Genomic DNA, 57,671 nt, shown 5'->3' with positions numbered 1-57,671 from the left:
CTCCTCGACGACGTCGTCGACGAGCACGGCGATGCCCGACAAGTACCGCACGGTCACGAAGGAGTGGCACGAGGTCCAGGAGTACGTGGACCGCAACAACGAGTTGCTGTCCGCGGTGAACGCCCAGCAGGTGAAGCTGTGGGAGGCCGAACGGGCGTGCGCGAACCGCATCCGCGCGCTCTACGGCGCCCAGCCGCTGCACGCCGCGACCTCCGAGGACGACGCGCTGGGCTACGGCCTGTCGGAGATCCCGGAGGGCACCGACATGCCGTGGGGTGCCGAGGTCGAGCGCACCGAGGGCTGCGGTGAGGCCACCGCGAAGTTCGTCTTCAAGGACTTCCTCTGGGAGGGCATCGCCGTCGGCGGTGTGTGGGGCACGATCCAGGGTCTCGGCACGCTGGTGCTCGGGTACAACCCCGAGACAGGCGAGTTCTTCTCGACCGACGCGTACGGCTCGGCGTGGGGCAACCTCGGCATGCTCCTGTTCGCCGGAGCCGCGAACACGGGCGTGCTCGCGCCGATCTTCCAGACCGACACGCTCATGCAGGCGATGGGCATGGGCGGATACCTGCCGCAAGAGGTCCGCGACTTCAAGAAGTCGGCCGACGAAGCCGCCCTGAACACCGGCAAGGCGCTCATCGCCTGGGACAAGTGGCAGGACGACCCCGGCACCGCGCTGGGCGAGTCGGTGTTCAACGTCGGCACGGCGTTGATCCCGGTGGGCGGCGCGGCGGTGGCCGGTGTGAAGACCGCGTCGACCGCGGCATCCGTCGTCTCGAAGATCGCGAAGGTGGCCGACTTCGTCGATCCCGCCGCGTTCGCCATGAACGGCGCGATGAAGCTCGGCGGGGCCGGGCTGAAGGGCCTCGACGGCATCATCGGACGCCTCGGCACGGATGCCACCGGCGGTTTCCACCTCAACACTCCCGACATGCCCTTCGTCGCCGACGACGCGAGCTCGGCGCTGCGCGCTCTCGACGACGCCGGTGTCGACCTCAACAGCGTCACGGCGCGTGTCGAGGACGGCATCCCGGTCTACGAATTCCCGCCGACGGATGCCATCCCCTCCGGCCGCATCGAGATGCCCGCCGGGTCGTTCGACGGCGTGGGCGGCGGAGACGTGCCCGTGCGCACCGACGGCGGAACGGATGCCGGTGTGGCGGCGCCCGTGCGCGAGCCCGAGCTCGTCTCGGCCGGCGGCGTTCGCGGCGAGACGGGCCCCGGTCCGGTGAACTCGATCGTCGAGGATGCCCCCGTCCGCACCGAGACCGGCGGCTCCGGTGAGTCGACGGTCGTGCGCGAGCCCTCGACCGAGACCGGCGGCGGCAGCAGCCACGCCGGCGGCGAGAGCGGCGGCCACGGCGGCTCCGACACCGGCAACGGCGGTGGGCTGGGCCGCGGCGACGACGCCGGCAGTACAGGACGCGGCGACGACGCGAGCAGCACGGGACGCGGCGACGACGCCAATGGCGGCGGGCACGGCGAGGATTCCACGAAGGGCGGACACGCCGAGGACGGCGCGGGCCGTGCCGATGACGCCGCGGACGGCGGCCGAGGTGAGGACGGGACCGGCAGCGGCAGTGGCGACGACGGCGCGGCGCACGCCGCCGGCGACGGTGCCGGCAGCCATGGTGGCGACGGAGCGGGCGGATCGGAGGGAGCCGCGGCGCTCCCGCCGGAGGATCCCGGTGCGCCTGCCTGGCGCAGCCAGGAGCAGAGCGACCTGTACCTGTCGGCTCCCGAGAAGAAGGTCGTCGACGACTATCTCGCCGGTTCGCGCGCGGCTGAGCCTCGGATCACGGATGACATGACCCGGATCGTGGGCGGCCAGCCCGGTGCGCGACTCGAAGGTCTCGACTACCGCCTCAAGGGCGACGAGTCGATGTACCGCAAGGTCGCGACGGCGCTCGAGGAGACGGGACTCCCGGGGACTCGCGCCTCCGCCGAGACGACGATGGCCGGCATGAAGGACTCCGTTCGGTACACGGTGATCCTCGACCCCAGCCACTACGCCAGCGGTACGCGCTCGGTGATCGACGACCTGGCAGCGCAGGGCTACCACCCGTTCGGCAACCTGAAGAACACATGGGGCGGATCCGGGTACCAGGGCATCAACAGCAACTGGTACGACCCGGCATCCGGTCGAGTGATCGAGGTGCAGTTCCACACGGACGCGAGCTTCGCGGCCAAGATGGAAACGCACGAGCTGTACGAGATGGAGCGTCTCCCGGGGCAGAGCCCGGAGGATCTCGCTCAGCTGCGCGCTCAGCAGCAGGACATCTTCTCCCGTATCCCGCTGCCGCACGACGCACCGAACATCTCCTGGCCGGACGACGTGGGCGTGGTCCACCGCGCACCCGGCGCGTCCGAGCACGTCGTGAGCGCGACCGACGTCGGCACTCCCGTCTCCCCCGCTCAGATCGAGCAACTCCGCAAGGACGGGTGGATGGTGGCGTTCTTCGACGACAACGCAGCCGCCAACTACTACTCGGGCCCGACGAGCACACTCGGTCGGTCCGGACGGCCGTTCTTCGTGATGCCCGCCGAGGACGCCGGCATCGTCAAGAACGCTCACGACGCGGCCCGGTACACGGGGATGTCCCCTGCCACGGAACACGCCTACACGACCGGTGGCGAGATCCAGGGGATCGCGTTCCCGTCCGACGGCATCCCGTACCGTCAGCCCACGACAGCGGATGCCATGGGGTGGCCGCACTATCTCGAAGGCGGCCACACCGCGGTCCTCGGTGAAGGACCCCGCGCCGGGTACCTCGTGAACCCCACCCGCGAGTACGTCATCCCGGGCGGCACCGGAGTGATGAACGGTGCCTTCCGGTTCCACCTGGTTGACGGCGAATGGTTCGTCCAGCGCGTGTGGTGACGCGGCGCCCGTTGCCTTGCGCGGATGCCACCGAAGTTAGATTTGTGCGGAGCGCGGTGATACCGCGCACTGAAGGAGCCCGATCATGACAGAGCCTCGCCCCGAGAACGACCTCGAAGTCACCATGAGGTTGGTGCGGTCCGGGGAGCTGCCGTCGGAGCGGCTGGCACCCGCTCTTCTGGAAGCCGAGTTGGCCGTTCTCGTCGACGGAACGCCCGACCCGACGGCGATCGAGCCCCTCGTCGTTCACCGGGACGACGCGAACTTCCTCGCCGCCTTCACTGCGACGGACCAGGTGCCGGCGGAGTTCGGTGAGGGCCGCAGCGCGCTGCTCCTGCCGGGTCGCCTCCTCATCAGCGGCGCTGCCCCCGAGGTCGGTCTCGTCGTGAACCCGGGGTCAGCGGGAGCGATGGAGATCCCGCCGTCGGCTCTGGCTGCCCTCCGCCAGGCGTCCGCGGCACCGTCCACGCGTTACTTCATCCGCGAGCAGATGGTGGACGGCCAGGTCGTCCCGGTCTCGGTGTTCCGTCGCCGCTCCACCCCGGAGGGGCCGGTCGACGAGCGTCTCCTCGACGTCGACTCGTGGACCGACGACCGGCACGGAACGGTCGACAAGGCCATCCGCTTCCCCCTGGATGCCGACATCGAGGAGATCTCCCCCGAGGCCGCGCAGGACGTCTTCGACATGGTCGCCCGCCGCACCTACGTTCCGCTGCAGCGCCGCTGACCGCTGGCACGTCATGCATGACAGTCGCCCCTCGGGTCACGCGGGATACGTGTCAGCGAGCGGGGTTGAGATGATCGACGCAGAGTCCGCGCGCGAGACCGTTCGCCACGCTCTCAGAAGCACCGAAGACCGCGGCTGCGTGCGTTGCGTCCTCGTGGGAGAGACGCTCGACTACGGCAAGTGGTGGGTGCAGGGGTACCAGTCCGAAGCATTCGCCGTTCATGGCGATGTCTTCCAGGCGCTGGCCGGCAACGGCCCCTACGTGATCCCGAAGAACGGCGACGCGGTTTTCACGCTGTCGAGCGCAGAACCCGTCGATGCGCAGATGGCTCGCCTCGCCTCAGCCGATTAGCTCATGAGGCGTGCGCTGATGACCGATCCCCTCCTCTCCGCAGCCGTCGTCGCGTACCTCGGGTGGGGCCGTGCGGCGATGCCCGCCGCGGACGAACCGGCGGTGGCCGACCTCGCCGAGCGGGCCGGCGTCGACCCCGCCGGCGTACTCCGCGCGGTCCACGACGCGATCGGCGCCTCCGATCGTCTCGAAGTCACCGACCTCTCCGCGAGCGACGATGGCGGAGCAGCCCTCTACAAACGACGCCTGCGGGACGCCCGCCCCGACCTTTCGCCGGATGCGGTGGATGCCCTGGCATCCCGGTGGTTCTTCGCCCTCAGATGGCTGGGCATCGAAGCCGGTAGTGACGTTCCCCGCTACTTCGTCCGCTACGGCGGGGAGGGCGCGACGCCGATCCCGGTCTCGCTGTTTCGGCGCCGAACAGTCGACGGCCGGCCGGTCGATGAGGTCCTCAAGGACGTCGACGAGTGGCGCCCGGACGACCGAGGACGGGTCGGGCACGCGTTGATCTTCACGCTCGACTCCGACCTCGAGGAGGTCACGGCGGACGAAGCCGCGCAGTTCCAGGAGATGGTGAGAACTCGAACCTACGTGCCGTTCAGGGAAAAGCGGGCGCAGCCCCACCATTGATCACGAGGGAGATGTCGAGCAGTGATCTTCGAGATTGCGTCTGGCGGAAGGATGACGTCCTCACGGCGGCTCGTCTGCGATCCCGGACAAGCTCCTGGCCTCTCACGGCTGGTCTGCTCAACAGCCCCCGACGCAGAAAGGGAAGAACACCATGACCGACCCTCGCCAGCCGCCCCTCACCGCACAGGAAGCGGAGCAGGTAGCCCTTCGCTTCCTCGCCCGTTCGACCGAGGAGGACGGCATCCCGCGAATCATTCTCGGTCCGGCGGTCGAGGCCGGGCCGAATTGGGTGTTCTACTACCAGGGCCGCGGCTACGTCGAGCGCGGCGATCTCGACGAGATGCTCTTGGGGAACATGCCGATCGTCGTTCCCCGCGCTCACAGCGCGCCTTATCCCCTCAGCCCTCTGGAGGACATCGATGTCCAGATGCGACGAATGGCCCACGATGCGGACTGATGAGTTTCACGACATCGTCGACGCGGAGCATCTCCGCAGATTCCTGTACGAAGGCGCACCCAACGGATCGACGTCGAGCAAGGTCTGTGTGGTCTCGGATGGCGCACAGTGGGTGACCGTGTGCACCGACGAGCGGGCAGCGGTGATCACGAAGACCCGCAAAACGTTTGATAGTCAACTCGAAGCTCTCGACGACGCGGTGGACGCCCTTCGTCTCCTTCGGGATTTCGAGGAGTGTGGCCGCGCATGACGAAGGTGCCCATCAGCCAGACGCTGCTCGAGTACCGCGGTGAACGGTACCCGCTCCACTCGGGAGGAGACGGCTACGTCCGCCTTCAGACGGATGGCCCACCGTCGCACGAGAAGTTCCCCGACGCCATCGAGTTCAATGACGATCCTCACGACGCGTGGGTAAAAGTCCCGCGCTCCGCTATTTCCGCGCGGTACGCGCAGAAAGTGACTGCCACGTGGCACGGCGTTCCCGTCATCATCGGTGAGCGCGTAAGGCGCGGCCTCAGCCGGGGAATGGTGACGATCCGGTACGACGGCGTCGAGCCTGCGACGGCGATCGCGGCAGGACTCAGGGGTAACCAGAACGACGGATGGTCGGCACTGGTGTCGCCCGACGAGGTCGAGAGGGTGCATGTGGAAACGACACGACTCCCCCCGGTGCAGGAATGACAGAGCCGTCGTCGACCCGCGAGAACGTCGCGAGCGGGTTCATCGTCCGCAGCTCGGGAACCTGGGTCCAGACGCCGGACGGCTGGTTCGTCTCGACGTCGGCGATAGCCGAGGGTGGGCCTATTCAGGACCTATTCCTCTTCGACCGCGAGGGGATGAACTCCCGCCGGGTTCCTCCAGCCACGGTCATCGACGCCGAAGACGTGGAATCCGAGGCTCTCTACAAAGGACACTGGATTCCGCTCGTATCGACGTGGAGAGACGACTCGACGAGAGTTCGCGCCCCGATCCCCTCCTCGGCGAGCGGACACTTCGCCGTCCTCTACGTCTACTCCAGCCCCGAGTGGAAGACGTTGGTCTCCCTGCCCCGCGCCGAGGTTCACGACCCGCGGGGAGGAAACGGGGGCGTCTCGTTCCGCGTCCCGCTGACCGAGGTCGACGACTATCGAGAGACCATCACGCCGCTTTTCGGAGCCTCGATGGCATCCGAGCAGACCATTCCGGCTTCGAGAGATCTCAGCACGGTGTACGAGCTCGCCCGCCTGGCACCGGACGCCATCAGCGTCGCGCGCAGCGATACGGCGGTCGTCGTTCGGGCGGACGAGCTCACTCTTCGGATCACCATCGCAGGCCGCACGTGGCGCGTGCGGAAGACCTGGCGATCGCACGACCGCGGGGTGGCGTTCGAAACGAACGACGACACAGACATCGGGCGATTCCTCGTCGCGATACTCGCGAACGACATCCGACGCTCGCTCGGTCTCGCACCCCGGCGACGGGCGGTGACGCTGTCGGACGAGGGACTCGCTCGGCCCGCAGCCTCATTCACGCTTTCGCGCGGGTCGGATGCCGGATTCGTGCTGACCGACTCGTTCAGCCGAAGCCGCTGGCGCTTTGCGAGCGACCTGGATGCGGCCCGATTCAGTTGGATCGCGGCGCTGACGTGGACGGAAATCCTTTCGCGGTTGCGGGAGAAATGACATGAGCCAAGACAGCACCGGCCGACGAGAAGATCCGCACTCCTCCGAAATCGGAAACCGCGTCCGAGGAAACCCCACGATCGACCAGCGAATGGCGCGGCTACGCGAGGGAACCGCACGATGAGCCGGACGCGCGAGGAGACGCTCGCGACGATCCAGGCCGAAAACCTCAGCGGATACCGCTGGTTCGAGGACGCGACGAACGACGCCGACGTCGTGGCGATCCAGCGCACGGAAAACGGCTGGGTGGTCTTCGCAACGGATGAGCGCGCCACCCCGCAGGGGCGACGGGAGTTCACGGAGGAAGGCCCGGCACTGGAGGACTTCCTGTCCCGCCTCCGCTCGGCCAACAGCGTCGCCGCGTGGCAAGAGAAGTCTCGCCGAGAGAACGCGCCCCGCTACTTCGTCCGCGAGCTCCGCATCGACGGTCGGCTGGTCCCCGCCCGGCTGTTCCGGCGGCGCGAGACCGACCACGGACCGGTGGACGAGTTCCTCGTGGACGTCGAGAACTGGGCACCGGATACGCGCGGCGTCCTGGATCGTGGCATCCGCTTTCCCCTGGATTCCGACCTGGACGAGATCTCGGATGCCGCCGCGCGGGAGGTGTTCGCGATGGTTGCGCGGCGCGAATACATCCCGCTGACCCGGCGCTGAACGGCAAATTCTGCCGTCCCGCGGGTTATCCACGCAAGGGAGGACCGATCTCGGCACCGCGGAAGCGTCCCGCATAGGGTGGAAGGTCGGAAGCAGGGAGGGGGCCCGATGACGAGCACGCACGATCCATTGCGCCTGGCCGACGTCGATCCGCTCGTGTTCACCGAGCGTGCGGGCGCGGGGCAGGTCGTCGGGGCCGTCGCGTTGGATGTCGTCATGCCCGTGGCGCTGCTGGCGGCCGGGGTCATCCTCTTCGTCGCCGGCCAACCCGCCCTCGGCTGGCTGTTCCTCCTCGCCGCGATCGCGCTGCTCGCCGTCGCCGTGCGGCTGCTCGGACGCACCGGCCGCACCCTCGGCGCCGCCACCGTGGACGCACGTATCGTGCGCCGCACGACCGGTGCGGCTGCGGGCGCCACGGCGCTCGGCGCCCTGCTCACCGGCAAGCTGGGCATGTTCGACCTCCGCCGCGGCCGCGACCCGTTCGCCCCGGCGATCGCGGCGTTCGAGTTCCCCGACGCCACCCCGACCGCCGCCCCGAGCCGTGCCCGCCGCGGCATGGTCCCGACGCTGCTGCTCGACTCGGGCGAGCGCCTTACGCTCGACACCGCGCTCGTCCTGGGCCGCGATCCCTCGGCCCCGGCCGACGCCCCCGCCGAGGTGTACCGGTGGGCGGACATGTCGCGCACGCTGTCGAAGTCGCACGTCCGCCTGGAGTGGGACGGCCGCCAGGTCTGGGTCACCGACCTGGGTTCGACGAACGGCACGTTCGTCCGCGGCGCCGGCGCGTCGACCCCGCTCCTGCCCCACCAGCGCACGCCCGTGCCGACCGATGTCGTCCTCGAGATCGGTGACCGCACTCTGACCGTTCGGGATGCCGCATGACCACCGTCGCCCACCCCCTCCTCGACGCCGCCGGCCCCGGTTGGGCGGGAACCGAGAGGCGCGCGCCGATCGTCGCCCTCACGACCGCGATGAGCGACTTCCTGCACAAGACGGCGAGCGAGGGCCTGCGCCCGATCATCGTCACGGGCGAGTTCTCGCGCATGACGCAACCGCTGGCCCAGGTGCTGTCGGCCGTCCAGGGGCACTGGGTCGTTCGGACCCGCGCCGACGGGTTCTACGACGCACGCACGGGCGTCCGGATCGACGCCCCCGCCGACGCGCTGACCTCGGTGGCGCCGACCACGGACAACGTCCATCCCCTCTTCGTCCGGGCGCAGGTGGCATCGACTCTCCAGGTCGTGGCGACGGTGTCGACGCGGCACCGCGTGACCCGCCCGGTGCGGCTCGGGGGCGTGGCCGAGGCGGCGGTCGCGCTGTTCACCGGAGCGGAACCGACGGCGTGGGGCGCGGTCGAGCCGCTGCTCGCGCCGTGGGACCGCGACGACCTCACCGAGCGGTCGCGGCGGCGCATCCCGCTCGACAGCCACTGGGTCGCCGTCGGCGGCGGCGACCGCGCGGTGCTCTCGACCGTTCAGGTCGGCCGCACGAGCGAGGGTCTGGAGGAGACGACGCGGGTGTGGGCCGCGGTGCCGGGCGTCGGCCGCGACAGCGGTGCGACCGCGACCGCGGAAGCGCGCGAGCTCCTCGCCCGCGCCGCGACCGTGGGCCTGCCGCTCATCGGCCTCGCGTTCGCGGCGATCGGCGCGCCCGACCTGGCGCGTCGGGCCACGGCATCCCCCCAGCCCGAGCCGCTGGCGCTCCTCATCGGGCCCGTGGGCATCCGCGCGCTCGGAATCGACGCGAAGCGCTGGATCGACGAGGTCGGCGGAACGACGGTCGGCAGCCCGCGGCTCCCGGGCGCGCTGCTTCCCCTCGGCTCGGTCGACGGCGGCGGGTGGGGACGCCTCAACGACGTCCTCGCGACCCTCGACCCCGAACGCCTCGGCGAGCTGCTGAACCTCGCCCCGCACGTGCGCGCGCAGTTGCGTTCCACCGAAGGAGTGCACTGATGCCCGACCAGCGCGACATCGTCCTCATCGAGCAGGCGAAGATCCAGCGCATGCGCCTGGGCGCGGCCCTCGTCTACGGCCACATCGGCGAACGCCGCACCGTCAACGACCACATGAAGCGCCTGATGGGCTCGATCATCGTGGCCGCGATCGCGTGCGCCGCGTGCGTCGGCGTCTCGTTCGTCTCGCAGCTGCTCGCCCAGCGGGCGCAGCAGCCGACCTCGATCGTCCAGACCCCCAGCGGAGGCCTGATCCCGTGAGCATCTACACCCGTCTGACCGTCGCGGGATCCGAGCGTCGCGCCGAGGTCGTCGTCCCGAGCGGCGAGCCCGTCGGCGCCGCGATCCCGCGCCTGCTCGATCTCCTGGGCGAGACCGCCGGAACCGTCGCGCGCCCTCTCGCGGTCATCGCGCCCGACGGCGAGCAGATCGACATCGCGCTGACCCCGCAGCAGCTCGACCTCGCCGACGGCACGCTCGTGCGCCTGGTCCGACTGGATGCCGCGCCCCCGCCACCCGTCGTGATCGACGTCACGGATGCCGCCGCCGACGCGCACGACGCCCGCCCCGACCGCTGGGACGAGCGCGCGCGCACGATCGCCGGAGGCACGGGCATCGCCGCGGCCTTCGCCGTCGCCGGGTGGCTGTCGCCGTGGTCGTCGCCCACGCTCGCGGCCTTCGCGCTGCTCACTACCGCCGTGGTGCTCGCCGCGATCGCCACCGGCCTCGGACTCGGGGGGCTCCGCCGCCTGTCGACGTGCGTGGCGGCCGCTGCCGCGGGACTCTCGCTCCCCGTGGGCAGTGCCACCGCTGCGGCGCTGGGATCCGGTTCGTCGGCGCTCCTCGCCGGCATCGCCGCCGCGCTCGCCACCGGCTTCACCGTCGCGCTCCTCGGCGTGGGGATCGCGCACCGCCGTCGCGGGGCCGCATCGGGCGGGGCTCTCGGCGCCGTCCTCGCCTCGCTGTACCTCGGACTCCTCCTGGCGGGAGTGGATGCCATCGCCGCCTCGGCCGTCGCCGGCGTCGTCGCCGCGTTCGCCACCGGCCCGCTGCCCTGGATCGCGCTCTCCTCGGCGGGGCTGACCGACCTCGACCAGCGCGCCGCGGAGGGCGCGCCGCCGGCTCGGCCGCGCGCGTTCGCCGCGATCGACGAGGCGTACGCGGCGCTCACGTGGAGCGTGGGGGCCGTGGCATCCATTCTCGGCGTGACCGGGGTCGTGCTCGCGCTGTCGGGCACGATCTGGACCGAGCTGCTGGCCCTGGCGTTCTTCCTCGTCGCGGCGCTCCGCACCCGCGCGTTCCCGCTGCGGTGGCAGGGCTGGCTGCTGTGGATGGCGGCCGGCGCGATCGCGGCCGCGGGGCTCACGGTGCTGCTCGTCGGCGGTCTCGGTTGGATCGGCGCGGGCGTGGCGGTCGTCGTGGCCGTCCTGCTCGCCACGATGGTGCTCGTGCAGCCGCGCCCGCACGTCCGCGCGCGCCTGCGCGGCCTCGGGAACGTCGTCGAGACGCTCGCCGTCGTCGCGCTGATCCCGCTGCTCGTGGGCACCCTGGGCATCTACGCCGAACTGCTGGCCATGTTCGGCGGCCGGTCGTGACCGTGCTCGATCTGCGGGCGTTGTCGACGGCGGTGTTCGGCAGCGGCGCGAACGCGCGTACCGAACTGACCTCGTGGGATGCCGCGATCCGCGGCGGTCTGTCGACGACCCGCCGCGTCGGCGTGGTGTCGCTGTCGCCCGGCGCCGGCACGAGCACGGTCGCGCATCAGCTGGTGCGCGCGGTCGCCGCGCGGCGGAGCGAGCCCGTGCTCGCGGTCGAGGTCTCGACCGGGACCCCGGGCCTCGCGGCACGCCTCGGTGCGGAGCCGGTGCCGCCGGACGACACCCGCGCCTCGGCCCGCACGACGGCGGAGGCGCTGAGCGGACTCGAGGTGCGCGACGGCGTCGTCGCCCTTCGCCCGCGCGACGCGGACGACGCCGTGGGCGCGTGGCTCGGCGAGGCCGCACCGATCGCCCGCTTCTTCGACGTGTCGGTCACGGACTTCGGGGCACGGCATCCGCTCGCCGACCTCGCCGGCTGCGCGGCCCTCTGCGACGTCGTGTGCCTCGTAGCCGACGCCCGCCGCTCGCCGGCCGAGCACGCGCGCTCGGTGGTCGACGCGATCGCGGGGCTGCCCGAGTCGCCGTCGGTCGTGCTCGCGCTCGTCGATCACGCTCGGGAGGGTGACGGCGTGGCTCGCGCCCTGGCGACGGGAGCGGAATACCCGGTCGTCGCGGTGCCGTTCGATTCGGGCCTCGCCGCCGGGGGCCGCGCGCGCCGCTCGGCGACGCAGCTCGCCGTCGTGCGGCTGGCCGCGGCCGTGGTCGCGGCCGGGGGAAGCGCCGGGCGGGCAAGCGCAGCCGCCGGAACCGCCGCCGCCGGAACCGCCGCGAGCGGAATCGCCGCCCCGGGGAGGACCGCATGACCGTCCGCATCGTCCACCGCCCCGCGCGGATCAGCGAAGCCGTCGAGCCCGCGGCCGACGTCATCCTCGCGCCGCCACCGCCGATCGGCGAGGGCGCGACGGGCTTCCCGCTGCAGTCGCTGCTGCCCATCGTGGGCAGCCTGTCGTCGATCACGATGATCGTGCTGCTGCGCAACAACCCGATCATGGTCGTGGTCGGTGCCGTCATCCTGGTCGTCGCGCTCGTCGGCGGCCTCGGCATGGCCCTCACCCAGCGCGGCAACGCCGCCCGGCAACGCCGCGTGCAGCGCGAGCGCTACCTCGACTACCTCGAGGAGACGCGCGAGGCCGTCCGCGAGACCGCCGATGCGCAGCGCACCGCGGCGCTCGCGCTCCACCCCTCCCCCGGCACGCTCGTCGAGATCGCCGCGGACCCCGCCCGGCGCTGGGAGCGGCGACCGGGGGATGCCGATTTCCTCCGCGTCCGCATCGGCACGGGCGACCTGCGCGCGGTCGAGGTGGCCCTCCCGCCCGAGCAGAACCCCGTGCAGCCGTTCGACCCGGTGATGCGCGAGTCCGCCGAGCGCATGGTCCGCCTGGCCGGCATCGCGCAAGGCATGCCCGCGACCGTCGACCTCGAGCGCGGCGGTCAGGTCTCGCTCGTCGGTGCGCGGCCCGACACGCTGCGCGTCGCGCGGGCGCTCGCGGCGCAGATCGCGGCGTTCCACTCCCCCGACGACGTGCACATCGCCGCGGCCATCGCCCCCGGTCAGCGCGACGACTGGCACGGCCTCGACCTGCTACCCCACCTCGCCAGCGACACCCCACCCGCCGGTGCCGTCGCCGCACGGCGTCTGGCCCCGAGCCTCCCCGAGCTGCTGTCGCTCCTGCGCGACGAGCTGCGCGACCGCGTCGCGACGGCCGCCGCCTCTCGCCGCGCGGGCCGCAAGACCAAGCCCGGGCGCCTGGTGATCTTCGTCGACGAGGCCGATCACGCGGCATCCCCCGTCCCCCGCCTGGATGCCGCCCTCGACCTGACCGCGCTCGGCGTCACCGTCGTACACCTCGTCGACGACCGCCTCAAGGAGCCGACCTCGGTCGCCGTCCGCGTGACCGTCGAGAACGGCACCGCCACCGTGGAGACCCCGGGCACAGGCGAAGCCGCGGTAAGTGGCATCTGGGTCGATCCCGTCACGCCCGCCGCGCTCGACGTGGTGGCGCGCCCCCTCGCGGGGCTGCGGCTCACGCGTACGTCCGCGCAGGACTCCGGCACGGCCCTCGCCCCCGACGTGACGCAGCTCCTCGGCGTCGCCGACGTGGATGCCATCGACACCTCGGCCGCATGGCGAACGCGCAGTGCCGCGGAGTTCCTGCGCGTGCCGATCGGCGTCGACGACCAGGGCGGCCCGGTGCTGCTCGACCTGAAGGAGTCCGCGCAGCTCGGCATGGGCCCGCACGGCATCTGCATCGGAGCCACCGGTTCGGGCAAGAGCGAGCTGCTGCGCACCCTCATCCTGGGCCTCGCGCTGACGCACTCCCCCGACGACCTCAGCATGATCCTCGTCGACTACAAGGGCGGTGCGGCGTTCGCGCCGTTCTCCCGGCTCCCGCACGTCGCGGGCATCATCGACAACCTCGCCGACGACCCGCAGCTGACCGAGCGCGCCCGGTCGAGCATCCAGGGCGAGGTCGTGCGCCGACAGCGCCTGTTGAAGGATGCCGGGAACGCGGCATCCATCGGTCACTACCGGCAGATGCGCCGCGAGCGTCCTGAGCTCCCCGCGCTGCCGCACCTCTTCCTCGTGATCGACGAGTTCGGCGAGCTGCTCACCGCCGAGCCCGACTTCGTCGAGCTGCTGCTGACGATCGGGCGCATCGGCCGATCGATCGGCGTGCACCTGCTCCTGTCGAGCCAGCGCATCGAGGGCGGGCGCCTCCGCGGTCTCGACACGTACCTGTCGTACCGGATCGGCCTCCGTACGTTCTCGGAGTCGGAGTCGGCCGTGGTGCTCGACACCCCCGACGCGTTCCACCTGCCGGCGATCCCCGGCTTCGGGTACCTCAAGGTCGACACGTCGGTCTACACGCGGTTCCGCGCCGGATACGTGTCGGGCCCGGTGCCCGACCCGGTCGAGTCGGGTCCGCGGCACGACGACGCGCCGCCCGTGCTGCGCCTGCCCGCGTACGACCTGCCCGACGTGACGCCCGAGGCCGAGCAGCTCGACAGCGCCGAGCCCGAGACCCCGACCACCGGCCGCACACTCGTGCAGGCGGCGACGTCGCGGCTCGCGCGCGGCATCGCCCGCACGCGTCCGGTGTGGCTGCCGCCGCTCCCGCCCGTGCTGACCCTCGGCGGCGTGCTGCCGCAGGCCGACGGCGCCGGGACGCTCCGCGCGCCGATGGGCCTGCTCGACGACCCGTCGAAGCAGACGCAGTCGCCGTGGATGCTCGACCTCACGCGCTCCGGCGGCCACGTGTCGATCACCGGCGCTCCGCAGTCGGGGCGGTCGATGTTCCTGCGGACCCTCGCCGCGTCGCTGTCGTTCACGCACTCGCCGCGCCAGGTGAGCATCTACGGCATGGACCTCACGGGCGGCGGCCTCGCCCGCATCGAGCCCTTCCCGCACGTCGGTGGCGTCGCGACGCGCGGCAACCGCGAGCGGCTCACGCGTCTGCTCGAGGAGCTCACGGGCATGCTCGCCGTGCGCGAGCGGGTGTTCCGCGACCACGGTCTCGACTCGCTCGCCGACATGCGCCGCCAGCACGCCGACGGGCGCCTCCCCGACCTCCCGAGCGCCGACGTCGTGCTGCTCGTCGACGGGCTCGGGGCGCTGCGGCAGGACTTCGAAGACCTCGAGACCCCGCTCGCGCAACTGCTCGAACGCGGCGGCAGCTTCGGCATCCACGTCGTCGTCGCCCTGTCGCGCTGGAACGAACTGCGCATGAACCTGCAGGGACTCATCGGCACGCGCCTCGAGCTGAAGCTCAACGATCCGGCCGACTCGCAGATCGCGCGGAAGCTCTCGCAGACCCTCCGCGCCGACGAGCCCGGCCGCGTGCTGACCGACGAGAAGCTGTTCGCGCAGATCGCTCTGCCGCTGCTGGAAGAGGTCGACGACGGCGACACCGGCGAGGCCCTCGAACAGCTCGCACGCGAGAGCGCAGCTCGCTGGGGCGGCCAGGGCGCGGCGCCCATCCGGCTGCTGCCCGAGGTGCTGTCGCCGGCCGAACTGCCCGACGCGATCGACGAACCGGATGCCGTGCCCCTGGGCCTTCGCCAGGACACGATGCAGCCGGTGTCGCTCGACCTCGTCACGCGCGACCCGCACCTGCTCGTTCTCGGCGACAGCCGCTGCGGCAAGACGACGCTGCTGCGCGGCATCGTGCAGGGCGCGATCGACCGGCACTCGGCGGAGGAGCTGGTCGTGGCCCTGATGGACGCGCGCGGCGAGCTGGCGGCGGAGGTCCCGGATGCCTATCTCGGCGGGCACGCGTCGTCGGGTCGGCAGGCGCGGCTGCTGGCCGAGTCGATCGCGGTCGAGCTCGAGAAGCGCGCGAACGACCGGGACGCGGGTCCGCGGATCCTCGTGATCGCGGACGACTTCGACATCCTCGCCGCCGGCGGCACGGAGCCGCTGCGCCCGCTGCTGCCGTACCTGGCGTCGGCGCGCGACCTGCGGCTGAACGTCGTGGTGAGCCGCCCCGTCGCGGGAGCCTCGCGCGCGATGTTCGACGTGGCGCTGCAGGGCATCCGCGACACCGGTGGCACCGCGCTGATCATGTCGGGCGACCGCTCCGAGGGCGCGCTGCTGCCCAAGCTCTACGCCGAGCCGATGATCGCCGGCCGCGGTCGCCTGGCCCGCCGCGGCGAGCGTCCGACCCTCGTTCAGGTGGCGAACTTCGTCGCGAGCGAGGGTGAGCCGTTGGGTGCTTCGGCGGTGGGAGCGCCGGCGGAGGTCGAGCCCGTGGTGGATGCCGAGGGGGCGGATGCCGTGGAGGAGACGACGCGAGAGTTGGCTCCGGCGGGCGCTGCGGCGCCCGAGGCTGCGCCCGCGCCCGTGCCCGCGTCCGCGGCGCCTTCGGGCGGCGACGACCAGCCCCTGACCCGACGGAGGAGAGACAACCGTGCCCCGTAACAGCGTCGCGTTCACACGCGAACCCGTCGACATCGACGCCCTCGCCGCGGCGGTCTCGGCCGTGCTCACGCCCGAGGAACTCGCCGCGACCGCGGTCGAGATCCGCCCCCTCGACGACGGCGCCGCCGCCCAGATCCTCGTCGCCGAGCAGGTCGTGCTGACCGTCCTCCGCCCCCGGCTGACCCCGCCACCCGAGGAACTCGCCCGGGTCTACGGGGCGATCGACGTGGATGCCGACGCCCGGTGGTCCACCGACAGCTTCATCACGTGGGAACCGGAGGGCGTCATCGGCGCGCGGCTCCTCGAAGCCGCCGCCGCGGCGCGCGGGGGTGTCGCGGCGCACCTGGGCTGAGGCTTCACCAGCGGGTCAGGCGGTGCCGCCGCTACGCGGCGTTCACGGAGTGGTTCGGAGAATCGACCGTTACCCGGTCACCCCAGCAACGACCGCACCCGAAAGGCATCGCCATGACCACCACGCCCGACCAGAACGCGGCCATTACCCCCCCCCCCCCCCCCCCCCCCCCCCCCGGACCTGATCTAGGCCGACGCACCATCCTCCAAGGTGCCGCCTGGACCATCCCCGCCATCGCAGCCACCACCATCGCCCCGGTCGCCGCCGCCGCCTCCGCCGCACCCGTTCTGACGTTCAACCAGACCAGCTATACCGGCGTCGCCTGCGGCACCATCACCGGCGCGTACATCACCGTCACCGTGGGCGGCGCCCCCGCCAACGGAGTCACGGTGACCACCACCCTCAGCGGCGGGTACACCTTCAGCGGCGGGTCTCAATACAACAGCCAAGCCAGCGTCAACGGACGCGTGAACCTGCCCGCTATCAGCTTCCCGCCCCAAGGAGGAAGCGGCACGCTCACGGCAACCGCCAACACAAGCGTTGTAAGCGCATCCGCGAACGCGCCAACGGTCAACAACTCCACCGTCAGGGAACCGAGTGGCGCCAAAACTACATACGACTTTCCCGCGGGCACGACGAGCCCAACCGGTGGCACGTTCCTTACCCCCGACGGCGACTTGTACCTCTACTCGACCCACATCGCCTCAGGAGTTGTGGACGCCTACAGCCACGCGGAAACCAACGTGGGATGGTGGGTCACCTACATACGCGCCGATGGGACGGGCGCAGGACGCTACCCAGACGGGACGAGCGACGCCGTCACCCTGACGCCAGGCACCAAAGTGGTCGGCCTCTCCACCTACCTCACACCGCAAGGCGAGTTGGTCCAGTACATCAACAGCATCGCATCCAACGTCGCCTCTGCCGGAGCCGTCGGACAGAGCAACGTCGGATTCTGGACGAGCTGGGTGCTCGCCAACGGTTCGGCCACCGTCAGAGAACCTAGTGGCGCCAAAACTACATACGACTTTCCCGCGGGCACGACGAGCCCAACCGGTGGCACGTTCCTTACCCCCGACGGCGACTTGTACCTCTACTCGACCCACATCGCCTCAGGAGTTGTGGACGCCTACAGCCACGCGGAAACCAACGTGGGATGGTGGGTCACCTACATACGCGCCGATGGGACGGGCGCAGGACGCTACCCAGACGGGACGAGCGACGCCGTCACCCTGACTCCAGGCACCAAAGTGGTCGGCCTCTCCACCTACCTCACACCGCAAGGCGAGTTGGTCCAGTACATCAACAGCATCGCATCCAACGTCGCCTCTGCCGGAGCCGTCGGCCAGAGCAACGCCGGATTCTGGACGAGCTGGGTCTCAAAGCCGACCTGCTGAAAGGCCTCGCGGAACTCTGTCATCGTGATTGAGAGGTTCGGCGCGACGGCCTGTGGGGCGCGGTGGGGGATGACGAGGCATTTCGTCGCGCATCACACCCATTGCGCCCCACGCAGTCGGCATGCCTAGCGAATAGGGACGACCCCGGCCGATAGGCCTCAGCATTCGCGCGCGGGCTAGCTAGCGGTACCCAGCATCCCGTCGAGGCAACGGCCGGACCCATCCACGCATGCCACCCGCCATGTTTGGAGAGCCGGTGAGCGTCCGGGAGTGCCAGCGGTTGACCCGAGAATCGAGGCTCCATCCACCACCAGGGGCCGCTGACGGCGCTCCCGCACCGCCGGCAGCCCAGAACCTGCAGGGCGCGTGTGTAACGCCGACGTCGGGGCGGAGCGAGTTGCGAGTGCTCTTTGCCTTCGACCCGGCGCGAAGAGCGATCCTGCTCCTCGCGGGCGACAAGGCAGGAAATTGGTCCAACTGGTACCGGGCGCACATTCCGCTCGCGGATGAACTTTTCGATGTGCATCTGGCCCAGGTGAAGAAAGCACAAGCCGAGAAGAAGAGAGAAAAGTGATCTGCATGGCCGTGAATCGTGAGCAGCTCCTCGCGAAGCGTCCCGTCGACCGCGAACGAATCGACGCACACAAAGAGCGGATGCTGGGCGAAATCCGCGCCTACCACCGCCGTGAGCTGCGAGAAGCGATCGGCCTGACCCAAGAGCAACTCGCTGAGCGCATCGGCGTGGGACAGCGGCAGGTATCGAAGATCGAACGGGGCGACCTCGACAACGCGAAGATCGGGACGATCCGCAAGTACATCGACGCTGTGGGCGGCGAGTTGGTCATCGTGTACGTCGCCTGTCCGCCGCGTAAGACAGAAGCGTGACTTCACCACTACGGTCGCTCCGGCAGCGCTGCAAGCCGGCGAAAGTGATTGCCCCGGCGCGCCGACGCCAGAGGCGCCTCGTCCGGGGCTTACTTCATCAGACTATCAGGGGACACCGCTTAGGCGACCGCTGGCGTTCGCCAGTCGCGACGGCATGGCATCCTCATCGCGTGCATCCTGTTGATCCATCGAAGCTCCAGCTGGCTAGCATCGTCGGTTCCGGACGCCTCGCTCCCTACGAGAGAGCGTGCGGCGCGGATACGGCGAAGGCGATCCGCCTGTACACCTGGAACATCGAGGCGAGCGCAGCGTTCTTGGGCGCGTACGCAGCGTTCGAGGTCGGCGTCCGGAACGCCATGCACAACGAACTCACGACGTTCTACGGCCGCGCGGACTGGTGGGCGGTTGCGCCGCTCAGCACACCGCAGAACGACGAAGTCATGGTCGCATCGGAGTATCTCGACGCACGCAAGCCTGGGGCATGGACTGAGGGACATCTCGTAGCCGAGTTGAAGAACTCCTTCTGGGAGGGCTTGCTCGTGAATCGTCTCCACGCCGCACTTTGGAATCCGGCGCTGATCAATGCATTCCCCAACTACACCGGCCGGCGCGGCGAGCTCCGTGATCGGCTGGAGAGATTGCGGCTCCTCAGGAACCGGGCCGCGCATCACGAGCCGATTCACGAACGCGATCTCCGTGTCGACCACCGGTTCATGTGCGAGGTGGCCACATACGTCTCCCACGACCTCGGCACGTGGATCGCCAGCCACTCACGACTCCCGGGCGTCATTGCAGGTCGAGCGGACACCATTGCGGGTTTGCGACCCTCCCGCTTCTAGACCGGGGACACCAGTCGGCATGTGCAACAGATCTCCCCCAGCGACGCGCCGGCCGATGCGGCAAGCGGAGAGCGGAACCTCGCCCGAGCGGCATCCGTCCGCGGAGGAGAGGGAGGCGCGCGGCGCCGAGCTAGCGTGCGAGGAGGAGCATCACGAGGGGCCGTGGCGGGAGTCCCTCACGGTCTGGAACTGATCCCGCTGATCAAGCCGATGATGTGCGTCAACCTGCGTGGCTCCATCGGAGGAACGGGACTCAAGCTCTTCCCGGACAGGCTGAACAACCTCGCCCACTGGGTCCTCGGCGAGGAGACCTTCGTCCGCGGCGGGCAGAAGATCAGCCTCCCGCACCCGCGCTGGCGTTACTCGACCCACGACGGCCTCTCAGCTTCCTGACTATCGCCATGCATCAAGAGGGTGAACCCGCGGACGTTTCGGACCTCACGACGTGAGCTGCGCGGCTGCTCGGGCGCGGTTTGGGGCGCATTCCGCGCGTTGGGGCGCACGAATCACGCCCCAACGCTAGAACCGCGCCCCAAACCGAGCGAATGCCCCGCGGACGCGGCACCGCACCGCCGCGCCCTACCCCAGCGCAGGCGTCCGCGGCGGCACCGTCCGCCGCGGACGCAGCGCCTCGAACGCCGCGGCCATCGACAGCAGCGCCGCGTCGTCGTACGCGCGACCCGCGAACGTGACACCCGACGGCATCCCGATGTCCGGCATCGTCCCCAACGGCACGGTCACCGTCGGCACCCCGCAATGCCGGATCGCGAGGTTGCCCGTCGCGACCCACACGCCGTTGCGCCACGCGATGTCGGCTGACGCCTCGTTCACATCGGCGTCGGCGGGCGCCACGTCGCTGAGCGTCGGGAAGAGCACGGCGGCGAAGCGGTTGGCATCCATCCACTCCTCCAGATCACGGCGTCGGGTTTCCTCCAGACCCCGCAGGCCGACGGCAAGCTCGGGGATGTCGGTGAACGACGCCACCGGATGCTCGCGCACATGGCCGGGATACGACGCGATGTCGTCGTCGAAGCCCGTGTACCGGTCGGGCAGCGCACCCTCGGGGTGCGGGAAGATCGCCGCGCCGTCCACCGACGCCAGACCGGGATGCCCGTTCGCGCGGAGGAAGTCGTCCCACGCCCACGCCGACAGGTCGACGATCTCGCGGTCGAGGAACTCCTGCGACACCAACCCCCGCGTCTTGATCGTCGGCGCGCCCGGACGATCGCCCTCGTAGTTGCTCACGAGCGGGAAGTCGCAGTCGACCACGATCGCGCCGGCCGCCTCGAGATCCGCACGGGCGACATCGAGAAGCGCGCGCAGTGACGGCCGCAGCTCGATCGGCTCACCGGTCGGCCCGCCCACGCCGCGCGGACCGGTCCCCACCAGCGGGTCGTCGCCGATGAACATGCGCGGGATGCCGATGCGCTTACCGTGCAGCGACGAGCCCTCGGCGAGCGCGGCGAATGACGGCGGCCGCACCTCGCCCGCGGAGGGCAGCGGCACCCACGGCTGCGCGCGCCAGAAATCGCCGCGCGTCTCGGGGTCGTCGGCGACGATGACGTCGAGCACCGCGAGCAGGTCGGCCATCGAGCGGGTGTGCGGCACGACGACGTCCATGGTCGGCACGAGCGGCCAGTTGCCGCGCACCGAGATCATGCCGCGCGAAGGCGTGTACGCGCACAGGCCGTTGCAGGCCGCGGGCGCACGGCCGCTCGACCACGTCTCCTCGCCCAGGCCGAAGACGCCGAACGACGCGGCGGTCGCGGTACCCGACCCGTTCGACGAGCCCGACGCGAACGCCGACGTCAGGAAGTCGGCGTTGTAGGGACTCTCGGCGCGGCCGTACAGCCCGCGCTGCATGCCGCCGTTCGCCATCGGGGGCATGTTCGTCAGCCCGAGGCAGATCGCACCGGCCTCGCGCAGCCGCGCGATCGTGAACGCGTCGTTCTGCGCGACGAGGTCGGCGAACGCGGGGCTGCCGGCGGCGACCGTGAGGCCGCGCACCATGTAGCTGTCCTTCGCCGTGTACGGGATGCCGTCGAGGAGCCCCCGCGCCTGACCAGCCGCACGGCGGGCGTCGGACTCGGCCGCCTCGGCGAGCGCGTCGGGGTTGCGGACGACGACGGCGTTGAGCTTCGTCACGGTGTCGGGACCGTCGTACGCGTCGATGCGCGCGAGGTGCGCCTCGACCAGCTCGACGGCGGTGGTGCGGCCCTCGGCGAGGGCGGCGGCGAGATCGGCGATGGATGCCTCGACCACATCGATCATGCGGACACCTCCGGCTGCTGCTGGGTGATGCAGTGGATGCCGCCGCCGCGCGCGAACAGCTCGCGGGCGTCGACGGTCACGACCCGGCGGCCCGGGTAGACGTCCTCGAGGATGCCGCGAGCCGTGGCATCCGCTTCCTCCTCGCCGAAGCCGCAGGCGATCACGCCGCCGTTCACGACGAGGTGGTTCACGTAGCTCCAGTCGGTGTCGCCGTCGGCGTCGCGGATGGTGGCGGGTGCGGGCAGATCGACGATCTGGAACGGGCGGCCCGTGGCATCCGTCTGGGTGGCGAAGAAGGCCCGCAGCTCACGGGTGACGGCGTGGTCGGGATGCGCGGCGTTGCGCTGATCGTGGAGGAGCAGCACGCCGGGCGAGGGGATCGTCGCGACGATGTCGACGTGTCCGCTCGTGCCGAAGTCCTCGTAGTCGCGGGAGAGACCGCGCGGCACCCATACGGCGTGCGTGGCGCCGAGCGTCCGGAGCATCTCGGCCTCGACCCGCTCGCGCGTCGCGTACCGGTTGCGGCGCGGATCGAGCTGGACGGTCTCAGTCAGCAGGACGGTTCCTTCGCCGTCGACATGGATGCCACCCCCCTCGTTCACCAGCACCGAGCTGACGAGCTCGGCCCCGACCGCTTCGGCGACGATCCGGCCGTGGTGCGCCGCCTTCTGCCACACCGACCAGTCGTGGTCGCCCCAGCCGTTGAAGATCCAGTCCACGGCGCCCAGGACACCCGGGCGCTCGGGGTCGACCACGAACGTCGGACCCGAATCGCGCAGCCAGAACTCGTCGACCGGCGCCTCGAGCACCTCGATCTCGCTCGACAGCATCCGGCGGGCGCGGGCGAGCTCGGACGGGTCGACGAGCATCGTCACGGGCTCGAACTCGGCGACGGCGTGGGCGACCGCGGTCCACGCGGCATAGCCCGCTTCGCGGTCGGCATCCGTGTCTCCGAGGGTCGGGCCCTCGCTCGGGAACGCCATCCAGGTGCGGGAGTGCGGAGCGGTCTCGGACGGCATGCGCCAGGTCATCGCGGGGTCCTTCGGGGTCGGGGTGGGCGGCGGGTGCGGGTGGCGGGTGCGGGGGGGGGGGGGGCGGGTGCGGCGTCGTGCGGTTTGGGGCGTGATCGTCGCGTTGGGGCGGGGAATTCACGCCCCGAACCGAGGAACGCGCCCCAAACCCGGGAAAGGGTGCCGCGGCCCGCGTTGCGTCACACATTAAACGTTTAAGTGAAAGCGGCGCAAGACCCGATCCGTCGGGTAACGTCGGCCCACGTGACCCCGCGCAAACCGACGCTGCACGACGTCGCCGCGGCGGCGGGCGTCTCGATCGCCGCCGCGTCGTTCGCGCTGCGCGACAAGCCCGGGGTCTCGCCTGAGACCCGCGAGCGCGTGCTCGCCGTCGCCCGCGACCTCGGGTACGCGGTCAACGTCCCGGCGCGCAGCCTCCGCACCGCGCGCTACGGCGCGATCGGCCTGCATCTCCCGCCCGGCACGACGCGCCTGCCGTACTACACCGAGTTCGCCTTCGGAGTCGTGGATGCCGCCGACCGCCTCGGCCTCTCCGTCATCCTGCTGCCCCACCGGGATCCGGACGACGCCTCCCCTCCCACGGCATTCGTCGACGGGTACATCGTGGTGGATGCCACGACGGAGGATGCCGGCATCCGGGCGATCCTCGACACCGGGCGCCCCGTCGTGAGCTCCGAGCAGCTGCTCGGCGCGGAGGACCGGGTCGCAGGCAGCGTCGTCTCGGACCACGGCACCGCGACGCGCGAACTCCTCGACCATCTCGCGGCGCAGGGCGCACGGCGCATCGCGATGCTGCTGCCGCCCGAGGGCACCGCCTGGAGTCACGACGTCACGCGCGCGTACGAGGAATGGACCGCCGGGCGCGGTGGCATCCCTCTCTCGCGTCGGATCGGGTTCGTGCCGGTGCCCGACGAGGTCGCCGCCGCGATGTCCGAGGTGATGGGAGAGGCGGATGCCGTGGTCGTCGCGCCCAGCGGATCGGCGGTGCCCGCGCTGGCCGCCGCCTCCCGCGCGGGGCGCACCGTCGGCGAGGACCTGCTGCTCGCCGCGTACGTCGACGAGCCGCTGCACGCGCTGCTCACCCCGACCGTCACGGCGCTCGACCTGCAGCCGCGGGAAGTCGGTGCCATGTGCCTCGAGGTGCTGGCGGGGGATGCCGCGGAGCGCTTCCGCGTGCACCATCCGCTGCTGCGCGCGCGGGCGAGCACGGGTGCGGCGGGCCGGGGCTCGGGCTCGGGCGCGGGCGGGGCCGGGAACACCGAGACTGCACGCGGCTGACAAGCCCACTGCAGGCTGCAACCGACTTGTCACGCGGATGCAGTCTCGCGGCCCACGCCTACCCTCGCGGCCCCCGCCCGACCCTGCCACGCCGCACGACCCCGGCGCCCGCGGACCTAGAGTGAACAGCGTGCAGGTGAGGTTCTTCGGCGGCCTCTCCGTGTCGTGGGGCGCGGACGAGGGAGCGGTCCCCGGGCGCGGGCAGCAGGCTCTGCTGCTGCGCCTCGCCGTCGACGCCGGAACCACCGTCGGCTACCGCGCACTCGCCGACGACGTGTGGCCGACCGACGCTCCGGAGGACCCGCGCGCGGCGCTGCAGTCGCTCGCGTCGCGGCTGCGGCGGACGCTCCCCGACGGGTTGCTCGCGTCGGTTCCCGGCGGGTATCGCCTCGAGCTGTCCCGCGACGACATCGACATCACGCGGTTCCAAGACCTCGTCGCCGCCGCGCGCGCCGAGAACGATCCGGGGCGCGCCCGCGAGGCCCTCGCGCTCTGGACCGGCGACCCGTGGATCCCCCACGACGGGTTCGACTGGCTCGTCCGCGACCTCTGGCAGGACCGCGGCCACGCCGAACGCCTCGCCGCCGCGACCCCGACCCCCGCGCCGCAGGCGCCCGTCGTCCCGGCGGCGATCACCGGCCTCGTCGGACGTGCCGACGAACTGGATGCCATCCGCGACCGCCTCACGACCGACCGGCTCGTGACGGTGATCGGGCCGGGCGGCGCGGGCAAGACCACGCTCGCCCTCGAGACCGTGCGCGCGACCGCGGATGCGCTCGTCGTCGAGCTCGCCCCGGCTGCGACGGGAGAGGTGTGGGCGGCCATCGCGGGTGCGGTGGGTCATGGCATCCGTCTGAACGAGTCGGCGCCGAGCGCCCCGACGAGCCCCCGCTACCGCGTGATCGAGGCCGTCGCCGGACGCGACGTCGTGATCGTGCTCGACAACTGCGAGCACGTGATCCGTGAAGCGGCCGAGGTCGCCCAGACCCTACTGCTGAGCACCCCGGGCCTCCGGATCCTCGCCACGAGCCGCGAACCGCTGGGCGTCATCGGCGAGGCCTTCGTCGACCTCGGCCCGCTGCCCGCCCTCGACGCCGACGAGCTGTTCGCCCGGCGCGTGCGGTCGGCGCGTGGCATCCCGCCCGCCCCCGACGAGCGCGAAACGGCCGCGCGCATCGTGCAGCGCCTCGACGGCCTGCCCCTCGCGATCGAGCTCGCCGCCGCCCGCGCCCGCACGCTCACGCTCGCGGAGATCGACGCCGGACTCAGCGACCGCTTCGCGCTGCTCGCCCACGGTCCACGGCTGAGCCCCGACCGCCACCGGACGCTCCGGGCCCTCATCGACTGGAGCTGGGACACCCTCACCGACCCCGAACGGGTGGCGCTGCGCGCGTCGTCGGTGTTCCCCGACGGCATCGGCAGCGGCGACGCCGCCGCCATCGCCGAGGCGTTCGGAGTGGATGCCACGGTCTTCGACGCCCTCGTCGACCGATCGCTGCTCGTGCGGCGCGACGGCCGCTTCCGCCTCCTCGAGACCGTGCGCGAGTACGGGCTCGACAGGCTGCGCGCCGAGGGCGCGGAGACCGAGTACCGCGAGCGCGCGGCCGATGTGCTCACGGTACTCGCGGCCGAGCAGGAGCGCACGATGCGAGGACCCGGGCTTCCCGCCGGCCTCGCGTGGTTCGACGCCAACGAGGAGAACGTGTCCTCCGCGCTGCGCACGCGCGCGGCCTCGCCGGATCGACGTCCCGGACGACGGCTGCTGCGCGCCCTTCTGTGGGCGTGGGCCGTGCGCGAGCGCATGGAAGAGCTGCGTCCCGCGCTCGCGCAGTTCTCCGACCCGGACGCGCCTCTTGACGACGAGCCCGCCGTGGTGGTCGAGGCGCTCGCGCTGTTCTCCGCATCCTTCCCCGAACCGGGCCGCACCGCGACGTTCGACGGTGGCGAGTTCGCCGCCCGCCGCGCGGAACTCGTGGAAGCCGCACGTCGGTATCCATCGGAGGTCACCGTGCTCGTCGGGCCGCTGTTCGGCTTCGTCGAGAGCGTGCGGGAGGCGGCCGCGTCAGGACTCGAGGAGCCGTGGCGCATCGACGTCTCGGACGACGAGATCGAGGCCGCTCCCCCGTGGTCGCGCGCGATGCTCCATGTCGTGCGGGCGGGCGCCGCGGTCAACGCGGGGGAAACGGCCACCCTCGGCGTCGAGAGCGAGAAGGCCGTCCGGCTGTTCTCCGAGGTCGGCGACCCGTGGGGGACGGGGATCTCGAGCCAGCTCTGGTCCGAATGGCTCATGCTCGACGGCCGGCTCGAGGAAGCGCTGGAGGTGACCGACCGCGGCCTCGAGGTCGTGTCCGGTCTGACGTCCGTGTCCGACCTCCTGCAGTTGCGCGCCCAGGCCGTCGGCATCCTGCTCCGACTCGGCCGGCTGGAGGAAGCCCGCGCCCGCGTCGACGACATGGGCGACATCGCCGAGACCGACGGATCGGTGCGCGCCCTGTCCCAAGCGCGGATGGCCGCCACCCAGGTCGAGATCGCGGCGGGCGACGGCGCCGCAGCCCTGCGCCAGTCGGAGTCGATCCCCCTCGAACCAGGCTTCCCCGAGCAGCTCACGGCCTGGGCGGGCGCACAGCGCGCCGAGGCGCTCCTGCTGCTCGACCGCCCTGACGAGGCGCGCGCCGCCCTCCGCGAAGCCGTGCCCCTCGCGGTCCGGTCGCACGATCACCCGGTCGTGGCATCCGTCCTCGTCGCCGTCGCGGGCTGGAACGCCGCCGTCGGGCGAGCCGACCTCGCACGGGAGACGCTCGCACGCGCCGCGACCGTCCGCGGTGCCACCGACGAGCGCGAACCCTTCTGGCGATGGGTGGAGGAACGCCTCGGCGGTCCTCCGGCCTCTGCCCCTGGCATCCCTCCCGCTCTTCTCGGAGAAGTGGATGCCGACGTGCTCCTGGCTCTGCTCGACTGAGCCTGGCGCACTTCGGCGCGGACCGGAAAAGCCGCTGAAAGCGGATTCTTCTCTTTCGGCGCCCTTTCGCTGCGTCAATGAATACGACGCAAATGATGCATCAATTGGACGGATCCGACGTCGAACGCCGTCTGCTCCCGTTTGGCGGGAAGCCTCTCGACGAATCAGATCTCCAGATCGAGGGATCACCGGGTAAAGGCTTTCAGGTGGGCCGCGCATGGTCCACCTGAGGTTCCCACGAATCTCTGCCGTCGTCGGGGCGCGTCTCCATCCTTCTTTCCGTCGAAGCAACCGCCCATGTCGAGAATGCGGACACGGACGTTGTCGCCGAGCCCGACGAGATCATCCGAATCCTCGGGAGTACCGCCGGATCGTGGAACGATCCGGATTCCGCAGCACCGCGCTGGCGCGAACGGCGTTACGACGCCGGCAGGGCTTCCGATCCGGCTGATGTTTCGGGCCTCGGGAACGCCTGGCTGCGGGTGGCGGGAAACCTGGGCGCGGACACCGGAGAAACTCCGGCGTCCGCACCCGGCATGGCGAATCAGGCCACGACGATGATCTGCGCCGAACCGCGGACGCCACCGTTGTTGCCGGTGTTGGTCTCGCCGGCCGTCACCTCGAGGTTGCCGTTCATCGTGTAGCTGGTGTTCGTCGGGCCGCCCACGACGTGCGCCCACCGAACGGTGTACTGCCCCACCGGGAGCGCCGCCGAATGGATGTACGTGTAGTAATCACGACCCCCATTCTGGAAAGTGTTCAGCAACACCCATCCCGCCGTGGTGACGCCGTTTCCGGGCAGCCCGAGCGTGGCGCCCGGGTTGTTGTTCGCCGAGGGAACGCTGAAGGTCACCTGCGCGTTCGGCGCCGCGTCCGGACCGACGTTCTGGAACGTGAAGTCGACGAACGGCGTCTGTCCACGTGCGACCCGGTTGGCGTTGACGACCGGACCGGAGACGTAGACCAGGTCGAACCTCGCCGGTGGGACGGTCGAAGCCGAGGCCGCCGGGGCCGCGACCGCGGCGGCGACGACGGGGACGGACCACGCGGCCCCCTTGATGATCGTCCGGCGATGGACTCCGCCGTGGGACTCCTGCGGGGAGGGATTCTCGTGCGACATGGGACTCATTTCTCGAAGGAATGCGGTACCGCTCAGCATGCCGAGGCGCTCCCCCAGCGAAGAGGCGGTGCGCGCATCACGGAGAAAAGCGTCGCCTCACGACGCAAAAGTCCGGGTTTCGCCCCTGCGGGGCGCGCGCCTGCACGGGACTGGAAAAGCATCGATTCACTTGAAATCGGTCAGGGGCGAATACCCGAATGCGTTCGACTTCTTTCCCACGGCGACCGATGGCGAAGATGAATACGTGAGCAACGGAGGCCATACGTGACCATGGGAGACGCCGCAGCCCAGAACTGCGATGATTTCGGATGGGGGCCCGTCGGTCCTATTGACCACACCCTCGTCGCCGAGACCGCCCAGTCGGAGTACTACGGGTACGGCCGGGCCTGGTCACGCTCGTCGGAGTACACGCTCCGGGGCGATGCGCGATCTCTGTACCTCGTCCTGACCGTCGAGGGCGGCTTCGAGTTCACCGTCGACGGCGACACCGTGACCACCCAACCGGGCGAGTTGATCTTCCTCGACGGTCGGGACGGCAGCGCCGCGCGCACGCGGATGGAGACGGCGAGATTCGTCTGGTTCCTCCGACCGACGGTCCTCGATCCTCGCCGTTCCCGGTTCGCTCTCAACGAGCCGATCGATACCTCCAATCCCCCCATGCAGAGCCTCGTCTCGATGACCAACGCGCTCCTGAACGCGGGAGACGATCTCCCGGCGACGACCCAGGGCCACATCGGTCGCGCCGCGGAACACCTCATCGCCGCCGCGCTCAACGAACGGCCCGTGGCATCCGAGACTGCGGCCATGCACCGCGACGGCCTCTTCACGACGGCTCAACTCCTGATCGACCGACACTTCCGTGACCCCGTGTTCGGGGTGAACGAGCTGGCCCGTCAGCTGGCCAGCAGCACGAGCCACGTCCATGAGATCTTCTCCTCCATGGGCACGACACCCCGGCGGGAGTTGGAGCGCCGACGCCTCAGCGAGGTGGCCGCGCTGCAGAAAGCGAGCCCGACGCTCGAGCAGATCGTGCAGGACTCCGGGTTCACCACGATGCGGCAGTACCGAGCGGCCGTCGCTCGTCAGGGCCGGAGACCGCGATCCGAGGAGAACCCTTCCGGCTGAGTTCCCGCCGATGTCCCGACGGACGCGTCTCGGCCCGTCGGGAGGACGGGAAAAATGTCGACCACGCGCGTCACGATCTGCGCCGTCCGTCGTCTCTCTGATGAAAGCCCGACGACCGAACGGTGACCCATGGAGACGACGATGACGGCGATGTTCCGCCCCCGAGACACGCGACCCCTTCCCCGCGGGATGGTCCGCCTGCACATGAGCACCTTCGACAGCAACGGGTTCACCGTTCACTACGAGGACCTCGTGGTCTCGCCCGAGCAACTCGGATCGGCCTTCCGTGCGCTGGGCGCTCCTCTCCGCGCCGATGCACTGGACTCCGGCGACCAGGGACTGGCATCCATCGGGATCCTCGGATGACCGCGGTCATGGCCCGCACCCGCGCCGACATCGTCCGGACCCCCGACCGTGAACTCACCCGCCGTGCCCTTCCGCGACGGGACGCCGCGAGCCGGATCCGGGTGATCCCCGTCGACGGCACCGCGCCGATCGATCTGCCGACGCTGCCCGTCGGGCTCCGGGTGCGATCGCTCGACGGCTCGATCGACGAGGCGGGACATCTCCGCGTGCACGTGCTCTTCACCAACGGACGCCTCTGGAGTTTCGGACCCGAATCGGACCGGTGGGAGCAGGAGGCACTCGGCATCGAGCGCGTGCACATCAGCGCATCCGGCCGGGAGAAGGCGCTCCTCCGGGCGGACGGGGTCATCGAGCTGGTCGACGGCGAGCGGACGACGAGGTGGACGCACCCCGGTCGGTGGTCGAGCCTTCCCTACCGTTCCGTGCTGGCATGCACCGAGGACGGCGAGCCCGCGGTGTACACGCTGTCCTCCGCCGGCGACCTGTCGGTCGTGCGTGCGGACGGCGCCCGCCTCGTCGACCGTCGCGTGTCGGCCGTCGCCGCGGAGCCGGGCGAGAACGGGACCGTCGTGTACGCGCGCCCGCAGGAGTTCCGGGTCGGCCGCCCCGACGGCACCTCGACCCGACTGGGATCCCGCTTCCGCGACATCCGCCCGTGGGCACGTACGACGATGCGCGCCGTGACGTCGACGACGACCGCCGACGGTGCCGTGGTGGTCCTCGCGCACGATCTCGAGCAGAACCTCCATGTGTGGAGCTCGACGGCCCCCGCCTGCCGCTATGCCACGCTCGGCGAAGTGACCACGTTCCCGCACGCCCTGGCCGACCAGCGGGGCGTCGTCGCGACGCGCGGCGGCTCCATCCGGTGGGTGTACCCCCACGGTCAGACGCTCCCGGTCGAGGCCGGAGACCTTCCGGGGCGGGCGCGGGCGGTCGAACTCCGCACCGCCGTCGCCGCCGGCGGCGAGAGGACGGTCTACGCGCGCGGTTCCGACTGCCGACTGTACTCGTCGCACGCGGGGTCGTCGCAGTGGCAGCTCGTCGCCGACGACGTCGAGGTGTTCGACCTGATTCCCGGACGGGCCCACATCATCGTGGCATCCACGGCCTGAGACCCGTCACCGGGGCGGGATGCCTCCGGCGGGCTCGGGTGCCGTCCCCGTCACCGGGATGCGGGGGACGGCGTGAGGTGCACGAAGACCGCCGGACCGCGCCTTCCCGTCGCCGGATCGAAATACCGGATGCCGAGGGTGAAGGGCCCTTCGCCGGAGACGCGGAAGACGGCCGAGAAGACGCCGTCGGCGTCGAGAGTCATCGGATCGGGTCGGCAGGGGTCGGCGTCCGGCACCTTGATGCGCTGCACCGCGGCATCCGGAATCCCCGTCACTCGGAGCTCGAATCGGTCCGCTTCCACCGTCGAGCCGTCCGTCGGTGACGCGAACGCGGGAGGCGCTGCGACATCGATGGCGATGGGGGCGCTCGGTGGCGATCGGCGCTCGCCCACCGACTGCCGCACCGTGAGCGTGTGCGCGCCCGGCCCGAGGATCTCCGCGTCGGAGACCGCGCAGTCCGCCGCGTCGAGCGTGTCGGCGCGCCACCGGCCACCCGGGTCGGCGGTGGTGGTGGTCACGATCCGCCCGCTCGCATCCGACACCTCGATGCGCGCCCCGGCCCGCGCGCCGGAACCGGACAGCACCGGGTACAACCCGTCGGCACCGGACCCTTCTACCTGGACCGACAGGACGGGAAGGGATGCCGGCGGGGTCGACGGCGACGGGGAGGGTGTCGGGGGCGTTACCGCCGGTGACGTTGCCGCGGGTGTCGGCGCGACAGGGTCCGGCGCGACCGGTGCCGGAAGGCGGGGAGCCGGGGCGCGGTCCGTCGGCGCGGTGTCGCGATCGCCTTCGTCCGCGGGCGGGTTCGACGCGGATGCCGAGGGTGTCGGCGCTGAGGTGCGCGCGGGGGCAGGAGGGGCGTCCGCGCCCGTCGAGGAGGACGCCGTCGGACGAGACTCCGCCGCGACCGGTCGGGCCTCCGTGGGATCGGCGACGAACGCGACCGCGGCGAAGGCAGCGGTCGCCACGGCGACGGTGGTGACCGCGACCGCGATCGACACCCCGGCCCGCTGACTCACCCAGCGAGCGCGGCGACGACCTCGCCCGGAGCCTGCCGCGACAGTGGCGACCGCCCCGCCGCGCGCCCACGCCGCCGCCGTGGAGGCGGCAGCCACCCCCACCACGATGGGGACGAGCACCTTGGCCAGACGGGCGGACCCCCCGGACACCTCGCTCCACGCGATCGCGCACCCGTCGCACTCGTCCGTGTGCGCGCGGACACGACGAGCGGCGTCCGACGTGATCCGCTCCGAACGGAGCAGGCGGATGACCTCCACGCAGTCCTCGCTGCGTGCGGACGTGAGCTGCGACGACATCCAGGCGTCGCGGAAGCCGCGGCGCGCCCGGTTCACCAGCGCCGACGCGGCGTTCGGCGCCACCCCCAGCATCGGCGCGAACTCCCGGGGACGCAGCCGCTCGACCTCGCTGTACCAGAGCGCCTCCTGCCAGCGCGGAGGCAGGGAGCGGAACACCTCGTACGTCGGGCCGGAGGAGAGCTGGACCGACGCGTCCTCGTCGACGAGCATCCGGACCGCGGCCTTCTCGTCGGTCGGATCGAACGCCTCGTCCCGAGCATCGACCGTGCCCCAATCGCGGGCGACACTGCGCACCGCCGTCAGGAGATACGCCCGGAATCCCATCGTGGGGCCGCCGCCGTTGCGGATCGCCTTCAGCACGCGGGCGAAGGCCTCGGACACCACGTCGTCCGGGTCGAGCGACGTGAAGGCGCGCGCCGCGTTCCCCGCGGCCCGGCGGTGCCGCAACCACAACTCGGCGTAGGCGGCGGAATCTTCGCGCCGTACGCGCTCGACCAGCGCATTGTCGGAGCGGTCGTTGGCATCCACATCGTCGATCGGCGGCACTGTCTCTCTTCCGTCGATCCCCTCGGTACGGCGGTCGGCGGGCCGCCGCACCGATTCTCGCCGCCGCCCCCACCGCGGCGGGCCCCGCGACCGGAATCGGCGACAAATCGACCGATTCGTGGCGCGTTTCTCGCGGAATGCGCAACTCCCCCTCGCCGCAGCGAGGGGGAGTTCGGTGGCGCGGGCCCGGCGGATCAGGCCTTGCGCATGTAGGCGCGGACCGTCAGCGGAGCGAACACCGCCACGATGACGGCCGCCCCGATGAGCGAGATGACCGCATCCGATCCGAGCGTTCCGCTGTTGACGAGGTCGCGGACCGCCGTGACCAGGTGCGACACCGGGTTGACGTCGACGAACCACTGCAGCCACGACGGCATCGTGTTGGAGGGCACGAAGGCGTTCGAGAGGAACGTCAGCGGGAACAGGATCAGCAGCGACACCCCCTGCACGCTCGACGCGGTGCGGGCGATCACGCCGAAGAACGCGAAGACCCAGCTGATCGCCCACGAGCACACGATCACGAGCAGACCCGCGACGACCACCGCACCGAGTCCGCCTTCGGGGCGGAAGCCCATGACGTAGCCCATCGCGAACGTCAGGGTCGTCGCGATCGTGTAGCGGACCGTATCGGCCAGCAGCGCCCCGGACAGCGGCGCGATGCGCGCGATCGGCAGCGACCGGAACCGGTCGAACACGCCCTTGTCCATGTCCTCCCGCAGCTGCACGCCCGTCACGACCGAGGTCGTGATGACGGTCTGCACGAGGATGCCGGGGATGATGATCGGCAGATAGCTCGCGACATCGCCGGCGATCGCGCCGCCGAAGATGTACGTGAACATCAGGGTGAACAGGATCGGCTGCACCGTGACGTCGATGAGCTGCTCGGGCGTGCGGCGGATCTTCAGCAGACCGCGCCACGCCATGGTCAGGGTGTTGCGGAACGTCTGCCCCAACCCCGCGGTGCGGGGCAGGTCGCGCGGAATCGTGATCGCGGTCATGAGCGGACTCCTTCCAGGTCGGCGGCGGTTTCGCGCGCCGCGTCGTCGTCGGCCGGCACTCCGCTGCCGGTGAGCGTGAGGAACACCTCGTCGAGCGTCGGCTGCTGAACGCTGAACTCGCTCAGGTGCACACCGGCCGTGCGGAACGCCACGAGAAGGTCGGTGACCTCATCGGGGTCGGACATCGGCACCGTGAGGCGCGCCGCCTCCGGAGACACGATGGCCGTGGCATCCAGGACCCGCGCGACGGTGGCGCGCGCGACCTCGAGGTCGGAGCCCGGCTGCAGGCGCAGCACCAGCGACGCCTGACCGATGGATGCCTTGAGCTCGAGCGCGGTGCCCTCGGCGACGACGCGTCCGCGGTCGATCACCGCGATGCGGTCGGCGAGCTGGTCGGCCTCGTCGAGGTACTGCGTCGTGAGCACGACCGTGGAGCCGGTCGAGACCAGCCGCCGGATCGTGTCCCACATCTGCCCGCGCGTGCGGGGGTCGAGACCCGTGGTCGGCTCGTCGAGGAAGATGAGCGGCGGTTGGGCGATGAGGGATGCCGCGAGGTCGAGGCGACGGCGCATGCCGCCGGAAGAACTTCGCCAGCGGGCGGGATGCGGCCTCGGTGAGGCCGAACTCCTCGAGGAGCTCCGTCGACTTGCGGCGGGCGTCGGCCCGCGAAAGCCCGAGCAGGCGCGCGAAGATGATGAGGTTCTCGGTGGCCGAGAGCTTCTCGTCGACCGACGCGAACTGCCCCGTGAGGCCGATGAGCTGCCGGACGATGTGGGCGTCCTTGACGACGTCGTGGCCGAAGATCTCGGCCCGTCCCCCGTCGGGACGCAGCAGCGTCGTGAGCATGCTGATGGTGGTGGTCTTTCCGGCACCGTTGGGGCCGAGAACGCCGTAGACGGTCCCGGCTTCGACGACGAGATCGACGCCGTCGACGGCCCTGTTCGAGCCGAACGTCTTGACGAGCCCTTCGGCTCGCACCGCGGGAACGCGGGTGGATGAGGTGGTCATGACGACAGGATGCGCCGGGCGCCCTGTCGCGCCGCTGTCACGGCGGCGGGGGCGCTGTCACGGCGCTGTCACGGCCGGGTCGCGGCGGAGTCCGGCGCTCGCCGGAAGGGGTGAAAGACGCTCCTCCGTGCCAGGGGCGGGGCGGTGCCTTGATACGTTCTGACCTCCTGCATGGATCCGCCCCCGCCCCGGACACGAGAGACAGCCAGCCATGCCGATCGACCACCCCACCGGATCTCCCGCCACGGCGTCATCGGCGGGTTCGGCCACGATCGCGGCGGGACGCCTCCCGGTGCCCGACGTTCTGCGTGGCATCGCGGTGACCGCCATGGTGCTCGCCCACGCCGTCCCGCTTCTCCCAACGATCCCCTATGGTCTGCGCTTCCTCCTGGGGAACGTCAACGACGTGGCGTCGCCCCTGTTCGCGCTCGTGATGGGCATGTCCGCGCAGATCGTGTGGGAGCGTTGCGAACCCGACGGCCGCGCGCGCGTCCTTCTGCGGCAGGCGATCCGCGCGGCCGTGCTGATCGGGCTCGGGGTGTGGATGATGACGTGGGGGACGTGGGTGGCGATCGTGTTGGGCCATCTGGGCGTGCTGCTCCTGGTCGGAGCACCGCTGCTGCTGCTGTCGTCGCGCTGGGTCTCCGCGCTCATGCTGCTCGTGTGGCTGGTCTCAAGCCCGCTGAACGAGTGGGCGCGGCACACCCTCGTCTGGGTGTACAGCGACACCACGGGTGTGGCACCGACGATCGCGTCGTGGCTGGTGCTGGGAGGCTCGTACCGGCTCACCAACCTCCTGCCCTTCTTCCTCTTCGGGGCGTTGCTGCTCCGCCGACCGCCGCGCGGACGAACGCTGTGGCTCCTGCTGGCGACCGCCGCCGTCGCACACACCGTCGAACCGGTCGCCAAGCGCGTCTTCGGCGTGGCGTCGTACGCATCGGGAAGCTACCCCGACACCTTCCGAGACATCGCGCTCGTCCTCGCGGTGTTCGTCGCCGTTTCGTGGCTGAGCGCATCCCGCGGTCGGGTCCGTGCCGCAGCGGAGTTCGCCTTCGTCCCGCTGAGGGCTCTCGGGGCGGTCGCCCTCAGTCTGTATCTCCTGCACGTGGCGCTGTTGGTGTGGGTCGCTCCCGGCGCCGTGCGCCCGATGGAGAACGACTACCTCGGCTGGATGATCATCGTGCCCGCCGTGCTTCTGCTGGGCATCGTCTGGCACCGGCTGATCGGGCGAGCGCCGGTGGAATGGCTCATCGCGCGAGCGACGGCCTTCCTCCGGACGCCCTCCCCCGTCCGCAGCTCGTAGCTCAGGCGCCGCGCAGACGCTCGGCGAGGTAGGCGTGCAGGCCGTCGAGGGGGATGCGCTCCTGGCCCATCGTGTCGCGGTCGCGGACGGTCACGGCGTTGTCGTCGAGCGAGTCGAAGTCGATCGTGACGCAGTAGGGCGTGCCGATCTCGTCTTGGCGGCGGTAGCGGCGGCCGATCGCGCCGGCGTCGTCGAAGTCGACGTTCCAGCCGGCAGCGCGCAGCGTGTCCGCGACCTCTCGGGCGAGCGGCGACAGGCGCTCGTTGCGCGACAGCGGGAGAACGGCGGCCTTCACGGGCGCGAGGCGCGGGTCGAGCTTCAGCACCGTGCGGGTGTCGGTGCCGCCCTTGGCGTTCGGGACCTCCTCCTCGCGGTACGCGTCGACGAGGAACGCCATCATCGCGCGCGTCAGGCCGAACGACGGCTCGATGACGTACGGGGTGTACTTCTCACCCGAGGCCTGGTCGAAGTAGGTGAGGCTCGAGCCCGAGGCATCCGAGTGGCTCTTCAGGTCGTAATCGGTGCGGTTGGCGACACCCATGAGCTCGCCCCACTCCTTGCCCGGGAAGCCGAAGCGGTACTCGACGTCGATCGTGCCGGCGGAGTAGTGCGCGCGGTCCTCCTCGGGGACGTCGAACCGCTTCATGTTCTCGGGGTCGATGCCCAGGTCGACGAACCAGTTCCAGCACGCCTCGACCCAGTGCTCGAACCACTCCTGCGCCTCGGCCGGGGGCGTGAAGTATTCGATCTCCATCTGCTCGAACTCGCGCGTGCGGAAGATGAAGTTGCCGGGGGTGATCTCGTTGCGGAACGCCTTGCCGACCTGGCCGACGCCGAACGGGGGCTTGCGACGGGATGCCGTGAGCACGTTGGAGAAGTTCACGAAGATGCCCTGCGCGGTCTCGGGGCGCAGGAAGTACAGGCCCGACTCGTCGTCGACGACGCCGAGGTACGTCTTCACGAGGCCGGAGAACGCCTTCGGCTCGGTGTACTGACCCTTGGTGCCGCAGTTGGGGCACGGGATGTCGGCGAGTCCGTTCTCGGCCTTGCGACCCTTGCGGGCCTCGAAGTCCTCGATGAGGTTGTCGGCGCGGAAGCGCTTGTGACAGTGCAGGCACTCCACGAGCGGGTCGGTGAAGGTCGCGACGTGACCCGACGCCTCCCACACGCGCTTGGGCAGGATGATGCTCGAGTCCAGGCCCACCATGTCGCCGCGGCCGCGCACGAACGTCTGCCACCACTGCCGCCGGATGTTCTCCTTCAGCTCGGTGCCCAGGGGGCCGTAGTCCCACGCCGAACGCGAACCGCCGTAGATCTCACCGGCCTGGAACACGAACCCGCGGTGGCGGGCGAGCGAGATGACCTTGTCGAGGCGGGACTGTTCGGCCACGGTGGCTCCAATGGTCGGGAAAGCTGTGGGTGCGAGCGCGAGTGCGCGGCATCCAGTTTATCGAGCGACGCTGGAACTCATCGCGTGATGCGCTCGCGGTGCACCGTGAACGCGTCGAGCGCGTCCGCGTCGATCTCGACGCCGAGCCCCGGCCCCGTCGGAACGCGGACGTGTCCGTCCTCGAGGACGGCGGGCGCCGTCACGATGTCGCGGTCGTAGAAGCGGGCGGATGCCGAGATGTCGCCGGGAAGCAGGAACCCGGGGAGGGCCGCGAGCGCCGCGTTGGCGGCCCGCCCGATCCCGGTCTCGAGCATGCCCCCGCACCACACGGGGATCCCGGCGGCGCGGCACCGGTCGTGGATCGCGAGCGCCTCCAGGTACCCGCCGACGCGACCCGCCTTGATGTTGATGATCGCCGCGGCGCCGAGCTGCAGCGCGTCGGCCGCGGCCTTGTCGGACACGATCGACTCGTCCAGACACACCGGCGTGGTCAGGCGCCGCGCCAGGGTGGCGTGGTCGACGAGGTCGTCCTCCTGCAGCGGCTGCTCGATGAGGAGCAGGTCGAACGCATCGAGCCTCTGGAGCATGTCGGCATCCGCGAGGGTGTAGGCGGAGTTGGCATCCACTTGAAGGGGGATGCCGCCGAACGCCGCCCGCACGGCGGCGGTGTCGTCGACGTCGCGTCCGGGCTTGATCTTGATCTTGATGCGGACGTACCCCTCGTCGAGGTAGCCGCCGACGGTGTCGACGAGCGCAGCGGGGTCGCGCTGGATCCCGACCGAGACACCCGAGGGCACGCGGTCCTTCTCGGCGCCGAGGTAGGCGGAGAAGCTCCGGCCCTCGGCGCGGAGCGCGGCGTCGATCACGGCGAGCTCGAGTCCTGGCCTTGGCCATGCGATGACCGACGACCGGGGCCAGGATGCCGGCGACCTCCTCCGGCGCGAACGTGCGGCGTGCGAGCAGGGCCGGCGCGAGGAAGCGGGTGAGCACGTCCCACGCGCCCTGCGTGTACTCGCTGGAGTAGAACGGCTCCGCCTGCGTGACCACCTCGCCCCACCCGCGACCGGCGGCTGTCTCGGCGGTGACGACGATGACCTCGCGCACCGTCTCGGTGCCGAACGATGTCGTGAACGGCGAGACCAGCGGAATCTGCAGGACCCGCAGTTCGACGGCAGCCAGGGTCACGGGGGCGGCGGGGGTGCGGGGCGGCATGACGGCAGGGTATCCGGCGTCGCGCGGGTCGGGCTCGCGCCCGCAGCGTGCCGAACTCCGGAGAATTTGCCGTCTCGACCGCCCTTCGGGCCTCCGACGCCCCGAACACGCACATTTCTCCGGAGTTCGGCACGGGGCGCCGCGGCGAAGCGCGACCGTAACGCCCCGGCCCGGGCCTGGCAAGGCCGCTCACCGCCGCCGCGCCCGCGCGTAGCGTCGCGGGCATGAGCGACTTCACTCCCCGCCACGCGATCGTCACCGGTTCGGACTCGGGCATCGGCGCGGCCACCGCGCTCGCGCTCGCCGAGGCCGGCATGGACGTCGCCATCACCTACCACTCCGACAAGGACGGCGCCGAGGAGACCGCGGAGGGCGTGCGCGCCCGCGGCGGCCGCGCCGTCGTCGCGCAGTTCGACGCCACCGATTTCGGGTCCGTCCCCGGCGCGGTGAACGCCATGGCCGACGAGCTGGGCGGCCTCGACGTCTTCGTCAACAACGCCGGCGGCGGCATCGGCGGACCGTTCCTCGACCTCGACCTCGACACATGGCGCACCGACGTCGCGCTGAACCTCGACGGCGCGTTCCTCGCGCTGCACACCGCCGCGAAGCGCATGGTCGCAGCAGGCAAGGGCGGCCGGCTCATCGCCGTGTCGAGCGTGCACGAGCACCAGCCGCGCGTCGGCTCCGCTCCGTACGTCGCGGCGAAGCACGGGCTCGGCGGACTCATCAAGACGATGGCGCTCGAGTTGGGGCAGTACGGCATCACGGCGAACGCCGTCGCGCCGGGTGAGATCGCCACCCCCATCAACGACATGGACCCCGAGGATGCCGACCGCATCCACCGTCCTGGCATCCCGCTCGGTCGCCCCGGCAAGCCGAACGAGATCGCCGACGTGATCCGTTTCCTCGCGTCGCCGTCGGGTTCCTACGTCACGGGCGCGAGCTGGGTCGTGGATGGCGGGATGCTGCAGATGGGACCGCAGGCGGGATCGCACATGGAGTCGGACGCGTGGCGTTCGGCCGGGAAGGAATGACGCGATGAGCGACGAGAAGAGCTTCGAGGAGAACCGTCACGATCAGCTGACGAGCGCCCCGAAGGCGACGGAGGCGGACGCGGCTCCCCGGATCGACGTCACGGAGCACGACGGCGTGACCCGCATCGACGTCCGCGACGACGCCGCCGTGCGGCCGGGGCCGGGGCAGGGCGACCCCGCCGCCGAGAGGGACGTGCCCGTCTCGGGCGACTGACTCAGACGAGCAGGTACCCGCGCGCGTCCACGCCGCCGACGCGGAGACCGGATGCCAGCTGCCCCCGCAGCTGCTCCCTGACGCGCTGCCGCCACTCGGCCGCGGCCGCCGGGTCGCTCCGGCGGAGGCTCTCGATGTCATCGGGGATCTCGACGACCGCGCGCACCGCATGGTCATCGGGGGTCGGGGCGGGCGGCTCGGCCACGGCCCACGACACCATGAGCCGGTCCGACTCGTCGCCGCGATTGACGTCGTCCGGCATCTCGCCGTACTGGTTCACCAGGTACTCCGTGGCGCTCGCGCCGAGGATGGCGAGGTTGAAGTGCGCGTTGCGCCGGATCAGCGGGTCGAACGTCCACGTGATACGGCCGATCCCCCGCGCCAGCGCCCACTCGCGCTGGTGCGCCTTGAGCTGACGACCGAGCCCCCGCCCCTGGTATCCGGGCAGGATGCCGGTGATGTGCGAGTGCATCGTCCGCTCTGCGGGGGGACCGAAGAACGCCGCGGACGCGCCGATCATCCGGTCGCCGTCGTACAGACCGACCACGTAGTTGCCCGAGTGCTCGAGCGCCCGCAGGATGTTCGACGGCATCGTCGCGCGATCCCCCACCCACACGTCGTCGAACAGTCGAGAACCTGCCTCGATCGCTTCGAGGGTGTCGAGCGGGCGGATGTCGATGCCGGTCGTGCTCATGCGTCGAGTCTGGCATCCGCTCGTCCCCCGCGCCGTATGTCACACTCCTGACGCAGCATGTCCCAGTTTGTGCAGCTCAGGGCGCCGCAAACAGCACAAAGTGGGACACGCAAGGGATGCCGCGCCCGTCTGACGGAGCATGTCCCGCTTCCCGCGGAGCATGTCCCACTTTGCGCAACTCCAGGCGCCGCAAACAGCACAAAGTGGGACACGCAACGGATGCCGCACCCCATCCGCCGCACCATCTCCCACTCCTGACGGAGCATGTCCCAGTTTGTGCAGCTCAGGAGGCTGCAAACAGCACAAAGTGGGACACGCAACGGATGCCACGCGCCTCGCAGCTGGCAACAGCGCCGCAACGGTGACAGCGCCGAAACGACCGGCGCGAGCCTCAGCGCGGCAGCGAACCGTCGATGTGGCGGATCGTGCGGGCGCGCTCGACGACGATCGCGATGCCCCCGACCAACCACAGCGGTACCTGCGTGAGAAACGCCCAGCGGAAGGCATCCAGGGAGTAGGTCGCCGGGGTGCCGGCGCCCTGGACGTCCATCGCGATACCGATGAACAGGATCGCCAGGAGCGCGGCGAGGAAGCCGCCGCCGTTCACGATGCCGGTCGCGGTGCTGAGGCGATGGCTGGGCGTGAACGTGCGCGCGTGGTCGAACGCGATCATCGACGCGGGGCCGCCGGTCGACAGCGCGAGCATGAGGACGATCAGCAACCACACCGGCGCGGGCCCCGGCCACGCGGCGACGACGATCCAGACGACCGCCTGGAACACGACCGTCGGCAGCACGAGCCACCGGGAGCGCCGACGCGGATGCCGACTCGACAGGGCGCCGATGAGCGGACCGCTGAGGATGCCGAACAGCACGAACAGCGTCATGATCCCCGACGCGGTCGCCGGGGCGATCCCCTCGCCGGCGGTCAGGAACGGGAAGCCCCACAGGAGCATGAACGCGGTGCCCGCGAACGGGGTGGTGAAGTGCGACCAGAACCCGAGGCGCGTCCCGGGGTGCGCCCACGACTCGCGGAATCCCTGCCGCAGATCCGCCGCCGAGGTCACGACGCGGATCGTGCCGGTCTGCGTGTCCACCGACAGGTCGACGGGATCGTCGCGCCGCTCGGGCGGTCGGTTGCGAATGATCGCGTACGTCAGCACCGCGAACAGCACGCCGAGCCCCGCGACGCTGCCGAAGGCGACGCTCCAGCTCGTGGCGTGCAGCAGCGCGGCCAGCGGCACGACCGCGACGATCTGACCGAGCTGGCCGATGATCCCCGTCAACTGCACGAGCACGGGCGCGCGTTGCGCGGGGAACCACGTCGCGATCACGCGCAGCACGCTCGGGAAGATCATTGCGTCGCCCGCCCCGATCAGGACACGGGCCAGGATGCCGATCCCCACCGCATCCGCGAACGCCATGACGAGCTGCCCCGCCGCCATCAGGACCATGCCGATCGCGATCATCGGGCGCGCGCCGTACCGGTCGAGCAGCAGCCCGACGGGGATCTGCATCGCGCCGTAGACGAACAGCTGGATCACGGCGAACATCGACAGCGCCGAGGCATCCGCGTGGAAGCGGGTCGCGGCATCCACTCCCACCGCCGAGAGCGACGTGCGGTTGACGATCGAGACGACGTACGCCACGACCCCGACCGCCCACAGCGTCCACGTCCGCCACCCGGGGCGTTCGAGGCTGCTGATCACGGCGATTCCTAGGGGACGAAGGGGGATGGATGCCACGGAGGGAGGCATCCACAAGGCTAGTCCGGGGCACCGACACGGCGGGCGTCCGCGGCCGGCGTCAGGCGTCGGCGAGCGTGTCCGACATCGCCGCGCGCACCGCGGCGAGGTGGTCGGTCAGCGCGGCGCCGGTCTCGTCGACGAGCCACCGCTCGAGCGCGATCTGCAGGAGCTCGACCGCGACGCCCGCGGTCACGCGCGCCGTGAGGGCGTCGACGCCGCGGGCGAGGTATCCGTCGCGGAGAGCGTCGCGCAGGTCGGCCTGCTTCTGCAGGTCGCGCTCGCGCAGCGCCGGTTCGGACTCGATGAACAGCCGCGCGGTCTGCATCTGCGCGCGCCGCGGCTCGAAGCGGTCGGCCGCCAGACGGTGGAATCCGGCCCAGGCGATCGCGAACGGCGTGGCGTCCGCAGGGGCCGCCGCGACGGCCGCCGCGGCGAGCGCGGGGATCTCGTCGTCGCCGAAGAACACCTCGCGTTTGTCGCTGAAGTGGCGGAAGAACGTCCGGCGCGTGAGTCCCGCGCGCTCGACGATGTCCGGAACGGTGGTGGCGTCGAAACCGCGCTCGGCGAAGAGCTCGAGCGCCGCGGCGCGCAGCCGCTCGCGCGTGTCCGGTGCCCATCTCGCCATGCGGACGAGCATAGGTGATGACTCGCAGTGTCATCGGTGAGGTAGTGTGAAGACACTCAGTGTCATCGCTAGCGGGAGGCATTCATGTCCGTCCAGTCCGCCGCCGTCCTGCCCGCTCCGCGCGCGGCGCTCGACGTGGTCAGCGCCGCCGTCCCCGAACCGGCCGCCGACGAGATCCTCGTGCGCGTCCGGGCGGTCGCGATCAACCCGGTCGACTGGGTCATCCAGGGCACGAGTCGCGTCACGTACCGGTGGCTGCAGACCCCCGCGGTCCTCGGGTCCGACGTCGCGGGCGAGGTCGTCGCGGTCGGCGCCGCCGTGACGCGCTTCCGCATCGGCCAGCGCGTGTTCGGTCTCGCCACCGGAACCGACAAGGGCCGCGACCCGCTCCGCGAGGGCGCCTTTCAGGAGTACACGATCCTGCTCGAACGTCTCGCCGCACCCACCCCCGACGCCCTGTCCGACGAGGAGGCCGCCGTCTTCCCGCTCGGCGTCTCGACCGCGGCGTGCGCACTCTTCCAGCCCGCCCACCTCGGACTCCGGATGCCGACCGGCGAAACGCCGAGCGAGCCGGGTGGCGTCGTGGTGGTGTGGGGCGGATCGACGAGCGTCGGGATGAACGCCGTGCAGCTCGCCCGCGCCGCGGGCTACGACGTCGTCTCCACGGCCTCGCCGCGCAACGCCGCGACCGTGCGCTCGCTCGGCGCCGACGCCGTGGTCGATTACGGTTCCGTGACCGCCGTCGACGAGCTCGTGGCCGCGATCGGCGGCCGTCCGGTGGCCGGTGCGGTAGCGCTCGGCGCGGGGTCGACCGACGCGTGCATCGAGGTCCTCCGCCGCACCGGCGGCACGCGCCCTGGCCATGGCGAGCACGCCCGTATCGCTCGCCGGCCTCGTCGGCCAGAAGCGGCTGTTCCCCGCGATGCTCCCCGTCTTCACTCGGATCGGTCTCACCACGGCGCGGTCGACCCTGCGCGCTCGGCGCGCCGGCATCCGGGCCGGATTCGTGTGGGGCACCAGCCTGCGCGACGACGAGGTCGGCCCGGCCCTGTGGGGCGGGATGATCCCGCGCGCCCTCGCCGACGGGAGCCTCCGCCCCATGCCGGAGCCGCTCGTCGTCGGGGAGGGTCTCGGTGAGATCCAGAGCGCCCTCGATCGCCAGCGCGCCGGGGTCTCGGCATCCAAGCTGGTCGTCCGCGTGTAGCCCACCCGGTGCCACACGGCGCAATGCGGATCGTCGAGCGTCGGTGACCGGGAGTAGGTTCGCACCGATCGACCGGAGGACCGCATGACCATTCAGACCACCACCGCCGGAAGCCTTCCGCGCACGGACGCCCTCATCGCCGCGAATGCCGCACGCACGTTCGCCGACGACGGGTTCACGTTCGCGCCGGGTGACGCCACGTTCGATGCCCTCGTGGACGACGCGGTCGCCGACGTCGTACGACGGCAGCGCGAAGCCGGCATCACGCTCCCCGGCGACGGCGAATTCGGCAAGGCCATGTCGAACGCCGTCGACTACGGCGCCTGGTGGTCGTACTCGTTCCAGCGGGTGAGCGGCCTCTCGCTCACCGAGGTGAACGCGATGACCGAGCAGCCCGTCCGTTCCGAGCCCGGCCGCGTGCGGCTGACGTCGTTCGCCGACCGCCGCGACCGCGAGCTCTTCGCCGAGGCGTACACGAGCCGCGACAGCGGCATCGCGACCGGCAGGGTCGCCACCGCCTTCCCCACCACGACCGGCCCGATCGCCTACCGCGGGGCCGCGGCTGTGGCCGCCGACATCGCGCACCTCACCGCCGCACTCGGCGAGGGCGAGACGGGATTCCTCACCGCAATCGCGCCCGGGAGCGCCGCGCGCGTCCGCAACGAGTACTACGCCACCGACGAGGACCACCTGTTCGCGTGGGCCGACGCGCTGCGCGAGGAGTACCGCGCGATCGTCGACGCGGGACTCATCCTGCAGCTCGACGACCCGTCGCTCGCCGAGAGCTGGGACCAGATCAACCCGGCACCGTCCGTCGCCGACTATGTCGCGTTCACCCGCACCCGCGTCGAGGCGCTCAACCATGCGCTGGCCGGGATCCCGCGCGAGCGCGTGCGCCTGCACCTCTGCTGGGGCTCGTGGCACGGCCCGCACGTGACCGACATCGAGTTGCGCGACATCCTGCCCGTGGTGCTCGAGGCGAACGTGGGACAGATCTCCTTCGAGGCCGCGAACGCCCGGCACGAGCACGAATGGACGGTGTGGGCGGATGCCGATATCCCCGACGACCTGATCCTCGCTCCGGGCGTGGTCGGACACGCCACCAATGTCGTCGAGCACCCCGACCTCGTGGCGCAGCGCATCGAGCGCTTCGCCCGGATCGTCGGACCCGACCGCGTGATCGCCTCCACGGACTGCGGCCTCGGCGGCCGCGTGCACCCGCAGATCGCGTGGGCGAAGCTCGAGGCACTCGGTGAAGGGGCGCGGCGGGCGACGGCCCGCATCTGAGGCAGAGGCGGGGCGCGGTGCCGGCGCGGCGGCCGCGGCCGGGACCGCAGCACCGGGCCGGTCGCGGCCGCCGCGGCGGGCCGGGGCTCGGCGGTGTCCGCCGACGTCATCCGGGCACGGCAGAATGGTCCGATGGTCTCCGCGAGCCCCCACCTGCAGCCCGATCACGCGTGCCTCATCGTCCACGGCAGCGACACCCCCGGCATCATCGCCGCGGTCTCGGCGCTCATCGCCCGCCAGGGCGGCAACATCGTCGCCTTCGACCAGTACTCGGACGACCCGCGCGGTGGAGCGTACTTCCAGCGCGTCGTGTTCCACCGCCCCGACCTCGCCGCCGCGCTGCCCGCGATCCAGGACGACCTCGCCGAGACCCTCGGCCGCGGCTTCGAGCTGGAGTGGAAGCTCACCGACCTCTCCACGCCCAAGCGCATGGCGATCCTGGCCTCGAAGCAGGACCACTGCCTCCTCGACCTGCTGTGGCGCCACCGCCGCGGTGACCTTCCGGTCAGCATCCCCATGGTCGTGTCGAACCACACCACCTCCGCCGAGGACGTCCGGTCGTTCAACGTGCCGTTCTTCCACGTTCCGTCGACGCCCGGCCCCGACAAGTCGGCATCCGAGGCCCGCATTCTCGAACTTCTGGTCGGCAACGTCGACTTCGTCGTGCTCGCGCGGTACATGCAGATCCTCTCCCCCGAGTTCCTCGAGAAGATCGGGGTGCCGGTGATCAACATCCACCATTCGTTCCTGCCGGCCTTCATCGGCGCCGAGCCGTACAAGAAGGCGAAGGAGCGCGGCGTGAAGCTCATCGGCGCGACCTCGCACTACGTCACCGGCGACCTCGACGAGGGTCCGATCATCGAGCAGGACACCGTGCGTGTGACCCACGCCGACTCGGCCGCCGAGCTCGCGCGCCGCGGCGCCGACGTCGAGCGCCAGGTGCTCTCGCGCGCCGTGCTGTGGCACGCCGAAGACCGCATCATCCGCCACGGCAACCACACGATCGTCTTCTGAGCGCGGCGCGGGCCGTGGCCGTCGGCCGCGGCGGCGCGCCCGCTGACGCCGAGACTGCATCCGGCTGACATCTCGGTTGCAGTCTGCAGTGGGGTTGTCGGGCGGATGCAGTCTCGCGGGCCGGGGACCGCAACCCCCAAAGGGGCATTTGACGGTTGGCGCGCCGAGCGCCAGCATCGACCCATGACCCGCATCGACGAGTTGCGCGCCACCGCGCATCCGCTCCGGCTCCGGATGCTCTCGCTCCTCACCGGCGCCGCGATGAGCGCGGCCGAGGTCGGGCGCGAGCTCGGGATCTCGCAGGCCTCGGCCAGCTACCACCTCCGCGTCCTGGAGCGCGTCGCGCTGATCCGCGTCGTCGAGACCGTCCGCCTTCGCGGTGGGGATGCCAAGCGCTACCGCCACGAGTCCTCGTCCCGCCGCGTGGACCCCGGTGCCCCTCCCGCACCCCGTCTGCCCGCGGAGGAGGAAGCGCCTTACGTCGAGGCGATCATCGACGAGCTGCGGCGGCGCGCACGCCGGCGCGCGGAAGGCCCCGGGGTGACGACCGACGCCGAGTTGTGGGTCGATCCGGAGGTCTGGCGCCGGGTCGTGCACCACGTCGCCGAGGCCTCAGCCCTGCTGCACGCCGCCGCGCGTCCGCCACGCACGCCGGGGACGCAGCCCGTCTCGATGACCGCTGCGCTGTTCCGACTGGAGCGCCCGTGACCCGCGGCGGACCGCTCGCCCACGCCGCCTTCCGCTGGCTGCTGGCGGCGCGGACGACGAGCATCGTCGGCAACGCCGTCGCGCCGATCGCGCTGGCCTTCGCGGTGCTCGATCTCACCGGGTCGGCCTCCGACCTCGGACTCGTCGTCGCGGCACGCTCGATCACGAACGTCGCGGTCCTCCTCTTCGGCGGCGTCCTCGCCGACCGGCTGCCGCGCAACCTGCTCCTCGTCGGCACCTCGTTCGCCGCCGCGGGAACGCAGGGCGCCGTCGCCGCGCTGGTCGTCACGGGGTCGGCGACCATTCCGGCACTCGTCGTGCTCAGCGTCCTCAACGGCGCCGTGGCGGCGGTGAGCCTCCCGGCATCCGCGGCTCTCGTGCCCGACACCGTGCCGCCGGAGCAATTGCGGTCCGCCAATGCGCTGCTGCGACTCGGACTCAACGGCGGCACGATCGTCGGGGCGTCGGCGGGTGGCATCCTGATCGCCACGTTCGGACCCGGATGGGGTCTGGCGGTGGATGCCATCGCCTTCGCCGCCGCGGCCGTCTTCTTCTCGCGTCTGCGTCTCCCGGAACGCGCGCGGAAGGACGCTCAGCGGACGTCGATGTTGTCGGACCTCCGCGAAGGGTGGCGCGAGTTCACCAGTCGGTCGTGGGTGTGGATCGTGGTGCTGCAGTTCGCCGTGCTGAACGCCGCGTTCACCGGCGCCGTCGCCGTGCTCGGTCCGGTCGTGGCCGATGAGACCGTCGGGCGCACCGCGTGGGGCTTCGTCATCGGCGCGCAGACGGCGGGCTTCGCGCTCGGAGCGGTCGTCGCGCTGCGCTGGCGGCCCCGGCGGGCGCTCGGGATCGGTGTCGCCGCGATGGCGTTCGCCGCGGTGCCGGTCGCGACCCTCGCGGCGGCGCCGACCGTCGGGGTGCTCATCGCGGGATTCGCGCTCGGCGGTTTCGCGACCGAGATCTTCGCGATCGCGTGGGACCAGTCGCTGCAGTCGCACGTGCCGCGCGAGGCGCTCTCGCGCGTGTACTCGTACGACATGGTCGGATCGTTCGTCGCGGTGCCGCTGGGCGAAGCGCTCGTCGGCCCCGCCGCGCATCTCGTCGGCACGACGCCGGTGTTATGGACGTGCGCCGCGCTGATCGTCGCCGCGACGCTCGTTGCCGCGTCGATGCGGAGCGTGTGGGGCGTGGTCGCTGCCGCCCCCGAGGGTGCGCCGGGAGCCGCCCGCACGGTCAGCGGAGACGCCGAGACTGCATCCGGCTGACAACTCGGTTGCAGCTTGCAAGGGAGATGTCGGGCAGATGCAGTCTCGGCGATCGGGCGCGGGGTGCGGCCGCAACCCCGGTGCGGGACCGCGAGGCGGGGCCGCGGCGCCGGGCGCCCGCCGCGAGGCCGCACCGGCGCCGCCGCGCCTCAATCCGGGTCGGGGGCCTTGGCGAGCGGACCCGTGCCGCCGCGCGGCGGCTGTTTGCGCTGCAGCGCGCCCTCGCCGCCGACGCGTCCCCCATACGGACGGCCGTGGTCGGCCCACTCCGCTCTGAAGTAGGCCAGGCGCCAGTCGCCGAGTTCGATCCGCGCGCCGGTGCGCAGGATGCGGCCATCACCCCGCCGCCCCTCGACCGCGGCACCGCCGCCCCCGACGACGTCGAAGCCGTACAGGACGTACTCGTCGTCGCCCTCGTGCCGGATCTCGGCGTGGATCGGCGCGAGGCCCGGGAGGCGCAGATCGGCGTCGTCGCCGGATCCGATCACGGTCTTCGTCGGCAGCAGGTCGAACTCGCGCGGTCGCGATCCGTCCCACGACGACGACCCGATCGCGAAGATCAGCCTCGGTCGGCCGGAGCCCGGCGTGTAGTGCGTCGTCGTGATCCGGCGGCGCACGAACCGGTTGACGGTCGGCACGAGCGGCAGCGGCGTGCTCGGCGGCACCGGGAACGTGAGAGCCTGGCCGCCGTTGCGCCGGGTGAGCAGCGGCGCCAGCGCCGCGACCGACCCCAGCCGGATGTGCGGCGAGCCGGTCACGACCCGCTGCAGGAGGCTGCTCTTGACGTCGCCGAGGTGCAGGATCGGGCCGTCGGGGCCCTCCAGGCGGACCGAGATCCCGCGCTTCGCCAGCGCGTCCGCCACGGTCGACAGTTCGGCGAGCGTGCGGCGGCCGTTGCCGGGCAGTCGCGACGGGTCGCTCACCGTGACGCGGACCTCGGACCCGGCGGCGGTGATCGTTCCCTCGAACGGCGGGAGGGTGGCATCCACCCCCTCCTCGTGTTCGGAGAAGGCGAGGTCGATGTCGAGGCGCACCATGACGGCGCCCGCCCTCAGTTGCCGCGGTACGGGTCGGAACCCGGCGCGGTGTCGTCGCTCGTGGTGACGCGGAGGGTGCCGTTGAGCTTCCACGTCGCGCGGGGAGCGTCGGGGCCGATGTCGCGCGGCACCTCGACGGTCATGTCGACGAACGAATAGTTGACCGCTGCGCCGCGGCCGGTGAGGTACGACCACATCTCGCGGCCGAGGTCGGTCCAGTCGGTGATCGAGTGACCCTCGGGGCCGGCGGAGTTCGCGAACGGGTCGGTAGTGGTGGTTTCGGACATCGTCCCAGTCCTTTCGGTGTTCGGGGGCACCAGGCTCCCACCGGGCCGATTCGCGCACGGAGGGATTGCGTTCCGGGGCGAGTTGCGGGATAACCCGGGGGCTCAGCCCTCGCCATCCCACAGCGGCGTGAGCGCCATGAGCCGGGCGTCGCGCCAGCGGACCCGCGCGTCCCAGTCCTCGAGGGGCAGCGCCGCGCGGCGCTCGGCGGCGACGCGGGCGACGAGGTCGGGCGTCCACGGGTCGTGCTGTCCGCGCTCGGCGCCCATGCGGGCGTACGACTCCCCCATCCGCTCGGCGTGCGCCGCGATGCCGCCGCGCACGTTGAGGTCGCTCGTCTCGAACGGACCGATGATGCTCCATCGCCGGCCGAGACCGCTGCGGACGACCTCGTCGACGTCGGCGGCATCCACGATCCCGTCCCGCACCAGGCAGTAGGCCTCGCGCAGCAGCGCGCCCTGCAGCCGGTTGAAGACGAAGCCCTCGATCTCGCGCCGCAGCACGATCGGACGGAGGCCCACGGAGCGGTAGATCGCGGCGGCCCGGTCGACGGTTTCCGGATGCCGTGACGGGAGCGGGAACGACCTCGATCACGGGCAGCAGGTACGGGGGGTTGCCCGGGTGCCCCACGACCACGCGTGCGGCGACGTCGGGCGCGAGCGCCTCGGCGAGCACCGACGGAGCGATCGCCGACGTCGAGCTCGCGAGGACGGCGTCCTCCGGAGCGACCGCCGCGAACCGCGCCAGCACCTCGCGCTTGAGATCTACTCGTTCGGGGGCGCACTCCTGCACCAGTTGCGCCTCGCGCGCGGCCGCCGCGGCATCCGTGTGCCATCCGATCCGCGCCGCGACGACGGGAGGCTCCTCGTCGAGGAGTCCCGCGTCGGCGAGCAGCCCCAGCCGGGCTTCGACGTCCGCGCGGCCTCGGTCCAGCGCGGCGTCGTCGATGTCGTACACGGCAGCGGTGCGGCCGGCCCGGGCGAACAGCACCGCGAACGCGACGCCGATCGCGCCCGACCCGACGATCGCGATGGGCCGAGCGCTCACTCGCCCCACCAGTCGCGATCGGCGGCGTGCCCGCGGCGCAGGATCTCGAGCACCGCCTCACGGGTCAGCTCGCGCGGGTTGTTCACGGTGAGGCGCGTGGCGAGCAGCGCCTGATCGGCGACGAAGCCGAAGTTGTCGGGCGACAGGCCGAGCGTCGCGAGATCGGTCGGCGCGCCCAGCGCCCGCAGCAGATCCTCCACGGCGCGGATGCCCTCGCGCGCCCGTTCCTCGTCGCTGAGCGATGCGTCTCCCGCGCCCAGGAGCCGCGCGATCTCGGCGAACTCCGCGACCCGGCTCGGCAGGTTGTACCGCATCACCCAGGGAAGGAGCGCGGCGACCCCGAAGCCGTGCGGGGTGTGGGTCAGGTTGCCGATCGGCGACTGGATGGCGTGGGCACCCGCGGTGCCCGCGGTGTTGATCGCCATGCCCGCGCAGTACGACGCGAACATCGTGTCGGTGCGCGCGGAGAGGTCGGACCCGTCCGCCGCGACGGCCGGCAGCGACCTGCCGAGCAGCGACAGCCCCTGCCGCGCGTACACGTCGGTGAGGACGTTCTTCCCCGCGTAGAGCTTGGTCGCGAGTTCCTCGGGGGTGGGGTTCTTCGCACGACCCGTGAACGCCTCGACGAGGTGCGACAGGGCGTCGGCGCCGGTGGCTGCCGTGAGTCCCGGGGGGCACGTGAGCGTGAGCTCGGGGTCGATGACCGCGACCGTGGCCTCGAGGTGCGGGCTCGCGACGCCGACCTTCATGCCCCGCTCACCGTCGAACACGACCGAGATGCACGTGACCTCGGCGCCCGTGCCGCCCGTGGTCGGCACGGTGACGACCGGAACGCCGGGACCCGGGACGAGGAACTCGCCGTAGTAGTCGCGGACATCGCCGCCGTTCGCGAGGACGACCGCCGAGACCTTGGCGAGGTCGAGGCACGACCCGCCCCCGACGCCGACGATGACGTCGATCGGCACGGAGCGGTAGCGCTCCGCGACCTCCATCACGTTCTCGCGCGGGAGTTCGGCCTCGGTGCGGTCGAAGACCTCGACCTCCACGCCCGCGGCGCGCAGGCCCTCCGCGATCTCGCGGAATTCGGTACTGGATGCCATCCGCTCGTCGGTGACGAGGAGGGCATGGCGGCCGATCTCGGCGACCAAGCGCGGCAGCTGACGACGCTGCCCCGGCCCGAACAGGACCGAGCGCGGCTGCCGCAGCAGCCCGAGCGCGAGCTCGTTGTCGGTTCGGACGGGGGCGGGCAGGACGGTGGTGTCGCTCACGACAGGGCTCCTTCTTCGTCGACGGTGACGGCCAGGTACTTCGGCTCGAGGAATTCGTAGATGCCGTCCTGCCCGCCTTCGCGGCCCAGGCCCGACGCCTTCACGCCGCCGAACGCGGCGGCGGGATCGGCCATGATCCCGCGGTTGATGCCCACCATGCCGAAGTCGAGTCGCTCGGCGACGGCGAACGCGCGGGAGAGGTCGCGCGTGAACACGTAGGCGGCCAGACCGTACCGGGTGTCGTTGGCGAAGCGGATGGCATCCGCCGTGCTCTCGGCACGGTAGATCGCCGCGATCGGGGCGAACAGCTCGCGGTGGCAGACGTCGCTCTCGCGGTCGTGCACCTCGAAGACGGTGGGTTCGAAGAAGTAGCCGTCGCCGTCGATCGCGCGGCCGCCCGCGAGCAGCGTCGCGTCGATGCGCTCGAACTCCGCGACCAGGTCGGCCACCCCGTCGCGCTGGCGGGCCGAGATGATGGGGCCGACGTCGGTTCCGGCGTCGAATCCGCTGCCGACCCGGAGGGCCTTGGCGAGCGCGACGAAGCGCTCGATGAACGCGTCGGCGACCCTCTCGTGCACGATGATCCGGTTCGCCGCGACGCACGCCTGACCGGCGTTGCGGAACTTCGCGACGATCGCCTGCGCCGCGGCGGCCTCGACGTCGGCGTCGTCGAGCACCACGAACGGTCCGTCGCCGCCGAGCTCCATCGACGCGTTGACGATTCCGGGCGCAGCCTGGCCGCAGCAGCGTCGAGCCGACCTCGGTGGAGCCGGTGAAGCTCACCTTCCGCAGCCGCGGGTCGGCCATCACCTCGGCGGAGATCGTCGACGACGACGTCGTGTGCACGAGGTTCACGACCCCGGGCGGGAAGCCAGCCTCGGTCAGCACCGACACGAACAGCGCGCACGTGAGCGGCGTCTCGCGCGCCGTCTTCACCACGGTGGTGCATCCCGCCGCGAGCGCCGCGCCGGCCTTGCGCGCGATCATCAGCAACGGGAAGTTCCACGGCGTGATGAGCAGCGTCGGGCCCACCGGCTGATGGGTCGTGACGATCCGGTATCCGCCGCGCGATCCGTGGGCGAACGAGCCGTGCAGGTGGGCGATCTGCTCGGTGTACCAGAGGAAGAAGTCGGCGCTGAGCTGGAATTCCGCCCGCGACTCCGCGAGCGGCTTGCCGCTCTCGAGCGTCATGATCTCGGCGATGGCATCCCCGCGTTCGAGGAGCAGCCGGTGCGCGCGGGCGAACAGGTCGGCCCGGTCGCGCGGAGGGACGGCAGCCCATGCGGCTTGCGCGGCGGCCGCGGCATCCAGCGCCGCCTTGCCGTCCGCGGCGGTGCCGTCGGCGACGCGCGCGATCTCAACTCCGGATGCCGGGTCGTACACCGCGAAGTCTCCGTCACCGGCGCGCCACTCGCCGTCGATGAAGAGATCCAGGGGCACGGAATGCCCGCGCAGAGTCGCCGTTCGCGACGGCGGAGCGAGAGTGGTCATCGTTGATCCTTTCCGGAATCGTCATCTCGTATTACGGTAATAGCGACACCCGCCGTCGCACGGCGAGTGTCTCGATGTGAGACAGCTCCCGAAAGGCCGGTCGCCCATGCCCGTCATCGAACGGCACGCCGCTCCCCTGCGTCAGCAGGTGCTGCTGCTCCTGCGCGACGAGATCCTGGAGGGCCGCCGCGCGCCCGGCGAACGTCTGCGCGAGAACGACCTGTGCGCCGCGTACGGCGTCTCCCGCACCGTCATCCGGGAGGTCCTCCGCCAGCTCGAGAGCGAGAGCCTCATCTCGGTGCTCCCCGGCCGCGGCCCGATCGTGGCGGTGCTCACGAAGCGCGAGATCGAGTCGCTGTACGAGGTCCGCGCCACCCTCGAGGGCCTCGCCGCGGCCCTGTTCGCGCGGCGCGCGAGCCCCGCCGATTGCGCCCGCCTCATCGACCACCACGCCGCGATGACCGCGGAATACCTGCACGGCACGCTCGCGAGCCGGGAGGAGAGCAAGTCGCAGTTCTACCGGATCCTGCTGGCCGGAGCCGACAACGACGTCCTCTCCGACCAGCTGGCCGGCGTCCACACCCGCATCGGCCTCTTCCGGCGCTACGCCTTCCTCGACGACGACCGCGTGGCGCAGTCGTTCGACGAGCTCACCGCCATCGTCCACGCCGCGGCGGTCGACCGCGACCCGGCCGCCGCGCGGGCCACGAGCGAGCACCACATCGAGCTCGCCGGACGCCTCGCCGTGCTCGAGTACGAGCGTCGCGTCACCCCGGACGGCGGACTCGTGCACCTCGACGAGGTCGCCGTATGAGCACCGAGCGGCCCATTCCCCCGCGCCCACGTGTGGGGTACTCTCAGCGCACCCGACAGCCCGCCCATCGCATCCGGATCCTCTGATCCGCATCGACGGGCGAGCGAGCCCGTCCTCGACGAAGGAGTCGAAGATGACCACAGCCTCCGCGCGCCTCATCGAGCAGGCGAAGAACGAAATCCTGAGCGCCTCCTCCGCGACGGCCGCCCTGCGCCCCGACCTCGTGACCTCGTGGCAGCGTTCCAAGGACGCGCTCGGCTCGCCCGATCGCATCCGCGACGTGCCGCAGGTCGGCCTCGACCTGCTCGACAGCCACCTCCTGGAGATGTTCCAGGCCCCGCTCGCGCGCGTCTCCGACGAGCTGGACGGCACCGGCCTCGGGCTGCTGCTCGCCGACTCCGAAGGCCGCATCCTCCAGCGGTGGACCCACGATCGCGCCGCCGCGGAGCACCTCGACCGTCTCGGCACGGTCCGCGGGGCCGTGCTGTCCGAGGAGACCGTGGGCACCAACGGCGTCGGCACGGTCGCCGCCACCGGCCGGAGCGTGCAGATCACCGGCAATGAGCACTTCGCCGAGTTCTACCGCTCCGCCGTCTGCACCGGCAGCCCCGTGCGGCACCCGTTGACCGGCCGCCTGCTCGCCGTGGTCACCCTCTCCACGCGCATCACCGAACGCCCCGAACTCCTGCGCCCCCTCACGCACTCCATCGCCGCGCAGCTCGGCCAGCACGTGATGGATGCCGAGCGCCCGGCCGCCCGCACCATGCTCGCCGCGTTCCTCGCCGCCTCCCGCGTCCAGCAGGGGCCGGTCGTGGCGCTCGGCCCGGACGGGCTGCTGATGCAGAACCAGCGCGCGTCCCGCCTGTCCACCGCGGACATGGCCCTCGTACAGCGCCTGTGCGCCGAGGACTCCCGAGGTGGCCGCGTCAACGTCGAACTCTCGACGGGCCACGCCGACGTGCAGGTCACCCGGCTGCAGGACGGTGCCGGCAGCGTCGCCGTCGTGAACGTCGGAGAACGCCCCGTCACCCACGGCGGCTTCGGTCCGCTGCGCCCGGCGCTGGCGGGCCGGTCGACCGAGTGGCTCGCGGTCGCGCAGACCGTGGCCCGTCACCGCGAAGCCCGCACACCCTTGCTGATCGCCGGCGAACCCGGCACCGGCAAGACCTCGCTCGCTCTCGGACTGCCGCATCGTCCGGGCGCGGCGCGCGCGGCCACGGTCGTCGACGCGGCCGAACGCCACGTCCTCGGCTCGCGCCGCTGGCTGCACCGCCTGTCGGAGCGGCTCGCCGCCGGCGCGCCCGTGGTGGTCAAAGGCATCCAGACCCTCGATCCGGGCTCGCTGTCGGGAATGGTGTCGCTCATCGACTCGACGCCCACGCGTGGTGCGGTCCTGCTCACGCTGTCGGTCGCCGACCGCGCCGAGGCGGGTGCGTTCGCGACGCGTGTCGGCTCCCCGACGACCTGGGTCCCTGCTCTGCGCGAACGGGCGGGCGACGTCGGGCCGCTCTGGCGCGCCCTCGCCGACCACGCCGCGCCGTCCGCACACCTCGAGCCGACTCGGGACGCGCTCGCCGCCCTCGAGGCCCACGCGTGGCCGGGGAACATCGTGGAATTGCGGAACGTCATCGAGCAACTCGCGCTCAGCGGCCGCCGCGGCTCGATCGGCGCGGCGGATCTGCCGATGTCGGTCCGCGGTGCGCGGTCGATGACGATGATCGAGCGGGCCGAGCTCGAAGCGATCCAGCGCGCGCTGCAGGAGGCGGGTGGCAACCGCTCCCGCGCCGCCGAGATCCTCGGCCTCTCCCGCGCCACGGTGTATCGCAAGATGAAGACGTATCGTCTGACGGCCTGACCGCCGCGCGAAGGCCCGACCCGGCGAACCGGGTCGGGCTTCGGGTCTCAGGATCCGGTCAGCAGGGCTTGATCTGCAGGAACGAGAGCGCGTCGTTGAACTGGCTGCCGTTGTTGACGAACATCGCCGACGCGTCGACGACGTTCTCCGCCACGAGCTGGTTACCGTCCCACAGCTGCCCGTCGGGGGTGAGATAGGTGTGGAAGCCGACGGTCTTCGATCCCGCTGGGACGATGAACGTATAGTTCAGGGGCTGCGATCCGCTCGTTCGGATGTAGCGCGCCTGGCCGCTGCCGTCCACGAAGCTGATGTTGTCGTAGAACTCGCCGTTCTGCACCGTCACCTCCGCGCTGGCCGAGCTGACGCCACTGGCGACGAGGGTGTTGCCGTTGTAGAGGTCCCCGTTGGGCGTGAGATACACGTGCTGTCCGACGACCGTGGCCCCGGTGGGGACGGACCCGTACGTGGCCGTGACCCCGTCGCTGCGCCAGAACTTCGCGACGCCATTCTCGACGTACGTGACGTTATCGAGAAGATTGCCGTTCTGAACCGTGTAGCGACCGCTGGCGGACGACACGTTGGAGGCGATCAGCGTGTTCCCGTTCCAGAGCTGCCCGCCCGGGGTCAAGTAGAGGTGATCCCCCACGGTGACGGCGCCCGCAGGGACGGAACCGAACGTCAGAGTACCGGTTCCGCTGCTCCAGAACTTCGCGACCCCGCCCTGCATGTAACTGACGCGATCGTCCAGGGATCCGTTCGTGTTCGCGAACTGCGCGCTCGCCGACGTGACACCGGAAGCGACGAGGTTGTTGGCATCCCACAACTGGCCATCGGGCGTGAGATAGGTGTGGAAGCCGACGACCTTCGACCCATCGGGGAGCGTGCCCCACGTCGACGTCGACCCTCCATTGGTCCAGTACTGCGACAGCAGCTGCTGCCCCGTGACGGTGACCGACTCGACGTCGCTCAGCGAACCGCTGGTCGCCGTCAGGTTGAACGTGCCGTTCTTCGCGGGAGCGACGATCCCCGTCACGCTCGCCCGTCCGCTGGCGTCGGTGACGAACGCCTTCGGTGCGGTCGTGCCGTCCGACCAGGTCAGCCCCTCGGGCAGGGTGATGAGCACGGACTGTCCGGCGATCGGCGATCCGTCGGCGGCGGTCAGAGACACAGTGACCGGGCTCAGCGTCCCGCACGCCGTGACGGAGTACGGCCCGTCGAGGAACTCGAGCTGCGCCCCGGTCGGTGCTGACGCGGACGCTGCGGGCGCCGCGACGGCGAGAGCGATCACGGGTACGGACCACGCTGCCCCCGTGACGATGGTGCGGCGGGGGATGCCCCGTCGCTCTTGCGTGGTGCCTTCTTCGTCCTGCATTCCGATCCTTCCGTTTACCGCCGCACTGTGCCGCCGGGTGGGATGAGCCTCGCGAATTCCGCGCGTGTGAAATCGCGATTCGGGAAGACATGCGACAAAGTTGTCTTCCAGCGGGTCACGTTTATCCCCCTCGGCCCCGCATCCCCGCGTCGCCCATTAGACGAATAGAGGCGGGCTCGCCACGCACCCGCGAACATGGACGTGCGGAAGGCTGAAAATCGATGACGACAATGGGCGAAGAATCCGCGGAGAATTGCGAGGAGTTCGGCTGGCAGCCGCGCGGTGACATCGATCCGACCTTGGTGGCAGA

General features: G+C 71.2%; 50 protein-coding genes and 4 pseudogenes (1 of these 54 cut by a window edge). 36 read left to right on the top strand and 18 right to left on the bottom strand.

Annotated features, from left to right (window positions below; translation table 11 throughout):
- From RKD05_RS08030 to RKD05_RS07930, 21 genes are all read left to right on the top strand, one after another.
- Window positions 1-2,881: the 3' portion of a hypothetical protein gene (locus RKD05_RS08030; RefSeq protein WP_424709237.1), read on the top strand. 440 nt of this gene lie to the left of the window's left edge; 2,881 of the gene's 3,321 nt are visible here — the last part of the coding sequence; its start codon lies off the left edge, out of view; its stop codon occupies window positions 2,879-2,881.
- 85 nt (window positions 2,882-2,966) lie between these two features.
- Window positions 2,967-3,608: an SseB family protein gene (locus RKD05_RS08025; protein WP_424709235.1), complete on the top strand. Its 642-nt coding sequence runs from the start codon at window positions 2,967-2,969 to the stop codon at window positions 3,606-3,608.
- Between the two features lie 70 nt (window positions 3,609-3,678).
- On the top strand, window positions 3,679-3,960 hold the full coding sequence (locus RKD05_RS08020) for a YrhB domain-containing protein (protein ID WP_424709234.1): 282 nt from the start codon (window positions 3,679-3,681) through the stop codon (window positions 3,958-3,960).
- Between the two features lie 18 nt (window positions 3,961-3,978).
- A complete protein-coding gene (locus RKD05_RS08015; protein ID WP_424709232.1) occupies window positions 3,979-4,590 on the top strand; it encodes a hypothetical protein in 612 nt (203 codons plus the stop codon).
- 151 nt (window positions 4,591-4,741) lie between these two features.
- Window positions 4,742-5,047: a YrhB domain-containing protein gene (locus RKD05_RS08010; RefSeq protein ID WP_424709230.1), complete on the top strand. Its 306-nt coding sequence runs from the start codon at window positions 4,742-4,744 to the stop codon at window positions 5,045-5,047.
- Window positions 5,037-5,297, top strand: a complete 261-nt coding sequence (locus RKD05_RS08005; protein ID WP_424709229.1) for a hypothetical protein — start codon at window positions 5,037-5,039, stop codon at window positions 5,295-5,297. Before RKD05_RS08010 ends, RKD05_RS08005 begins: the two co-directional genes overlap by 11 nt.
- Complete coding sequence (locus tag RKD05_RS08000; protein WP_424709227.1) at window positions 5,294-5,728, top strand: hypothetical protein; 435 nt, start codon at window positions 5,294-5,296, stop codon at window positions 5,726-5,728. Before RKD05_RS08005 ends, RKD05_RS08000 begins: the two co-directional genes overlap by 4 nt.
- On the top strand, window positions 5,725-6,708 hold the full coding sequence (locus RKD05_RS07995) for a hypothetical protein (protein ID WP_424709226.1): 984 nt from the start codon (window positions 5,725-5,727) through the stop codon (window positions 6,706-6,708). Before RKD05_RS08000 ends, RKD05_RS07995 begins: the two co-directional genes overlap by 4 nt.
- 120 nt (window positions 6,709-6,828) lie before the next feature.
- Window positions 6,829-7,362 carry a hypothetical protein gene (locus RKD05_RS07990; RefSeq protein ID WP_424709224.1) on the top strand — a complete coding sequence of 178 codons (534 nt, stop codon included), beginning with the start codon at window positions 6,829-6,831 and terminating at the stop codon, window positions 7,360-7,362.
- A gap of 108 nt (window positions 7,363-7,470) precedes the next feature.
- Window positions 7,471-8,244: an FHA domain-containing protein gene (locus tag RKD05_RS07985; RefSeq protein WP_424709222.1), complete on the top strand. Its 774-nt coding sequence runs from the start codon at window positions 7,471-7,473 to the stop codon at window positions 8,242-8,244.
- Window positions 8,241-9,314: a DUF6177 family protein gene (locus RKD05_RS07980; RefSeq protein WP_424709220.1), complete on the top strand. Its 1,074-nt coding sequence runs from the start codon at window positions 8,241-8,243 to the stop codon at window positions 9,312-9,314. The genes RKD05_RS07985 and RKD05_RS07980 overlap by 4 nt, the downstream gene beginning before the upstream one ends.
- The gene (locus RKD05_RS07975; RefSeq protein WP_424709218.1) at window positions 9,314-9,574 is read left to right on the top strand and encodes a hypothetical protein; all 261 of its coding nucleotides are present in this window, start codon (window positions 9,314-9,316) and stop codon (window positions 9,572-9,574) included. The genes RKD05_RS07980 and RKD05_RS07975 overlap by 1 nt, the downstream gene beginning before the upstream one ends.
- Complete coding sequence (locus RKD05_RS07970) at window positions 9,571-10,908, top strand: hypothetical protein (protein WP_424709216.1); 1,338 nt, start codon at window positions 9,571-9,573, stop codon at window positions 10,906-10,908. Before RKD05_RS07975 ends, RKD05_RS07970 begins: the two co-directional genes overlap by 4 nt.
- Window positions 10,905-11,774 carry a hypothetical protein gene (locus RKD05_RS07965; protein ID WP_424709215.1) on the top strand — a complete coding sequence of 290 codons (870 nt, stop codon included), beginning with the start codon at window positions 10,905-10,907 and terminating at the stop codon, window positions 11,772-11,774. The genes RKD05_RS07970 and RKD05_RS07965 overlap by 4 nt, the downstream gene beginning before the upstream one ends.
- On the top strand, window positions 11,771-15,889 hold the full coding sequence (eccCa, locus tag RKD05_RS07960; RefSeq protein ID WP_424709213.1) for a type VII secretion protein EccCa: 4,119 nt from the start codon (window positions 11,771-11,773) through the stop codon (window positions 15,887-15,889). The genes RKD05_RS07965 and eccCa overlap by 4 nt, the downstream gene beginning before the upstream one ends.
- Window positions 15,879-16,241 (top strand): hypothetical protein, encoded by a 363-nt coding sequence (locus tag RKD05_RS07955; RefSeq protein WP_424709212.1) that lies wholly within the window; start codon window positions 15,879-15,881, stop codon window positions 16,239-16,241. Before eccCa ends, RKD05_RS07955 begins: the two co-directional genes overlap by 11 nt.
- A 113-nt stretch (window positions 16,242-16,354) precedes the next feature.
- Window positions 16,355-17,638, top strand: coding sequence for a hypothetical protein (locus RKD05_RS07950; protein WP_424709211.1), 1,284 nt, complete (start codon window positions 16,355-16,357; stop codon window positions 17,636-17,638).
- 229 nt (window positions 17,639-17,867) lie between these two features.
- On the top strand, window positions 17,868-18,212 hold the full coding sequence (locus tag RKD05_RS07945) for a type II toxin-antitoxin system RelE/ParE family toxin (protein ID WP_424709209.1): 345 nt from the start codon (window positions 17,868-17,870) through the stop codon (window positions 18,210-18,212).
- Between the two features lie 5 nt (window positions 18,213-18,217).
- Window positions 18,218-18,523 (top strand): helix-turn-helix domain-containing protein, encoded by a 306-nt coding sequence (locus tag RKD05_RS07940; RefSeq protein WP_424709207.1) that lies wholly within the window; start codon window positions 18,218-18,220, stop codon window positions 18,521-18,523.
- Window positions 18,524-18,693: 170 nt separating this feature from the next.
- Window positions 18,694-19,362: a hypothetical protein gene (locus tag RKD05_RS07935; RefSeq protein ID WP_424709205.1), complete on the top strand. Its 669-nt coding sequence runs from the start codon at window positions 18,694-18,696 to the stop codon at window positions 19,360-19,362.
- A gap of 162 nt (window positions 19,363-19,524) precedes the next feature.
- A complete protein-coding gene (locus RKD05_RS07930) occupies window positions 19,525-19,755 on the top strand; it encodes a hypothetical protein (protein ID WP_424709204.1) in 231 nt (76 codons plus the stop codon).
- A gap of 186 nt (window positions 19,756-19,941) precedes the next feature.
- Here RKD05_RS07930 and RKD05_RS07925 read toward each other — a convergent pair whose 3' ends face one another.
- Window positions 19,942-21,633 (bottom strand): amidase, encoded by a 1,692-nt coding sequence (locus RKD05_RS07925; protein ID WP_424709202.1) that lies wholly within the window; start codon window positions 21,631-21,633, stop codon window positions 19,942-19,944.
- Window positions 21,630-22,664: an agmatine deiminase family protein gene (locus tag RKD05_RS07920; protein ID WP_424709201.1), complete on the bottom strand. Its 1,035-nt coding sequence runs from the start codon at window positions 22,662-22,664 to the stop codon at window positions 21,630-21,632. The genes RKD05_RS07925 and RKD05_RS07920 overlap by 4 nt, the downstream gene beginning before the upstream one ends.
- A 243-nt stretch (window positions 22,665-22,907) precedes the next feature.
- Here RKD05_RS07920 and RKD05_RS07915 point away from each other — a divergent pair, with 243 nt between their 5' ends.
- Complete coding sequence (locus RKD05_RS07915; RefSeq protein ID WP_424709200.1) at window positions 22,908-23,942, top strand: LacI family DNA-binding transcriptional regulator; 1,035 nt, start codon at window positions 22,908-22,910, stop codon at window positions 23,940-23,942.
- A 130-nt stretch (window positions 23,943-24,072) separates the two neighbouring features.
- Entirely contained in the window at window positions 24,073-26,901 is a 2,829-nt protein-coding gene (locus RKD05_RS07910) for an ATP-binding protein (RefSeq protein WP_424709199.1), read from the top strand.
- A gap of 544 nt (window positions 26,902-27,445) precedes the next feature.
- Here the strand turns inward: RKD05_RS07910 and RKD05_RS07905 are convergent.
- Window positions 27,446-28,021 (bottom strand): hypothetical protein, encoded by a 576-nt coding sequence (locus tag RKD05_RS07905; protein WP_424709198.1) that lies wholly within the window; start codon window positions 28,019-28,021, stop codon window positions 27,446-27,448.
- A 264-nt stretch (window positions 28,022-28,285) separates the two neighbouring features.
- On the opposite strand from RKD05_RS07905, the gene RKD05_RS07900 reads away from it, so the two are divergent.
- The 3 genes from RKD05_RS07900 (at window position 28,286) to RKD05_RS07890 (ending at window position 30,624) form a co-directional block, all read left to right on the top strand.
- Complete coding sequence (locus tag RKD05_RS07900) at window positions 28,286-29,146, top strand: hypothetical protein (RefSeq protein ID WP_424709196.1); 861 nt, start codon at window positions 28,286-28,288, stop codon at window positions 29,144-29,146.
- 204 nt (window positions 29,147-29,350) lie between these two features.
- On the top strand, window positions 29,351-29,512 hold the full coding sequence (locus tag RKD05_RS07895; protein ID WP_424709195.1) for a hypothetical protein: 162 nt from the start codon (window positions 29,351-29,353) through the stop codon (window positions 29,510-29,512).
- Complete coding sequence (locus RKD05_RS07890) at window positions 29,509-30,624, top strand: hypothetical protein (protein WP_424709193.1); 1,116 nt, start codon at window positions 29,509-29,511, stop codon at window positions 30,622-30,624. The genes RKD05_RS07895 and RKD05_RS07890 overlap by 4 nt, the downstream gene beginning before the upstream one ends.
- 50 nt (window positions 30,625-30,674) lie before the next feature.
- On the opposite strand, the gene RKD05_RS07885 is transcribed toward RKD05_RS07890, so the two are convergent.
- The 3 genes and pseudogenes from RKD05_RS07885 to RKD05_RS07875 all read right to left on the bottom strand — a co-directional run bounded on the left by RKD05_RS07885 (window position 30,675) and on the right by RKD05_RS07875 (window position 34,495).
- Window positions 30,675-32,489: a hypothetical protein gene (locus RKD05_RS07885; protein WP_424709191.1), complete on the bottom strand. Its 1,815-nt coding sequence runs from the start codon at window positions 32,487-32,489 to the stop codon at window positions 30,675-30,677.
- Between the two features lie 194 nt (window positions 32,490-32,683).
- On the bottom strand, window positions 32,684-33,487 hold the full coding sequence (locus RKD05_RS07880; protein WP_424709189.1) for an ABC transporter permease: 804 nt from the start codon (window positions 33,485-33,487) through the stop codon (window positions 32,684-32,686).
- Window positions 33,484-34,495: pseudogene (locus RKD05_RS07875) on the bottom strand (ATP-binding cassette domain-containing protein). The gene RKD05_RS07880 and the pseudogene RKD05_RS07875 overlap by 4 nt, the downstream one beginning before the upstream one ends.
- A 211-nt stretch (window positions 34,496-34,706) precedes the next feature.
- Between RKD05_RS07875 and RKD05_RS07870 the strand changes: the two are divergent.
- Entirely contained in the window at window positions 34,707-35,798 is a 1,092-nt protein-coding gene (locus RKD05_RS07870) for an acyltransferase family protein (RefSeq protein WP_424709187.1), read from the top strand.
- 1 nt (window position 35,799) lies between these two features.
- On the opposite strand, the gene RKD05_RS07865 is transcribed toward RKD05_RS07870, so the two are convergent.
- Both RKD05_RS07865 and menC read right to left on the bottom strand, forming a co-directional pair.
- Window positions 35,800-37,188, bottom strand: a complete 1,389-nt coding sequence (locus RKD05_RS07865) for a glycine--tRNA ligase (RefSeq protein WP_424709186.1) — start codon at window positions 37,186-37,188, stop codon at window positions 35,800-35,802.
- 77 nt (window positions 37,189-37,265) lie between these two features.
- A pseudogene (gene menC, locus RKD05_RS07860) lies at window positions 37,266-38,400 on the bottom strand (o-succinylbenzoate synthase).
- Window positions 38,401-38,624: 224 nt separating this feature from the next.
- Between menC and RKD05_RS07855 the strand changes: the two are divergent.
- Both RKD05_RS07855 and RKD05_RS07850 read left to right on the top strand, forming a co-directional pair.
- Window positions 38,625-39,434, top strand: coding sequence for an SDR family oxidoreductase (locus tag RKD05_RS07855; protein ID WP_424709184.1), 810 nt, complete (start codon window positions 38,625-38,627; stop codon window positions 39,432-39,434).
- A 4-nt stretch (window positions 39,435-39,438) separates the two neighbouring features.
- Window positions 39,439-39,648, top strand: coding sequence for a multidrug transporter (locus tag RKD05_RS07850; RefSeq protein ID WP_424709183.1), 210 nt, complete (start codon window positions 39,439-39,441; stop codon window positions 39,646-39,648).
- Between the two features lies 1 nt (window position 39,649).
- On the opposite strand, the gene RKD05_RS07845 is transcribed toward RKD05_RS07850, so the two are convergent.
- The 3 genes from RKD05_RS07845 to RKD05_RS07835 all read right to left on the bottom strand — a co-directional run bounded on the left by RKD05_RS07845 (window position 39,650) and on the right by RKD05_RS07835 (window position 42,714).
- Window positions 39,650-40,342 (bottom strand): GNAT family N-acetyltransferase, encoded by a 693-nt coding sequence (locus RKD05_RS07845; RefSeq protein ID WP_424709181.1) that lies wholly within the window; start codon window positions 40,340-40,342, stop codon window positions 39,650-39,652.
- A gap of 391 nt (window positions 40,343-40,733) precedes the next feature.
- The gene (locus RKD05_RS07840; protein ID WP_424711796.1) at window positions 40,734-42,056 is read right to left on the bottom strand and encodes an MFS transporter; all 1,323 of its coding nucleotides are present in this window, start codon (window positions 42,054-42,056) and stop codon (window positions 40,734-40,736) included.
- A 91-nt stretch (window positions 42,057-42,147) separates the two neighbouring features.
- Complete coding sequence (locus RKD05_RS07835) at window positions 42,148-42,714, bottom strand: helix-turn-helix domain-containing protein (RefSeq protein ID WP_424709180.1); 567 nt, start codon at window positions 42,712-42,714, stop codon at window positions 42,148-42,150.
- An 84-nt stretch (window positions 42,715-42,798) separates the two neighbouring features.
- Between RKD05_RS07835 and RKD05_RS07830 the strand changes: the two genes are divergently transcribed.
- The 5 genes from RKD05_RS07830 to RKD05_RS07810 all read left to right on the top strand — a co-directional run bounded on the left by RKD05_RS07830 (window position 42,799) and on the right by RKD05_RS07810 (window position 48,192).
- On the top strand, window positions 42,799-43,851 hold the full coding sequence (locus RKD05_RS07830) for a zinc-binding alcohol dehydrogenase family protein (protein WP_424709178.1): 1,053 nt from the start codon (window positions 42,799-42,801) through the stop codon (window positions 43,849-43,851).
- Window positions 43,852-44,002: 151 nt separating this feature from the next.
- Window positions 44,003-45,205 (top strand): cobalamin-independent methionine synthase II family protein, encoded by a 1,203-nt coding sequence (locus RKD05_RS07825; protein WP_424709176.1) that lies wholly within the window; start codon window positions 44,003-44,005, stop codon window positions 45,203-45,205.
- Between the two features lie 132 nt (window positions 45,206-45,337).
- Window positions 45,338-46,219: a formyltetrahydrofolate deformylase gene (gene purU / locus RKD05_RS07820; RefSeq protein ID WP_063258321.1), complete on the top strand. Its 882-nt coding sequence runs from the start codon at window positions 45,338-45,340 to the stop codon at window positions 46,217-46,219.
- 183 nt (window positions 46,220-46,402) lie between these two features.
- Window positions 46,403-46,927 carry an ArsR/SmtB family transcription factor gene (locus RKD05_RS07815; RefSeq protein ID WP_424709175.1) on the top strand — a complete coding sequence of 175 codons (525 nt, stop codon included), beginning with the start codon at window positions 46,403-46,405 and terminating at the stop codon, window positions 46,925-46,927.
- Window positions 46,924-48,192 (top strand): MFS transporter, encoded by a 1,269-nt coding sequence (locus RKD05_RS07810; RefSeq protein ID WP_424709173.1) that lies wholly within the window; start codon window positions 46,924-46,926, stop codon window positions 48,190-48,192. The genes RKD05_RS07815 and RKD05_RS07810 overlap by 4 nt, the downstream gene beginning before the upstream one ends.
- A gap of 149 nt (window positions 48,193-48,341) precedes the next feature.
- On the opposite strand, the gene RKD05_RS07805 is transcribed toward RKD05_RS07810, so the two are convergent.
- From RKD05_RS07805 to RKD05_RS07780, 6 genes and pseudogenes are all read right to left on the bottom strand, one after another.
- Window positions 48,342-49,229 carry an FHA domain-containing protein gene (locus RKD05_RS07805; protein WP_424711795.1) on the bottom strand — a complete coding sequence of 296 codons (888 nt, stop codon included), beginning with the start codon at window positions 49,227-49,229 and terminating at the stop codon, window positions 48,342-48,344.
- 14 nt (window positions 49,230-49,243) lie between these two features.
- Window positions 49,244-49,516 carry a hypothetical protein gene (locus RKD05_RS07800; protein WP_063258317.1) on the bottom strand — a complete coding sequence of 91 codons (273 nt, stop codon included), beginning with the start codon at window positions 49,514-49,516 and terminating at the stop codon, window positions 49,244-49,246.
- A gap of 102 nt (window positions 49,517-49,618) precedes the next feature.
- Entirely contained in the window at window positions 49,619-50,035 is a 417-nt protein-coding gene (locus tag RKD05_RS07795) for a 3-hydroxyacyl-CoA dehydrogenase family protein (protein WP_424709172.1), read from the bottom strand.
- Window positions 50,036-50,087: 52 nt separating this feature from the next.
- A pseudogene (locus RKD05_RS07790) lies at window positions 50,088-50,561 on the bottom strand (3-hydroxyacyl-CoA dehydrogenase NAD-binding domain-containing protein); the annotation flags it as partial.
- Window positions 50,558-51,829, bottom strand: coding sequence for an iron-containing alcohol dehydrogenase (locus RKD05_RS07785; RefSeq protein WP_424709171.1), 1,272 nt, complete (start codon window positions 51,827-51,829; stop codon window positions 50,558-50,560). The pseudogene RKD05_RS07790 and the gene RKD05_RS07785, both read right to left, overlap by 4 nt.
- Window positions 51,826-53,320, bottom strand: a pseudogene (locus tag RKD05_RS07780) (NAD-dependent succinate-semialdehyde dehydrogenase). The gene RKD05_RS07785 and the pseudogene RKD05_RS07780 overlap by 4 nt, the downstream one beginning before the upstream one ends.
- Window positions 53,321-53,426: 106 nt before the next feature.
- On the opposite strand from RKD05_RS07780, the gene RKD05_RS07775 reads away from it, so the two are divergent.
- The gene (locus RKD05_RS07775; protein WP_424709170.1) at window positions 53,427-54,134 is read left to right on the top strand and encodes a GntR family transcriptional regulator; all 708 of its coding nucleotides are present in this window, start codon (window positions 53,427-53,429) and stop codon (window positions 54,132-54,134) included.
- A 133-nt stretch (window positions 54,135-54,267) separates the two neighbouring features.
- Window positions 54,268-55,989: a sigma-54-dependent Fis family transcriptional regulator gene (locus RKD05_RS07770; protein WP_424709169.1), complete on the top strand. Its 1,722-nt coding sequence runs from the start codon at window positions 54,268-54,270 to the stop codon at window positions 55,987-55,989.
- Window positions 55,990-56,047: 58 nt separating this feature from the next.
- Here RKD05_RS07770 and RKD05_RS07765 read toward each other — a convergent pair whose 3' ends face one another.
- Window positions 56,048-57,361 (bottom strand): hypothetical protein, encoded by a 1,314-nt coding sequence (locus RKD05_RS07765; protein ID WP_424709167.1) that lies wholly within the window; start codon window positions 57,359-57,361, stop codon window positions 56,048-56,050.
- Window positions 57,362-57,671 lie beyond the last annotated feature (310 nt).

Origin of the sequence: Microbacterium sp. SLBN-111 (assembly GCF_049739645.1) — a bacterium.
Taxonomy (GTDB): Bacteria; Actinomycetota; Actinomycetes; order Actinomycetales; family Microbacteriaceae; genus Microbacterium.
Note: the sequence above shows the minus strand (reverse complement) of the source record. Positions and strands in the feature narration are given on the sequence as shown.

Coding starts and splice junctions, on each gene's coding strand:
- RKD05_RS08025 (WP_424709235.1), top strand. CDS start 2,967: ATGACAGAGCCTCGCCCCGAGAACGACCTCGAAGTCACCATGAGGTTG.
- RKD05_RS08020 (WP_424709234.1), top strand. CDS start 3,679: ATGATCGACGCAGAGTCCGCGCGCGAGACCGTTCGCCACGCTCTCAGA.
- RKD05_RS08015 (WP_424709232.1), top strand. CDS start 3,979: ATGACCGATCCCCTCCTCTCCGCAGCCGTCGTCGCGTACCTCGGGTGG.
- RKD05_RS08010 (WP_424709230.1), top strand. CDS start 4,742: ATGACCGACCCTCGCCAGCCGCCCCTCACCGCACAGGAAGCGGAGCAG.
- RKD05_RS08005 (WP_424709229.1), top strand. CDS start 5,037: ATGCGGACTGATGAGTTTCACGACATCGTCGACGCGGAGCATCTCCGC.
- RKD05_RS08000 (WP_424709227.1), top strand. CDS start 5,294: ATGACGAAGGTGCCCATCAGCCAGACGCTGCTCGAGTACCGCGGTGAA.
- RKD05_RS07995 (WP_424709226.1), top strand. CDS start 5,725: ATGACAGAGCCGTCGTCGACCCGCGAGAACGTCGCGAGCGGGTTCATC.
- RKD05_RS07990 (WP_424709224.1), top strand. CDS start 6,829: ATGAGCCGGACGCGCGAGGAGACGCTCGCGACGATCCAGGCCGAAAAC.
- RKD05_RS07985 (WP_424709222.1), top strand. CDS start 7,471: ATGACGAGCACGCACGATCCATTGCGCCTGGCCGACGTCGATCCGCTC.
- RKD05_RS07980 (WP_424709220.1), top strand. CDS start 8,241: ATGACCACCGTCGCCCACCCCCTCCTCGACGCCGCCGGCCCCGGTTGG.
- RKD05_RS07975 (WP_424709218.1), top strand. CDS start 9,314: ATGCCCGACCAGCGCGACATCGTCCTCATCGAGCAGGCGAAGATCCAG.
- eccCa (WP_424709213.1), top strand. CDS start 11,771: ATGACCGTCCGCATCGTCCACCGCCCCGCGCGGATCAGCGAAGCCGTC.
- RKD05_RS07950 (WP_424709211.1), top strand. CDS start 16,355: ATGACCACCACGCCCGACCAGAACGCGGCCATTACCCCCCCCCCCCCC.
- RKD05_RS07945 (WP_424709209.1), top strand. CDS start 17,868: ATGCCACCCGCCATGTTTGGAGAGCCGGTGAGCGTCCGGGAGTGCCAG.
- RKD05_RS07940 (WP_424709207.1), top strand. CDS start 18,218: ATGGCCGTGAATCGTGAGCAGCTCCTCGCGAAGCGTCCCGTCGACCGC.
- RKD05_RS07925 (WP_424709202.1), bottom strand. CDS start 21,633: ATGATCGATGTGGTCGAGGCATCCATCGCCGATCTCGCCGCCGCCCTC.
- RKD05_RS07920 (WP_424709201.1), bottom strand. CDS start 22,664: ATGACCTGGCGCATGCCGTCCGAGACCGCTCCGCACTCCCGCACCTGG.
- RKD05_RS07905 (WP_424709198.1), bottom strand. CDS start 28,021: ATGTCGCACGAGAATCCCTCCCCGCAGGAGTCCCACGGCGGAGTCCAT.
- RKD05_RS07895 (WP_424709195.1), top strand. CDS start 29,351: ATGAGCACCTTCGACAGCAACGGGTTCACCGTTCACTACGAGGACCTC.
- RKD05_RS07890 (WP_424709193.1), top strand. CDS start 29,509: ATGACCGCGGTCATGGCCCGCACCCGCGCCGACATCGTCCGGACCCCC.
- RKD05_RS07880 (WP_424709189.1), bottom strand. CDS start 33,487: ATGACCGCGATCACGATTCCGCGCGACCTGCCCCGCACCGCGGGGTTG.
- RKD05_RS07870 (WP_424709187.1), top strand. CDS start 34,707: ATGCCGATCGACCACCCCACCGGATCTCCCGCCACGGCGTCATCGGCG.
- RKD05_RS07855 (WP_424709184.1), top strand. CDS start 38,625: ATGAGCGACTTCACTCCCCGCCACGCGATCGTCACCGGTTCGGACTCG.
- RKD05_RS07850 (WP_424709183.1), top strand. CDS start 39,439: ATGAGCGACGAGAAGAGCTTCGAGGAGAACCGTCACGATCAGCTGACG.
- RKD05_RS07845 (WP_424709181.1), bottom strand. CDS start 40,342: ATGAGCACGACCGGCATCGACATCCGCCCGCTCGACACCCTCGAAGCG.
- RKD05_RS07835 (WP_424709180.1), bottom strand. CDS start 42,714: ATGGCGAGATGGGCACCGGACACGCGCGAGCGGCTGCGCGCCGCGGCG.
- RKD05_RS07830 (WP_424709178.1), top strand. CDS start 42,799: ATGTCCGTCCAGTCCGCCGCCGTCCTGCCCGCTCCGCGCGCGGCGCTC.
- RKD05_RS07825 (WP_424709176.1), top strand. CDS start 44,003: ATGACCATTCAGACCACCACCGCCGGAAGCCTTCCGCGCACGGACGCC.
- purU (WP_063258321.1), top strand. CDS start 45,338: ATGGTCTCCGCGAGCCCCCACCTGCAGCCCGATCACGCGTGCCTCATC.
- RKD05_RS07815 (WP_424709175.1), top strand. CDS start 46,403: ATGACCCGCATCGACGAGTTGCGCGCCACCGCGCATCCGCTCCGGCTC.
- RKD05_RS07805 (WP_424711795.1), bottom strand. CDS start 49,229: ATGGTGCGCCTCGACATCGACCTCGCCTTCTCCGAACACGAGGAGGGG.
- RKD05_RS07800 (WP_063258317.1), bottom strand. CDS start 49,516: ATGTCCGAAACCACCACTACCGACCCGTTCGCGAACTCCGCCGGCCCC.
- RKD05_RS07775 (WP_424709170.1), top strand. CDS start 53,427: ATGCCCGTCATCGAACGGCACGCCGCTCCCCTGCGTCAGCAGGTGCTG.
- RKD05_RS07770 (WP_424709169.1), top strand. CDS start 54,268: ATGACCACAGCCTCCGCGCGCCTCATCGAGCAGGCGAAGAACGAAATC.
- RKD05_RS07765 (WP_424709167.1), bottom strand. CDS start 57,361: ATGCAGGACGAAGAAGGCACCACGCAAGAGCGACGGGGCATCCCCCGC.